This is a genomic window from Streptomyces sp. NPDC050423 (assembly GCF_040655445.1).
Taxonomy (GTDB): Bacteria; Actinomycetota; Actinomycetes; order Streptomycetales; family Streptomycetaceae; genus Streptomyces.
Window position 1 is genome coordinate 115,344 of the sequence record NZ_JBFAJY010000008.1, and the last position, 56,551, is coordinate 171,894.

General features: G+C 70.8%; 49 protein-coding genes, 5 tRNA genes and 2 pseudogenes (1 of these 56 running past the window's edge). 20 read left to right on the forward strand and 36 right to left on the reverse strand.

What is annotated here, in order from left to right; all coding sequences use genetic code 11:
• On the forward strand, positions 1–1,557 hold the 3' portion of the coding sequence (locus AB0I52_RS08885; protein WP_363070348.1) for a tetratricopeptide repeat protein. Its footprint begins 1,389 nt before the window's first position; the window shows 1,557 of its 2,946 coding nt (coding positions 1,390–2,946); its start codon lies off the left edge, out of view; it ends in the stop codon at positions 1,555–1,557.
• 55 nt (positions 1,558–1,612) lie between these two features.
• Here the strand turns inward: AB0I52_RS08885 and AB0I52_RS08890 are convergent, their stop codons facing one another.
• Positions 1,613–3,259: a DAK2 domain-containing protein gene (locus tag AB0I52_RS08890; RefSeq protein ID WP_363070478.1), complete on the reverse strand. Its 1,647-nt coding sequence runs from the start codon at positions 3,257–3,259 to the stop codon at positions 1,613–1,615.
• 258 nt (positions 3,260–3,517) lie between these two features.
• On the opposite strand from AB0I52_RS08890, the gene rpmB reads away from it, so the two are divergent.
• Positions 3,518–3,703 (forward strand): 50S ribosomal protein L28, encoded by a 186-nt coding sequence (rpmB, locus tag AB0I52_RS08895; protein ID WP_003965989.1) that lies wholly within the window; start codon positions 3,518–3,520, stop codon positions 3,701–3,703.
• A 93-nt stretch (positions 3,704–3,796) separates the two neighbouring features.
• On the opposite strand, the gene thiD is transcribed toward rpmB, so the two are convergent.
• Both thiD and AB0I52_RS08905 read right to left on the reverse strand, forming a co-directional pair.
• The gene (gene thiD, locus AB0I52_RS08900; RefSeq protein WP_363070350.1) at positions 3,797–4,606 is read right to left on the reverse strand and encodes a bifunctional hydroxymethylpyrimidine kinase/phosphomethylpyrimidine kinase; all 810 of its coding nucleotides are present in this window, start codon (positions 4,604–4,606) and stop codon (positions 3,797–3,799) included.
• A 10-nt stretch (positions 4,607–4,616) separates the two neighbouring features.
• Positions 4,617–5,588, reverse strand: coding sequence for a thiamine-phosphate kinase (locus AB0I52_RS08905; protein ID WP_123461888.1), 972 nt, complete (start codon positions 5,586–5,588; stop codon positions 4,617–4,619).
• A gap of 320 nt (positions 5,589–5,908) precedes the next feature.
• Here AB0I52_RS08905 and AB0I52_RS08910 point away from each other — a divergent pair, with 320 nt between their 5' ends.
• Positions 5,909–6,142, forward strand: a complete 234-nt coding sequence (locus tag AB0I52_RS08910; RefSeq protein ID WP_363070352.1) for an Lrp/AsnC ligand binding domain-containing protein — start codon at positions 5,909–5,911, stop codon at positions 6,140–6,142.
• A 20-nt stretch (positions 6,143–6,162) separates the two neighbouring features.
• Entirely contained in the window at positions 6,163–6,648 is a 486-nt protein-coding gene (locus AB0I52_RS08915; protein ID WP_363070354.1) for a DUF3515 domain-containing protein, read from the forward strand.
• Positions 6,649–6,689: 41 nt separating this feature from the next.
• On the opposite strand, the gene AB0I52_RS08920 is transcribed toward AB0I52_RS08915, so the two are convergent.
• From AB0I52_RS08920 to AB0I52_RS08930, 3 genes are all read right to left on the reverse strand, one after another.
• The gene (locus tag AB0I52_RS08920) at positions 6,690–7,847 is read right to left on the reverse strand and encodes a D-alanine--D-alanine ligase family protein (protein ID WP_363070356.1); all 1,158 of its coding nucleotides are present in this window, start codon (positions 7,845–7,847) and stop codon (positions 6,690–6,692) included.
• An 86-nt stretch (positions 7,848–7,933) separates the two neighbouring features.
• Positions 7,934–8,944 carry an NAD(P)H-dependent glycerol-3-phosphate dehydrogenase gene (locus tag AB0I52_RS08925; protein WP_363070358.1) on the reverse strand — a complete coding sequence of 337 codons (1,011 nt, stop codon included), beginning with the start codon at positions 8,942–8,944 and terminating at the stop codon, positions 7,934–7,936.
• The gene (locus tag AB0I52_RS08930) at positions 8,941–9,693 is read right to left on the reverse strand and encodes a lysophospholipid acyltransferase family protein (protein WP_363070360.1); all 753 of its coding nucleotides are present in this window, start codon (positions 9,691–9,693) and stop codon (positions 8,941–8,943) included. The genes AB0I52_RS08925 and AB0I52_RS08930 overlap by 4 nt, the downstream gene beginning before the upstream one ends.
• 159 nt (positions 9,694–9,852) lie before the next feature.
• Here AB0I52_RS08930 and cofC point away from each other — a divergent pair, with 159 nt between their 5' ends.
• Positions 9,853–10,536 carry a 2-phospho-L-lactate guanylyltransferase gene (gene cofC / locus AB0I52_RS08935; RefSeq protein WP_363070362.1) on the forward strand — a complete coding sequence of 228 codons (684 nt, stop codon included), beginning with the start codon at positions 9,853–9,855 and terminating at the stop codon, positions 10,534–10,536.
• 10 nt (positions 10,537–10,546) lie between these two features.
• A complete protein-coding gene (locus AB0I52_RS08940) occupies positions 10,547–10,750 on the forward strand; it encodes a hypothetical protein (protein ID WP_363070364.1) in 204 nt (67 codons plus the stop codon).
• A 117-nt stretch (positions 10,751–10,867) separates the two neighbouring features.
• Here AB0I52_RS08940 and AB0I52_RS08945 read toward each other — a convergent pair whose 3' ends face one another.
• The 4 genes from AB0I52_RS08945 to leuC form a co-directional block, all read right to left on the reverse strand.
• Entirely contained in the window at positions 10,868–11,542 is a 675-nt protein-coding gene (locus AB0I52_RS08945; RefSeq protein ID WP_363070366.1) for an HU family DNA-binding protein, read from the reverse strand.
• 143 nt (positions 11,543–11,685) lie between these two features.
• Complete coding sequence (locus AB0I52_RS08950; protein WP_123461880.1) at positions 11,686–11,913, reverse strand: hypothetical protein; 228 nt, start codon at positions 11,911–11,913, stop codon at positions 11,686–11,688.
• A 104-nt stretch (positions 11,914–12,017) separates the two neighbouring features.
• A complete protein-coding gene (gene leuD / locus AB0I52_RS08955; RefSeq protein ID WP_363070368.1) occupies positions 12,018–12,611 on the reverse strand; it encodes a 3-isopropylmalate dehydratase small subunit in 594 nt (197 codons plus the stop codon).
• 5 nt (positions 12,612–12,616) lie between these two features.
• Positions 12,617–14,041 carry a 3-isopropylmalate dehydratase large subunit gene (gene leuC / locus AB0I52_RS08960; RefSeq protein WP_363070370.1) on the reverse strand — a complete coding sequence of 475 codons (1,425 nt, stop codon included), beginning with the start codon at positions 14,039–14,041 and terminating at the stop codon, positions 12,617–12,619.
• Positions 14,042–14,215: 174 nt separating this feature from the next.
• On the opposite strand from leuC, the gene ndgR reads away from it, so the two are divergent.
• Positions 14,216–14,932 (forward strand): IclR family transcriptional regulator NdgR, encoded by a 717-nt coding sequence (gene ndgR / locus AB0I52_RS08965; protein WP_363070372.1) that lies wholly within the window; start codon positions 14,216–14,218, stop codon positions 14,930–14,932.
• A 204-nt stretch (positions 14,933–15,136) separates the two neighbouring features.
• On the opposite strand, the gene AB0I52_RS08970 is transcribed toward ndgR, so the two are convergent.
• From AB0I52_RS08970 to AB0I52_RS09015, 10 genes are all read right to left on the reverse strand, one after another.
• Positions 15,137–15,209 (reverse strand) — tRNA-Glu (locus AB0I52_RS08970).
• 34 nt (positions 15,210–15,243) lie between these two features.
• Positions 15,244–15,315 (reverse strand) — tRNA-Gln (locus AB0I52_RS08975).
• A gap of 12 nt (positions 15,316–15,327) precedes the next feature.
• Positions 15,328–15,400, reverse strand: a tRNA-Glu gene (locus tag AB0I52_RS08980).
• 60 nt (positions 15,401–15,460) lie between these two features.
• Positions 15,461–15,533 (reverse strand) — tRNA-Glu (locus tag AB0I52_RS08985).
• A 33-nt stretch (positions 15,534–15,566) separates the two neighbouring features.
• Positions 15,567–15,638: transfer RNA gene (locus AB0I52_RS08990), tRNA-Gln, on the reverse strand.
• Between the two features lie 85 nt (positions 15,639–15,723).
• Positions 15,724–16,443, reverse strand: a complete 720-nt coding sequence (locus AB0I52_RS08995) for an HAD family hydrolase (protein ID WP_363070374.1) — start codon at positions 16,441–16,443, stop codon at positions 15,724–15,726.
• Positions 16,444–16,572: 129 nt separating this feature from the next.
• Complete coding sequence (mgtE, locus tag AB0I52_RS09000) at positions 16,573–17,940, reverse strand: magnesium transporter (protein WP_363070376.1); 1,368 nt, start codon at positions 17,938–17,940, stop codon at positions 16,573–16,575.
• Positions 17,941–18,137: 197 nt separating this feature from the next.
• Complete coding sequence (gene gltX / locus AB0I52_RS09005) at positions 18,138–19,610, reverse strand: glutamate--tRNA ligase (RefSeq protein ID WP_363070378.1); 1,473 nt, start codon at positions 19,608–19,610, stop codon at positions 18,138–18,140.
• Positions 19,603–20,379 (reverse strand): fumarylacetoacetate hydrolase family protein, encoded by a 777-nt coding sequence (locus AB0I52_RS09010; RefSeq protein WP_363070379.1) that lies wholly within the window; start codon positions 20,377–20,379, stop codon positions 19,603–19,605. The genes gltX and AB0I52_RS09010 overlap by 8 nt, the downstream gene beginning before the upstream one ends.
• An 82-nt stretch (positions 20,380–20,461) precedes the next feature.
• The gene (locus AB0I52_RS09015) at positions 20,462–20,653 is read right to left on the reverse strand and encodes a hypothetical protein (protein WP_363070381.1); all 192 of its coding nucleotides are present in this window, start codon (positions 20,651–20,653) and stop codon (positions 20,462–20,464) included.
• 585 nt (positions 20,654–21,238) lie between these two features.
• Here AB0I52_RS09015 and AB0I52_RS09020 point away from each other — a divergent pair.
• The 8 genes from AB0I52_RS09020 (at position 21,239) to AB0I52_RS09055 (ending at position 31,869) form a co-directional block, all read left to right on the forward strand.
• Positions 21,239–25,015, forward strand: a complete 3,777-nt coding sequence (locus AB0I52_RS09020) for a nitrate- and nitrite sensing domain-containing protein (RefSeq protein ID WP_363070383.1) — start codon at positions 21,239–21,241, stop codon at positions 25,013–25,015.
• 9 nt (positions 25,016–25,024) lie between these two features.
• Entirely contained in the window at positions 25,025–25,438 is a 414-nt protein-coding gene (locus AB0I52_RS09025) for a roadblock/LC7 domain-containing protein (protein WP_024495006.1), read from the forward strand.
• A 133-nt stretch (positions 25,439–25,571) separates the two neighbouring features.
• The gene (locus AB0I52_RS09030) at positions 25,572–25,979 is read left to right on the forward strand and encodes a DUF742 domain-containing protein (RefSeq protein WP_073738726.1); all 408 of its coding nucleotides are present in this window, start codon (positions 25,572–25,574) and stop codon (positions 25,977–25,979) included.
• Positions 25,960–26,541, forward strand: coding sequence for an ATP/GTP-binding protein (locus AB0I52_RS09035; RefSeq protein WP_073738725.1), 582 nt, complete (start codon positions 25,960–25,962; stop codon positions 26,539–26,541). The genes AB0I52_RS09030 and AB0I52_RS09035 overlap by 20 nt, the downstream gene beginning before the upstream one ends.
• A 347-nt stretch (positions 26,542–26,888) precedes the next feature.
• Complete coding sequence (locus AB0I52_RS09040; protein WP_363070385.1) at positions 26,889–30,104, forward strand: nitrate- and nitrite sensing domain-containing protein; 3,216 nt, start codon at positions 26,889–26,891, stop codon at positions 30,102–30,104.
• A 10-nt stretch (positions 30,105–30,114) separates the two neighbouring features.
• Positions 30,115–30,528, forward strand: a complete 414-nt coding sequence (locus tag AB0I52_RS09045; protein ID WP_037779127.1) for a roadblock/LC7 domain-containing protein — start codon at positions 30,115–30,117, stop codon at positions 30,526–30,528.
• Between the two features lie 89 nt (positions 30,529–30,617).
• Entirely contained in the window at positions 30,618–31,307 is a 690-nt protein-coding gene (locus AB0I52_RS09050; protein WP_363070387.1) for a DUF742 domain-containing protein, read from the forward strand.
• Positions 31,288–31,869, forward strand: coding sequence for an ATP/GTP-binding protein (locus tag AB0I52_RS09055; RefSeq protein ID WP_123461870.1), 582 nt, complete (start codon positions 31,288–31,290; stop codon positions 31,867–31,869). Before AB0I52_RS09050 ends, AB0I52_RS09055 begins: the two co-directional genes overlap by 20 nt.
• A gap of 108 nt (positions 31,870–31,977) precedes the next feature.
• Here the strand turns inward: AB0I52_RS09055 and AB0I52_RS09060 are convergent, their stop codons facing one another.
• The 7 genes and pseudogenes from AB0I52_RS09060 to AB0I52_RS09090 all read right to left on the reverse strand — a co-directional run bounded on the left by AB0I52_RS09060 (position 31,978) and on the right by AB0I52_RS09090 (position 42,321).
• Positions 31,978–32,181: an acyl-CoA carboxylase subunit epsilon gene (locus tag AB0I52_RS09060; RefSeq protein WP_362965348.1), complete on the reverse strand. Its 204-nt coding sequence runs from the start codon at positions 32,179–32,181 to the stop codon at positions 31,978–31,980.
• A 65-nt stretch (positions 32,182–32,246) separates the two neighbouring features.
• The gene (locus tag AB0I52_RS09065; RefSeq protein WP_363070389.1) at positions 32,247–33,830 is read right to left on the reverse strand and encodes an acyl-CoA carboxylase subunit beta; all 1,584 of its coding nucleotides are present in this window, start codon (positions 33,828–33,830) and stop codon (positions 32,247–32,249) included.
• A gap of 153 nt (positions 33,831–33,983) precedes the next feature.
• Positions 33,984–35,210, reverse strand: coding sequence for a carbohydrate ABC transporter substrate-binding protein (locus AB0I52_RS09070; RefSeq protein WP_363070391.1), 1,227 nt, complete (start codon positions 35,208–35,210; stop codon positions 33,984–33,986).
• The gene (locus tag AB0I52_RS09075) at positions 35,207–36,229 is read right to left on the reverse strand and encodes a hypothetical protein (RefSeq protein WP_363070393.1); all 1,023 of its coding nucleotides are present in this window, start codon (positions 36,227–36,229) and stop codon (positions 35,207–35,209) included. The genes AB0I52_RS09070 and AB0I52_RS09075 overlap by 4 nt, the downstream gene beginning before the upstream one ends.
• Positions 36,229–37,659 carry a hypothetical protein gene (locus tag AB0I52_RS09080; RefSeq protein WP_363070395.1) on the reverse strand — a complete coding sequence of 477 codons (1,431 nt, stop codon included), beginning with the start codon at positions 37,657–37,659 and terminating at the stop codon, positions 36,229–36,231. Before AB0I52_RS09080 ends, AB0I52_RS09075 begins: the two co-directional genes overlap by 1 nt.
• 163 nt (positions 37,660–37,822) lie before the next feature.
• A pseudogene (locus tag AB0I52_RS09085) lies at positions 37,823–38,008 on the reverse strand (hypothetical protein); the annotation flags it as partial.
• Positions 38,009–38,451: 443 nt separating this feature from the next.
• The gene (locus AB0I52_RS09090) at positions 38,452–42,321 is read right to left on the reverse strand and encodes an endo-alpha-N-acetylgalactosaminidase family protein (RefSeq protein ID WP_363070397.1); all 3,870 of its coding nucleotides are present in this window, start codon (positions 42,319–42,321) and stop codon (positions 38,452–38,454) included.
• A gap of 405 nt (positions 42,322–42,726) precedes the next feature.
• On the opposite strand from AB0I52_RS09090, the gene AB0I52_RS09095 reads away from it, so the two are divergent.
• Both AB0I52_RS09095 and AB0I52_RS09100 read left to right on the forward strand, forming a co-directional pair.
• Positions 42,727–43,956 (forward strand): glycoside hydrolase family 64 protein, encoded by a 1,230-nt coding sequence (locus tag AB0I52_RS09095; RefSeq protein WP_363070399.1) that lies wholly within the window; start codon positions 42,727–42,729, stop codon positions 43,954–43,956.
• Positions 43,957–44,321: 365 nt separating this feature from the next.
• A complete protein-coding gene (locus AB0I52_RS09100) occupies positions 44,322–44,969 on the forward strand; it encodes a peptidoglycan-binding protein (RefSeq protein ID WP_363070401.1) in 648 nt (215 codons plus the stop codon).
• Positions 44,970–45,055: 86 nt separating this feature from the next.
• Here the strand turns inward: AB0I52_RS09100 and AB0I52_RS09105 are convergent, their stop codons facing one another.
• Entirely contained in the window at positions 45,056–45,577 is a 522-nt protein-coding gene (locus AB0I52_RS09105; protein WP_363070403.1) for a hypothetical protein, read from the reverse strand.
• Between the two features lie 225 nt (positions 45,578–45,802).
• Here AB0I52_RS09105 and AB0I52_RS09110 point away from each other — a divergent pair, with 225 nt between their 5' ends.
• The 3 genes from AB0I52_RS09110 (at position 45,803) to AB0I52_RS09120 (ending at position 47,359) form a co-directional block, all read left to right on the forward strand.
• Complete coding sequence (locus AB0I52_RS09110; protein WP_363070405.1) at positions 45,803–46,423, forward strand: YceI family protein; 621 nt, start codon at positions 45,803–45,805, stop codon at positions 46,421–46,423.
• A gap of 151 nt (positions 46,424–46,574) precedes the next feature.
• The gene (locus AB0I52_RS09115; protein WP_250967425.1) at positions 46,575–46,820 is read left to right on the forward strand and encodes a helix-turn-helix transcriptional regulator; all 246 of its coding nucleotides are present in this window, start codon (positions 46,575–46,577) and stop codon (positions 46,818–46,820) included.
• Positions 46,817–47,359 (forward strand): hypothetical protein, encoded by a 543-nt coding sequence (locus AB0I52_RS09120; protein ID WP_363070407.1) that lies wholly within the window; start codon positions 46,817–46,819, stop codon positions 47,357–47,359. The genes AB0I52_RS09115 and AB0I52_RS09120 overlap by 4 nt, the downstream gene beginning before the upstream one ends.
• Positions 47,360–47,515: 156 nt before the next feature.
• On the opposite strand, the gene AB0I52_RS09125 is transcribed toward AB0I52_RS09120, so the two are convergent.
• The 8 genes and pseudogenes from AB0I52_RS09125 to AB0I52_RS09160 all read right to left on the reverse strand — a co-directional run.
• Positions 47,516–47,875: a hypothetical protein gene (locus tag AB0I52_RS09125; RefSeq protein ID WP_362965374.1), complete on the reverse strand. Its 360-nt coding sequence runs from the start codon at positions 47,873–47,875 to the stop codon at positions 47,516–47,518.
• Between the two features lie 86 nt (positions 47,876–47,961).
• Positions 47,962–48,525: a DinB family protein gene (locus tag AB0I52_RS09130; protein WP_363070409.1), complete on the reverse strand. Its 564-nt coding sequence runs from the start codon at positions 48,523–48,525 to the stop codon at positions 47,962–47,964.
• Between the two features lie 163 nt (positions 48,526–48,688).
• Positions 48,689–49,318 carry a class I SAM-dependent methyltransferase gene (locus tag AB0I52_RS09135; protein WP_363070411.1) on the reverse strand — a complete coding sequence of 210 codons (630 nt, stop codon included), beginning with the start codon at positions 49,316–49,318 and terminating at the stop codon, positions 48,689–48,691.
• Positions 49,315–50,361 (reverse strand): NAD(P)/FAD-dependent oxidoreductase, encoded by a 1,047-nt coding sequence (locus tag AB0I52_RS09140; protein ID WP_363070413.1) that lies wholly within the window; start codon positions 50,359–50,361, stop codon positions 49,315–49,317. Before AB0I52_RS09140 ends, AB0I52_RS09135 begins: the two co-directional genes overlap by 4 nt.
• Before the next feature lie 287 nt (positions 50,362–50,648).
• Complete coding sequence (locus AB0I52_RS09145) at positions 50,649–51,245, reverse strand: dihydrofolate reductase family protein (RefSeq protein WP_363070415.1); 597 nt, start codon at positions 51,243–51,245, stop codon at positions 50,649–50,651.
• 170 nt (positions 51,246–51,415) lie between these two features.
• Positions 51,416–52,801: a hypothetical protein gene (locus AB0I52_RS09150; protein ID WP_363070417.1), complete on the reverse strand. Its 1,386-nt coding sequence runs from the start codon at positions 52,799–52,801 to the stop codon at positions 51,416–51,418.
• Positions 52,802–52,942: 141 nt separating this feature from the next.
• A complete protein-coding gene (locus AB0I52_RS09155) occupies positions 52,943–56,020 on the reverse strand; it encodes a glycoside hydrolase family 3 N-terminal domain-containing protein (protein ID WP_363070419.1) in 3,078 nt (1,025 codons plus the stop codon).
• A 116-nt stretch (positions 56,021–56,136) separates the two neighbouring features.
• Positions 56,137–56,538, reverse strand: a pseudogene (locus tag AB0I52_RS09160) (family 16 glycosylhydrolase); the annotation flags it as partial.
• Positions 56,539–56,551 lie beyond the last annotated feature (13 nt).

Consider the following 56,551-nt stretch of genomic DNA (forward strand, 5'->3'; position numbering starts at 1 on the left):
GCCGGCGACCGGGGCGAGGCCGTCGCGGCGAGCGCCAGGTGCGCCTTTCTCCGCTCGATGGCGGACGGCGGCGCCGACGCGGCGGCGGCTGAGATCGCTCCTCTCGTGGATCTGGCCCTCGCCCTGTACGCGGAGGGCGCGGCCACGGGGCGGCAGACCGGCGGTGTGCTGGTGTGCCGGGCCCGGATCGTCCAGCAGCGGATGTTCCGGGCGGCGGACGAGGAGTCCACGGACGCGGCGGTCGCCGCCCTCGAAGAGGCGGCCCGCGAGGTGCTCGCGTTCGCCGAACCCCTGCGTGCGCGGGAGAGGGTGGCCACCCGGATCTCCGAGGCGCTGGGCTTCCTCGCGGACACAGCGGCGTACCGCGGCGACGGTCCGGCGGCGGCGGAGCTGTACGCGCGAGCGGCCGCCGCGGTCAACGAGGCGGAACTGCCCTGGTACGCCGCCGAGTACGAGGCCAGGACGGCACGGATCGCCGCGCGGCTCGACGACCACGCGACGGCGGAGCGGGCCGCCCGCGCGGCGCTGGAGCACGGCGGCACGTCGCTGTCCGGGCCGGGGCTGGCCCGGCTGCATCTGCTGCTCGCCGAAGTGCTCGGCGCCACCGGGCGGTTCGCCGAGGCGGTGGAGCACACGCTCGACGCGGCCCACTGGGCGGACGAGTCGGACGAGAGCGGCACGCTGGGCGTCCATGCCCGGCACCAGCTCGGCGGCCTGCTGCTCCGGCTGGGGCGGGCGGCCGAGGCGGCGGCGGTACTGGAGGCGGTACTGCCCGACATCACGTCCGAGGACCACGGGGAGGGCATGGTCGTCCAGACGCTGTGGTGGCTGGGCGACGGGCTGTCGACGCTCGGGGAACCGCGGACCGCGGCCGAGCACTGGCTGCGGGCGGCGGACATCGCGCGCGGCTGGCCCGAGCAGCACGATCACGCGATGCTCGCCAACCTCGCGGCGCAGGCGCTGTACCGGGCCGAGCTGAACCCGGAGGCGGAGCGGGCGTACGAGCGGGCCGGGGAGCTGTGGCGGGCCCTGGACGACGTTCCCTCACTGGTGCGGACGCTGCGGGTGCGGGCCTGGATCGCGCTCCGGGAGGGGCAGCCCGGCCTCGGCGCGGCGCGGGCGTTCATGGCCGCGGCGGAGCGGGAGTGCGAGGCGGCGGGCCCGGAGTTGCTGCCGGAGCTCGCGGACACCCTCCGCCAGACCGCCGAGCTGATCGCCGACGCGTGCGAGGGCGAGCCGGGCGAGGCGGCGGACGATCCGGCGCGCAGGGCGTACGAGGAGGCGCTGGGTTACGTCGAGCGGGCGTCGGCGGCCTTCGCCGGGGCCGGTACCGGCCACCTCGCCGCGCGCACGGCCGCCTGGCTGATGGCCGCCTGGCTGGAAGCGGACCTGGGCCGCGCGGACGCGGCGCTGTCCCGGGCGGCGGAGGCCGTCGCGGCCTACGAGGAGGTGCCGGCGGGCACGGACGAGACGGCGGACGCGCGCCGGGCGGAGGCGGCGTCGGTGCGGGCGTACGTGGCCCAGGGGTCGGGGAGTCCGGGCCCGTCGGGCGGCTGAGGACACCCTCGGACGGGCATGGGTGGTGCCGCCCCGGTCCGGTCGTGCGGCCGGGCTACTCCACCCCGATCAGCAGCGGGGCGCACTGGTGGCCGCCGCGGTACACCACCGTGTCCACCGCCAGGTAGCCCTCTCGGACGTGTTCCTCCAGCGTGTCCGCCAGCGCGTCCGGGACGTCCTCGCCCAGGACCAGGGTGACCAGTTCGCCACCGGACGCCAGCATCCGGTCCAGCACGCCGCGGGCCGTCTCCGGGACGTTCTCGCCGATGACGGCCACGTCTCCGTCGATCAGGCCCAGGATGTCGCCGGCCTGGCAGACGCCCGCCATGGTCCAGGACTGCCGTTCGGCGACGGCCAGTTCGGCGTACCGGGTGGCGCCGGCCGCCGCGGTCATCGCGACCACGTCCTCGTCGAAGCTGCGGCCCGGTTCGTGGACGGCCAGGGCCGCGATGCCCTGGACCGCGGCCCTGGTCGGGATGAGGGCGACCCGGATGCCCTCGGCGCGGGCCTGCTCGGCGGCGGCCGCGGCCGTGTGGCGCAGATCCCCGTCGTTGGGCAGGAGCACCACCTCGCGGGCGTGGGCGCGGCGGATCGCGTCGACCAGTTCGCCGCTGGCGGGCGGTTCCCCGGGGCGGGCGAGCACCGTCGTCGCCCCGGCCTCCGCGCACAGGCCGCCGAGCCCGTCGCCCGGGACGACCACGACGACCGCGCGCTGGGCGGGTTCGGGGCGGGCGTGCACCCGGTCCGCGGCGAAGTGGGTGATGCGGATGCGGTAGGGCCGTCCGGCCTCGACCCCGGCCTCCACCGCCGCGCCCGCGTCGTCGACGTGCACATGGACGTTCCAGAGCCCGTCGCCCCCCACCACCACGAGGGAGTCCCCCAGGGCGTCGAGCCGGGTCCGCAGCCGCTCCACCGCGCCGTCCCCGGCCTCCAGCAGGTAGATGACCTCGAAGGCCGGTCCGCCCGGCGGATCGTCCGCCGCGGGGCAGTCCCCGTCGACGGCGGTGAACGGGGCGGGAGCGGCCGGCGCCTCGTACAGCCGCTCCGGCGCCCGTCCGGAGACCGCCTCGACGAGCGCCCCCAGGACCGCCACCAGCCCCCGCCCGCCGGCGTCCACGACACCTGCCCGGCCGAGTACGGCGAGCTGTCCGGGCGTCGCCTCCAGGGCGGTACGCGCCCCCTCGTACGCCGCCCGCGCGATCACACCCGCACCGGCGCCGCCCGGCGCGCGCCCCGCGGCTTCGGCCGCCGCGGTGGCCACCGTCAGGACCGTGCCCTCGACGGGGTGGGCGACGGCCTCGCGCGCCGATACGGCGGCCCGGGTCAGCGCGAGGCGCAGCCGGTCCGGACCGGGCCGCTCCCCGGACTCATCGGCCAGTACCCCGGCCATGCCGCGCAGCAACTGCGCCAGGATCGTGCCGGAGTTGCCGCGGGCGCCGATCAGCGCCCCGTGGGCCATGGCCCGTACCGCGTCGGCGGTGGAGGGTACCGAGGTGCCGGTCTCGTGGGCGGCGAACACCGCCTCGACGGCCGCCGTCGCGGATTCCGCGGTCAGGTAGAGGTTGGTGCCGGTGTCCCCGTCCGCGACGGGATACACGTTGATCGCGTCGATCGCCTCGCGCTCCCGGCCGAGTGCGTCCAGCGCCAGTGAGCACCAGGTACGCACCGCGACGGCGTCCAGGTCGTCGGCGGTCTGCGGCACCTGATGGTCCTCCTCGGAACGGGGCCTGGGGGCGGCGGGCTGCACCGCAGGGTAGCCCCGGCCGGCGGGCCGGACGGGGTCAGGGGCGGGGCGGGCAGCTGTGGAACCCATGGTAGTTTCGTATCTCCGACGCAGGCGTTGTATGCTGCTTCGGTTGCCCGACGAGAGTCGGGACATTCCCCCGGTACCGCCACTTCAGTCAATGAATCCGGCGTGCCGGAATTCACTGTAAGTGCATCTGAAGTTTTGGAGTGACCCGTGGCTGCCAACTGCGACGTTTGCGGCAAGGGGCCGAGCTTCGGCAACAGCATTTCGCACTCGCACCGCCGTACGTCCCGTCGCTGGAATCCCAACATCCAGCGCGTGCGTGCCGTGGTCGGGCGGACGCCGAAGCGGCTCAACGTCTGCACCTCGTGCATCAAGGCCGGCAAGGTCGCGCGCTGACGTTCCCGTCGTAGCGCAGCCTTACCGGTTGCCCAAAAAGCCGGTCCACCTCGGTGGACCGGCTTTTTGCTGTGCCCGGACGAGGCGATGCCCTCAGCGGGCGTTCCGCAGCTGCCACCCGTGGTCGACCGGGCCGATCCCGGCGCCCAGCGCGAAGCCCGCCGCGATGGCCCCGGTGACGTAGGACTTCGCGGCCCGTACCGCCGTGGGCACGTCCTGGCCCCGGGCCAGCCCGCAGGCGATCGCGGAGGCGAGGGTGCAGCCCGTGCCGTGCGTGTGGCGGTTGTCGTGGCGGGGGGCGCGCAGCCAGTGCTCCTCGGAGCCGTCCGTCAGCAGGTCGACGGGGTCGCCGGGCAGATGTCCGCCCTTGACGACCACCCAGCGGGGCCCGTGGCCGAGCAGCTCCGCCGCGGCCCGTCGCATCCCGGCCTCGTCGGTGACCGTCATGCCCGTGAGCTGCGCCACTTCGTCGAGATTCGGGGTGACCACGGTCGCGACGGGCAGCAGCTTCGTGCGCACCGAGTCGAGCGCCTCGGCGGCGAGCAGCGGATCGCCGTGCTTGGAGACGCCCACCGGGTCCACGACGGCCGGGGCGTCCGTCCCGGCGATGAGTGCGGCGACAGTCTCGACGAGGGGGGCGGAGGAGAGCATGCCGGTCTTGACCGCGCTCACGCCGATGTCGTCCACCACGCTGCGGTACTGGGCGCGTACGGCCTCCGCGGGCAGTTCCCAGGCGCCCTGCACACCCAGCGAGTTCTGGGCGGTGACGGCGGTCAGCACGCTCATGCCGTGCACGCCGAGCGCCAGCATCGTCTTCAGGTCGGCCTGGATGCCGGCACCGCCGCCGGAGTCGGATCCGGCGACGGTGAGCACACGGGGAGGTACGGCGGAGGCTGTGGGCATACGCCGCAATCTACTGGGCGTCCTCGATGTCCCCGAAGTGGTCCCAGCCGCTCTTGCTGGTCCAGGGCGCCCCGTCGACCGTCACCTGGGGCAGCGCCGAGGGGTTGAGAACCTCGCCGATCACCTTCCAGCGGGCCGGCAGCTTCACGTCCGGCGGGAACGTCGCGACGATCGCGTGGTCCTCTCCCCCGGTGAGCACCCACTGGAGGGGGTCCACGCCGACGGCCTGGCCGATGTCGGACATCTGGGACGGGATGTCGATGCGCCCGGAACGCAGGTCGATCCGGACCTTGCTCGCCTCCGCGATGTGCCCGAGGTCGGCGACGAGTCCGTCGCTGACGTCGGTCATCGCGGTGGCGCCGAGTCCGGCGGCCGCGGGACCCGCGTGGTACGGCGGTTCGGGCCGCCGGTGGGCCTCGACGAAGGCGCGCGGCGAGCGGAAGCCCCGGGAGAGCACGGCGTATCCGGCGGCGGACCAGCCGAGCCAGCCCGTGACGGCGACGACGTCGCCGGGCTGGGCGCCCGCCCTGGTGACGGGCTCGTGGTTGCGCAGATCGCCGAGCGCGGTGATCGCGACGGTGATGGTGTCGCCGCGCACCACATCGCCGCCGACCACGGCCGCTCCGGCGACCTGGCACTCGTCGCGGATGCCGTCCATGAGCTCCCCGGCCCAGGTCACCGGGAGTTCGGCGGGGACGACAAGACCGAGGAGCAGCGCGGTGGGCACGGCTCCCATGGCGGCGATGTCGGCGAGGTTCTGTGCGGCGGCCTTGCGGCCGACGTCGTACGCCGTCGACCAGTCACGCCGGAAGTGCCGCCCCTCCAGCAGGATGTCGGTACTGGCCACGACCCTGCGGTCGGGGGCGGTCACGACCGCGGCGTCGTCGCCGGGGCCGAGCCGTACCGCCGGAGTGGTGGTGAGCCGGGACGTCAGCTCTCTGATGAGCCCGAACTCCCCCAACTCGCCCACGGTTCCCTTCACCGAGTCTCACCCCTCATCTGTCGCGCCGGACGGGCGTCCGGCCTGTTTCAGCGGCCTGCCGGTGCCCGGACCGTGAACCGGCCCCCGGGGGCGGTCCGTCCTGGTGGTCACGGGCATGCGCGTCCCCCGTCCGCACCGCTGAGTTTGCGGTCGCGGGCCGTCACTGCTGTCGGTACTGTCAAGAGATACGTCAACTTGTGTGTTCTGTACGCCACGCTGTGGGCGTCATCCGGCCCGCAGGTCTCCCCGCGGCCCGCGGCAACGCGATACCGTGGCGTCCCTTTCCCCCACATGATCCTCGTGGCCGCCCTGGAGGTTCCGTGGTACAGGCGTACATCCTTATTCAGACCGAGGTGGGCAAGGCGACGACAGTCGCCCAGACCATCGCGAAAATCCCGGGAGTGATCCAGGCAGAGGACGTCACCGGCCCCTACGACGTGATCGTGCGTGCCCAGGCCGACACGGTCGATGCACTCGGACGCATGGTGGTTGCCAAGGTCCAGCAAGTGGACGGCATCACCAGAACCCTGACCTGCCCGGTCGTGCACCTGTAACCCCCGTCTAGGCTGGGCCGGTGACGTCTTCCCGCCGCCGGCTCTCCCGCCCCGTGTTCCTCGGTCCGTCCGCTGCCCTGGTGCTCATGGCCGCGGCGGGCTGCTCCTCCAGCGACGCCTCGGCGTCGGTCACGGTTCCCACCCCGTCGTCGGAAGCCGCAGCCTACTGCCGTGCGTTGCACAAGGAGCTGCCGCGTACCGTCGCCGGTCAGGAGCGCAGTGATCCCGGCTCCGGCTCGGACCTGACCGCCGGGTGGGGGGACGGGGAGATCGTACTGCGCTGCGGTGTCCCGCGCCCCGCGGAGATGGACGACGCCCAGGCGAAGGCGGTCGACGCGAACGGCGTCAACTGGCTGCTGGAACAGCAGGAGGACGGCCGGCCGCGTTTCACGACGACCTTGCGCAAGGCGTACGTCGAGGTGACGCTGTCGGCGCGGTACGCGCATGACGCGACCCCGCTGGCGGCCTTCGCCCCGGTCGTCAGGAAGACGGTTCCCAGCATGTAGGGCGTGTGCTCCGGTGCGGAGCACACGCCTTGGGCCGTCTGTCAGCGCAGTCCGGTCGGCCGGTTCAGGGCCGCCTGGATGAGCCGGTCCACCAGCTGCGGGTAGTCGACGCCGCTCTCCTGCCACATGCGCGGGTACATGGAGATCGGGGTGAAGCCCGGCAGGGTGTTGATCTCGTTGATGACGAAGCCGCCGTCCTCGGTGAGGAAGAAGTCGGCACGCACCAGGCCCTCGCAGGACACCGACTCGTAGGCCTCGACGGCGAGCCGCTGGACCTCGGCGGTCTGGTCCTCGGTGAGCGGGGCCGGCACGATGCCGGACGCCGCGTCGATGTACTTGGCCTCGAAGTCGTAGAAGTCGTGCGAGGTGACCGGCGGGATCTCGGCCGGCACGCTGGCGCGCGGCCCGTCCTCGAACTCCAGCACCCCGCACTCGATCTCGCGGCCCCGCAGCAGCGACTCGACGAGGAACTTGGGGTCGTGGCGGCGGGCCTCCTCGATCGCCTCGTCCAGGCCGGAGAGGTCGTCGACCTTGGTGATGCCGATCGACGAGCCGGCCCGTGCGGGCTTCACGAAGAGCGGCCAGCCGTGGTCGCCGGCGAACTCCACGATGCGCTTGCGCACGGCCTGGGGGTCCTGGTCCCACTCGCGGGGGCGTACGACGACGTACGGCCCGACGGGCAGCCCGAAGGAGGTGAAGACGCGCTTCATGTACTCCTTGTCCTGGCCGACCGCCGACGCGAGGACCCCGGCGCCGACGTACGGCACTCCGGAGAGCTCCAGGAGGCCCTGGAGCGTGCCGTCCTCACCGTAGGGGCCGTGCAGAACGGGGAAGACGACGTCGACCTCGCCGAGCGCCTTGGGGACCGAGCCGGGTTCGCTGTAGACCACTTCACGGCTGCCGGGATCGACGGAGAGCACCACGCCGCCCTCGTCCGACTCGGCCAGCTGGGCCACGTCCGGCATCTTCCGGTCCGTGATGGCCATGCGTTCGGGTTCGTCGGCGGTGAGCGCCCAGCGGCCGTCCGTCGTGATGCCGATCGGCAGGACGTCGTACTTGGTCCGGTCGATGGCGTTCAGGACGGCACCGGCCGTGACCACCGAAATGCCGTGTTCGGAGCTGCGGCCGCCGAACACGACGGCCACACGCGGCTTGCGGAGCTGCTGCTCCGTGCTCTGGGGGAGGTTCTCGCTGCTCATATCGCGATGAGCGTACCTGCTGGTACGGGTCGCGTCAGCGCAGCCGGTGCCGTCCGGCGGGTGAACGCGATCGCAGCCGGCGGCTCTCAGTGCCGCTCGGCCTTGGCACTGCGCGACATCAGCTCCTTGAGCGCGACCATCGGGGGCTTGCCCTCGTGGACGATGCCGACGACCGTTTCGGTGAGGGGCATCTCCACCCCGTGCCGGCGTGCCAGATCGAGCACCGATTCGCAGGACTTGACGCCCTCCGCGGTCTGCCTGGTGACGGCGATGGTCTCCTGGAGGGTCATGCCGCGGCCGAGGTTGGTGCCGAAGGTGTGGTTGCGCGAGAGCGGCGACGAGCAGGTCGCCACCAGGTCCCCGAGTCCGGCGAGTCCGGAGAAGGTGAGCGGATCGGCGCCCATGGCGTGGCCGAGCCGGGTGGTCTCGGCGAGGCCGCGGGTGATGAGCGAGCCCTTGGCGTTGTCGCCGAGCCCCATGCCGTCGGCGATGCCGACGGCCAGCCCGATGACGTTCTTGACGGCGCCGCCGAGCTCGCAGCCGACCACGTCGGTGTTGGTGTACGGGCGGAAGTACGGGGTGTGGCAGGCGGCCTGGAGGCGGCGCGCCACCGACTCGTCCTGGCAGGCGACGACGGCCGCGGCGGGCCGGCGTTCAGCGATCTCCTTGGCGAGGTTGGGGCCTGTGATGACGGCGATGCGGTCGGCACGGACACCGGTGACGTCCGCGATGACCTCGCTCATCCGCTTCGCGGTGCCCAGTTCGACGCCCTTCATCATGGAGACCAGCACCGTCTTCGACTCCAGGTGCGGGGCCCAGTCGGCGAGGTTGGCGCGCAGCGTCTGGGAGGGCACGACGAGTACGGCGAAGTCGGCGCCGCGCAGCGCCTCGGCGGCGTCCGTGGTGGCCCGGACCGAGGCGGGGAGCTCGATGCCCGGCAGGTAGTCGGGGTTGGTACGGGTCGTGTTGACGGCCTCGGCGACCTCGGCGCGACGGCCCCAGAGGGTGACCTCGCAGCCGGCGTCGGCGAGGACCATGGCGAAGGCGGTACCCCATGAGCCGGTTCCGAAGACGGCCGCTTTTACGGGGTGCGTCACTTGGGTCCCTCTCCTTCGGACTTGCGCCGCTGTTCCGCGCGGGCCTTGCGGTGGTCGTAGAGCTCGGTGGGGGCCTGCTGCCCGCGTACGTCCGCCAGCTGCTCGGTGATCGCGAGCATGATGACCTCGGTCGCCTCGCGCAGGACTTCGGGCGTCGGCTCCTTGTCGTAGAACCGGGAGAGGTCGACGGGCGGACCGGCCTGGACCTGGAGGGTCTTACGGGGGAAGAGCCGCAGCTTCTTGTCCGTGGCGTAGGGCGGCATCGCCAGGTTGGCGCCCCACTGGGCGACGGGGATGACCGGTGCCCTGGTCATCAACGCGACGCGGGCGGCGCCGGTCTTGCCCCCCATCGGCCACATCTCGGGGTCGCGGGTGAGGGTGCCCTCCGGGTAGAAGGCGACGCACTCACCGCGCTCGATGGCGTCGACGGCGGCCCTGAAGGCGTCCAGCGCGTTGGTGGTCTCGCGGTACACGGGAATCTGGCCGGTGCCACGCAGCATCATTCCGACAAAGGGGGTCTTGAAGAGCCCCGCCTTGGCGAGGAGCCGCGGCACCCGGCCGGTGTTGTACTGGAAGTGCCCGTACGAAAGAGGGTCCAGATACGAGTTGTGATTGACCGCAGTTATAAATCCGCCGTCGGCCGGAATGTATTCCATCCCCCGCCAGTCGCGCTTGAACAGAACCACCAGCGGCGGTTTTGCGATGACCGCTGCCAAGCGGTACCAGAAGCCGATTCTACGGCGGGACACCCGGACACCTTTCTCTATGGACCTGACTGTGGAGCTGTGCTGCCTGACTACCGACGGTCAAGTCTCGCCCCAGGCCCCTGCTCTGTCGAGAACACCGTACGCCTCACCTTCGGGACCGATCCTCCGGGTTGTCGCACCGGCAGGCGAGAATAGGCGGCCATGCACATCGAGGGGGAGACCGCCACGAACACCGACCCGACCGGCCGCTGGTCCCTGGTCGTCCCGTTGAAACCCCTGGCGCGGGCCAAGAGCAGGCTGGTGCCCTCGTCCGGTGCTCTGTTGCGGCCCCGGCTGGCCCTGGCCTTCGCCCAGGACACCGTGTACGCCGCGCTCGCCTGCCGGGCCGTCGCCGATGTGGTGGTAGTCACGGACGACGCGACGGCCGGCGCCGCGCTGGCGGCCCTCGGCGCCCGCATCGTGGCCGACTCCCCCGCCGCCGGGCTCAACGCGGCTCTCGCGCACGGTGAGCGGGCGGTGCGGGCGGCCCGGCCCGGCGCGGCCGTCGCCGCGCTCAACGCGGATCTGCCCGCCCTGCGCCACACGGAACTGGCGCGGGTGCTCGATTCATCGGCCTCTTTTTCCCGGGCATTCGTGACCGATGCGGCGGGAATTGGAACAACATTTCTGGCCGCTGGGCCAGGAGTGGAATTGCGCCCGGCTTTCGGCGGCCCGTCCCGGGCCCGGCATCTCGCGTCGGGCGCCGCGGAAATCACGTTCTCCGGCATCGATTCGGTCCGCCAGGACGTGGACACCGGCGACGATCTGCGGGCGGCGCTCGCCCTGGGCGTGGGCCCTTACACGGCGGGGCGCTGGGCCGCGGGGGTCCCCGCGATGGACCGATAGGCTGCCGTTCATGCAGGCGACCTCGTACACGTACGACCCCGATACCCGCACCGGCAGCGTGCTGCTCGACGACGGCACCCCGGTGGACTTCGACGCCCCGGCCTTCGACGCCGGCGGTCTGCGGCTGCTGCGTCCGGGCCAGCGAGTGCGGATCGAGGGCAGCGGCGAGGGCGCCGGGCTGCGGATCACCCTGGTGACGCTCCAGACCTTCTGAGCCCCGTGGTTCCGCGGGGCTGCCGAGCTCTGTGGCCCTGCCCCGAACAGCCCGCGGGCCGGGCTCCCCGAGGGGAGCCCGGCCCGGCGCGTGTGAGGAGCCCTGTGCTGCTCGGTCTCACTTCTTCCGTGCGGTGGCCTTCTTGGCCGTGGTCTTGCGCGCCGTGGTCTTCTTCGCGGGCGCCTTCTTCGCCGTGGTCTTCTTGGCGGGCGCGGTCTTGCTGGCGACGGCCTTCTTGGCGGTCGTCGTCTTCTTCGCCGCTGCGGGGGCCGCCTTCTTCGCGGCCGCCGTGGTCTTCTTCGCCGCCGCGGACGTCTTCTTCGCGGTGGTCTTCTTGGCGGTGGCCGTGGTCTTCTTCGCCGCTGCCACGGTCTTCTTGGCGGTGGCCTTCTTCGCCACGGCCTTCTTCGCGGTCGCCTTCTTGGCGGCCGCCTTGGCCGTCGTACGGGTGGAAGAACCGCCCGAGAGGCTGCCCTTGGGGGCCTTCTTCACGGCCACATCGTTCTTGGGGAGCTTCTTCGAGCCGCTCACCAGGTCCTTGAAGCCCTGTCCCGCACGGAAACGGGGCACGGACGTCTTCTTGACCCGTACGCGCTCACCCGTCTGCGGGTTGCGGGCGTAGCGGGCGGGGCGGTCGACCTTCTCGAACGAGCCGAAGCCGGTGACCGATACCCGGTCACCTGCGACAACCGCACGAACGATCGCGTCGAGCACCGCATCGACGGCGTCCGCGGCCTGCTGACGGCCGCCGACCTTGTCGGCAATCGCTTCTACGAGCTGCGCCTTGTTCACGTCTTCCCCTTCGGAGACATAGCCAGAACGAAAGTGTTCAAGCCTTTTCGCACGTTAGGCAGATATATACCGCAAATCAAACACGAAACGGGCTAATCACCCTAGTGCCGCAACGAAGTCGACCGCTGCGCAGTTCCGCAGAGTCAGTCACCTTCGGGGAATCGGCCCTCATCGAGGTCCTTCATCAACCGGTCCAGACGCCTTGCTGCATCTGGGAGATCGTGCTTCGCCGCGGCCGTGACGACCAGCAGCTTCCGGGACAGCGCCATCCGTACGCCCTCCGGGACTTGCAGTGCACGCACTCGTGAGTGCGCTTCCTTCAATTGGTCGGCGACTTGGCCGTAAAGCTTGAGTTGGCTGTCGCGTTCCATGCACCGATTGTGCCATCTGGGGCGAGTTGTCGCCCGACGGGGTCTCAACAAGCGACTGCGCCCCCTACCAGAAGGCAGGGGGCGCAGTACGGGAAAGGTGCTGCTCAGGCGTTAATTGTACGTGGCTTGTGGGCCGGCCTGGTCGCCTCGTAGGCCGCGATGTCCGGTTCGTTCTGCAGAGTGAGGCTGATGTCGTCCAGCCCGTTCAGCAGCCGCCAGCGGGCGTTCTCGTCGAGCTCGAAGTCGGCGGTGATGCCCTCGGCGCGGACCTGCCGCGTCTCCAGGTCGACCGTGATCTCGGCCTTCGGGTCGGCCTCCGTCAGCTCCCAGAGGGTGTCGACGACCTGCTGGTCCAGGACCACGGTCAACAGCCCGTTCTTCAGCGAGTTGCCGCGGAAGATGTCGGCGAACCGGGAGGAGATGACGGTCTTGAAGCCGAAGTTCTGCAGGGCCCAGACGGCGTGCTCGCGGGACGAGCCGGTGCCGAAGTCGGGGCCGGCCACCAGTACCGAGGCGCCCTTGCGCTCCGGGCGGTTGAGGACGAAGTTCTCGTCCTTGCGCCAGGCCTCGAAGAGCCCGTCCTCGAAGCCGTCCCGGGTGACCTTCTTCAGCCAGTGGGCGGGAATGATCTGGTCGGTGTCGACGTTGCTGCGGCGCAGCGGGACGGCCCGGCCGGTGTGTGCGGTGAAAGCTTCCATGATTCTCAGACTCCGGCGGGCGTGCGGTCGTCGGACAGGTCGGCCGGCGAGGCCAGATGGCCCAGCACGGCGGTGGCGGCGGCGACCTGCGGGGAGACCAGGTGCGTACGGCCGCCCTTGCCCTGCCGGCCCTCGAAGTTACGGTTCGAGGTGGAGGCGGAGCGCTCGCCGGGGGCCAGCTGGTCGGGGTTCATACCGAGACACATCGAGCAACCCGCGTGCCGCCATTCGGCGCCGGCGGTCTTGAAGACCTTGTCCAGGCCCTCCTCGACGGCCTGCAGGGCGACCCGCACGGAGCCGGGGACGACCAGCATCCGCACCCCGTCGGCGACTTTGCGGCCGTCCATGATCGCGGCCGCGTTGCGCAGGTCCTCGATCCGGCCGTTGGTGCAGGAACCTACGAAGACGGTGTCCACGTTGATCTCGCGCAGCGGCTGCCCGGCGGTCAACCCCATGTACTCCAGGGCCTTTTCGGCGGCGTTGCGCTCCGAGGCGTCCTCGTACGAAGCGGGGTCGGGGACGTTGGCCGACAGCGGCGCGCCCTGGCCGGGGTTGGTGCCCCAGGTGACGAACGGCGCCAGTTCGGCGGCCTCGATGACCACCTCGGCGTCGAAGACCGCGTCGTCGTCGGTGCGCAGCGTCTTCCAGTACGCCACGGCGGCGTCCCAGTCCTCGCCCTGCGGGGCGTGGTCGCGGCCCTGAAGGTAGTCGAAGGTGGTCAGGTCGGGGGCGATCATGCCTGCCCGCGCTCCGGCCTCGATCGACATGTTGCAGATGGTCATCCGGGCTTCCATCGAGAGCTTCTCGATGGCGGAGCCGCGGTATTCGAGGATGTAGCCCTGACCGCCGCCGGTGCCGATCCGCGCGATGATCGCGAGGATCAGGTCCTTGGCGGTGACGCTGTCGGGCAGTTCGCCCTCGACGGTGATCGCCATCGTCTTCGGGCGGGCCAGCGGCAGCGTCTGGGTGGCCAGCACGTGCTCGACCTGGCTGGTGCCGATGCCGAACGCCAGCGCGCCGAAGGCGCCGTGCGTGGAGGTGTGGGAGTCACCGCAGACGACCGTGGTGCCGGGCTGGGTCAGCCCCAGCTGCGGGCCGACCACGTGCACGACGCCCTGCTCGACGTCGCCCAGCGGGTGCAGCCGGACGCCGAAGTCCGCGCAGTTCTTGCGCAGGGTCTCCAGCTGCGCGCGGGAGACCGGGTCGGCGATCGGCTTGTCGATGTCGAGGGTCGGGGTGTTGTGGTCCTCGGTGGCGATGGTGAGGTCGAGGCGCCGCACCGGGCGCCCGGCCTGCCGCAGACCGTCGAAGGCCTGCGGGCTGGTCACCTCGTGCAGCAGGTGCAGATCGATGTAGAGGAGGTCGGGCTCGCCTTCGGCGCGCCGGACGACGTGGTCGTCCCAAACCTTCTCCGCGAGTGTCCTACCCATCGCTTTCCCTCCGGCCGGCGTCGTCGCCGGCCCAACTAGAGATTCAGTGCGCCCCCGTCCGGACCCCCGTGCGGGGCGGTGGCTACGGGCCGTTGTGGGGCCGCCCGTACAGGTTCGCAACTTCCCTGGAAAATTGAACTTGCGTTTCACAGAGTGAGACGCGAGTATCGTCGTATGGACAACTCTAGCGGCGTCGGCGTTCTCGACAAGGCAGCTCTGGTATTGAGCGCCCTGGAGTCCGGTCCGGCCACCCTCGCCGGGCTGGTCGCGGCGACCGGGCTCGCACGACCCACGGCCCACCGGCTGGCCGTGGCACTGGAACACCACCGCCTGGTGGCGAGGGACATGCAGGGCCGCTTCATTCTCGGCCCCCGGCTGTCGGAGCTCGCGGCGGCGGCGGGCGAGGACCGGCTGCTCGCCACGGCGGGACCGGTGCTCACCCACCTTCGCGACATCACGGGCGAGAGCGCTCAGCTCTACCGCCGGCAGGGCGACATGCGGATCTGCGTGGCGGCGGCGGAGCGGCTGTCCGGCCTGCGGGACACCGTGCCGGTCGGCTCCACGCTCACCATGAAGGCGGGATCGTCCGCCCAGATCCTGATGGCCTGGGAGGAGCCGGAGCGCCTGCACCGCGGCCTCCAGGGCGCCCGCTTCACCGCGACGGCACTCTCGGGCGTACGGCGCCGGGGCTGGGCCCAGTCGATCGGCGAGCGGGAACCGGGCGTCGCCTCGGTCTCCGCACCGGTGCGCGGCCCCTCGAACCGGGTGGTCGCGGCGGTCTCGGTCTCCGGGCCGATCGAGCGGCTGACCCGTCACCCGGGCCGGATGCACGCCCAGGCCATCATCGACTCGGCCGCCCGGCTGAGCGAGGCCCTGCGCCGCACCGGCTGATCCCGCCCCCTTCTCGCCGTATCGCAAGAGGCCGCCCCAGCGCCGTGGCGGCCCCCAACACCCGTGAGCCACACCGGAGTCCGCCGGGGCCCCAACCGGTCGGGGCGGGACCACCGCAACAGGCCGACCCGGCCCCAACAGGCCTGCGGACACAAGCAGAAGGCCCCTCACCGAAGTGAAGGGCCGCTGTCTGATGCTCTGTTGTACCCCCGACCGGATTCGAACCGGCGCTACTGCCGTGAGAGGGCAGCGTGCTAGGCCGCTACACAACGGGGGCTTGGATACTGCGACTTGCTACTTGCTGTCTTGCGCTGGGCTACCAGGACTCGAACCTAGAATGACGGTACCAGAAACCGTAGTGTTGCCAATTACACCATAGCCCATGGTGTTACAAGTACCCCCGACCGGATTCGAACCGGCGCTACTGCCGTGAGAGGGCAGCGTGCTAGGCCGCTACACAACGGGGGCCCTAGCGATCCTGCATCGAGAGCGTGGGTGCGACCCAGATGTTCTCGCGGGAAGGATCTGTACCCCCGACCGGATTCGAACCGGCGCTACTGCCGTGAGAGGGCAGCGTGCTAGGCCGCTACACAACGGGGGCTTGCACTTACTACGTGCGACTTGCTGTCTTGCGCTGGGCTACCAGGACTCGAACCTAGAATGACGGTACCAGAAACCGTAGTGTTGCCAATTACACCATAGCCCACCGAAACGCAACCCCTGAGGGTTGTATTTCTGACTGCGCTTCCCGGTCGGATCTTTTGTCCCGCTCGGGTGACGCAGGAAGAACATTACCTGAAGGTGTCCGGCGCTCCAAAACGGGTATCGCCCGCCAGCAGGCCGGGAAGCTGGTCCAGGGCCGTGATCCGGACGAGTTCGGGGCGGCCGCCACGGTCGCCCCGGTCCAGCCAGATCCCGGTCAGCCCGGCGGCCACCGCACCGGCCGCGTCGATATCGGGCTCATTTCCGATGTACGCCACCTCGTGCGGGTCGAGGGCCAGAGCCTCGCAGGCGGCGTGGAAAGCCGCCGCGTGGGGTTTGGCGACCCCGATCTCGACGGCGCACACCACCGCCTCGAAGCGGTCCCGCACGCCGAGCGTCCGCAGCTTGCGGTCCTGGCTGCGGATGGTGGAGTTCGACAGGATCGCGTGCCGGAAGCTCCCGGCCAGCCGGTCCAGGGCCGGCACGGCGTCCGGGAAGAGGGCCCACGCGGCCTCGTAGTGCGCGACGTGCCGGCCGAACCACTCGTCGGCCTCGGCGTCACTCATCCACCGCCCCAGAAAGGCGCGTACGCGCTCGCGCCGCTGCCCCTGGAAGTCGAGCTCCCCGACGGCGAAGCGTGCCCACTGCACGTCCGTGACGGCTTTCCATACGTCGAGGGCGTGTTCGACGGAGTCGTACCCCTCCGGCAGGCCCTCGCGCTCCAGGTGCCCGTGCATGCCGGCCCGGTCGGCTCCCGAGTAGTCGAAAATCGTGTCGTCGATGTCCCAGAGAACCGCTCGAATCGGCATGCCCGTCAGCGTATGTGCCCAGGCGGCGTAGCAGGCCGTCGATCCGCACGAACGAGAACCGGCCGTCCGGCCCCCCGCCGCGGCGGGGGCGTACCGTCCGCGGTGTCCGGCTCCGTCGCGGGTGTGGGGTCAGACGCCCAGGACGGCTTTCGCCGTCAGGAAGTAGATGACCAGGCCGGTGGCGTCGACGAGGGTGGTGACCATGGGGGCGGAGACGACCGCCGGGTCGATCCGCAGCCGCTTGGCCAGCAGCGGCATGGCGCCGCCGATCGTTGCCGCCCACCCGCAGATGATGACCAGCGTGATGCCGACCACCAGGGCGATCTTCGCGCTGACGAACACCGTGCCCACCACCAGGCCGAGCAGGGCCAGCAGCGAGCCCAGGACCAGGCCCACCCGGCATTCACGCCAGATCACCTTCATCAGGTCCGAGCTGCGGACCTCGCCGACCGCGAGAGCGCGTACGCACGCGGTGGCGGCCTGGGCGCCGGCGTTGCCACCCGCGCCGATGAGCATGGGGATGAACAGGGCGAGGGAGGCGACCTGCTCCAGAGTGGCCTCGAACGCCTGGGTCACGCCGACCGTGAGAGTCGCCGCGACCAGCAACAGACTCAGCCACAGCGCCCGGTAGCGGGCGAGCTGCCACACGGAGGCGGCCATGTAGTGACCGGCCCACGGGGCGGCACCGGCCTGCCGGGCGATGTCCTCGGTGTCGGCGGCCTCGATGACCTCCACGGCGTCGTCGATGGTGAACAGTCCGACGAGCCGGTCCTCGCTGTCGACGACGGGCAGGTTCAGGTCATTGGTCTCCCGCATCAGACGGGCCGCGGACTCGGCGGAGCCCGTGGCGTACGCGGAGGCCGGTTCGGTCACGACCAGTTCGGAGATCATCGTGTCCGGCGCGTTGAGCACCAGCTCGCGCAGTTCCACGATCCCGGTCAGCCGCCGCCCGGAGTCCACCACGGGCAGTGTGTAGACCGTCTCCGCGTCCGCGCCCTTCGCCCGTACGGTCCGCAGCGCCCGCTCGACGGTCAGGTCCTGCGGCAGCGCGACCATCTCGGGAGTCATGTAGCGACCGACGGAGCCCTCCGGGTAGCCGAGCAGCGCGGAGGTCATCCTGCGTTCGTTGGGGCTCAGCCCGCCCAGCACCCGCTTGACGACCTTCGCAGGGGCTTCTCCCAGCATCCTGGCCCGGTTGTCCGGTTCCATGCCCTCGATGAGATCCAGGAAGGAGCGGTCCCGCAGCCCTTCCAGGATCGGCTGCTGGTCGACCGGCTCCAGCTCCTCGAAAACCTCCAGCGCCCGGTCCTTGCGCAGCAGGCGGAACGCCAGCCCGGCGTCGACCGCGTCCATACGCGCCAGCTCATCGGCGATCACATGCGGCGGGTACCTCTCCAGCCACTCCTGGGCGGCACCCAGCCGCTGGTCCTTCACGATGTCCCGCAAGGGCTCGGCCGACTCCGCGCTCGGCTCTTGGGGCAGGTTCGAGTGCGACATCGCAGGTCCTTAGGCACAACGGTGGATCAGAACATCGGCACGTACCGCACCAGCACCAACCGATATCCCGCTCATACCGACTCGGGACGGCTGCACTGCGCGGCGTACGGACTTGGAGGCTCGCTGCTCATCGCAGCGAATACCGATGGGGCGGCGGCTCTCCGCGAGCGACCACCCCATCGTGTGATGCGAAGCCGCTACGCGGCCAGCTTCGCCAGTGCCGCGTCCACCCGGGCCAGGGTCTTCTCGCGGCCCAGGATCTCCAGGGACTCGAAGAGGGGCAGGCCGATCGTGCGACCGGTGACGGCGACGCGGACCGGGGCCTGGGCCTTGCCGAGCTTCAGGCCGTGCTCCTCACCGGCGGCGAGGATGGCCGCCTTCAGGGCGTCCGCGTTCCACTCGGCGTCGGCCAGCTTGGCGCGGGCCGTCACGAGCAGGGCGTCGGAGCCCTCCTTCATCGCCTTGGCCCAGGACGCCTCGTCGGTCGCGGGCTCGTCGAGGAAGAGGAAGTCGACGTTGGCCGTGATCTCCGAGAGGACCGTGACACGGGTCTGGGCGTGCGGGGCGATCGCCGCGAACAGGTCCGCGTCGAAGGCCTCCGGGGCCCAGGGGGCGAACGGGGCGCGCAGCCAGGGGCCGCAGGCCTCGGTGAAGGTCTTCACATCGAGCCGGCGCACGTGCTCGGCGTTGACGTGCTCGCACTTCTTGAGGTCGAAGCGGGCCGGGTTGGCGTTGACGTCCACGATGTCGAACGCGGCGACCATCTCGTCCATGTCGAAGATGTCGCGGTCCTCGGCGATCGACCAGCCGAGCAGCGAGAGGTAGTTGAGCAGCCCCTCGGGCAGGAAGCCGCGCTCGCGGTAGAGGTTGAGCGAGGCCTGCGGGTCGCGCTTGGAGAGCTTCTTGTTGCCCTCGCCCATGACGTACGGCAGGTGGCCGAACGCGGGGGTCTGCTTGGCGACGCCCAGCTCGATGAGCGCCCGGTACAGGGCGATCTGGCGCGGGGTGGAGGAGAGCAGGTCCTCGCCGCGCAGGACGTGGGTGATCTCCATCAGCGCGTCGTCGACCGGGTTGACCAGGGTGTAGAGCGGGGCGCCGTTGGCACGGACGATGCCGTAGTCCGGCACGTTCTCCGGCTGGACGGTGATGTCGCCGCGGACCAGGTCGGTGAAGGTGATCGCCTCGTCGGGCATCCGGAAGCGGACGATGGACGTGCGCCCCTCGGCCTCGTACGCGGCCTTCTGCCCGTCGCTCAGGTCGCGGCAGTGGCCGTCGTAGCCGGACGGCTTGCCGGCGGCACGGGCGGCGTCACGGCGGGCGTCGAGCTCCTCGGTCGTGCAGTAGCAGGGGTACGCGTGGCCGGCGGCGAGGAGCTTCTCGGCGACGTCCCGGTAGATGTCCATGCGCTGCGACTGCCGGTACGGGGCGTGCGGGCCGCCGACCTCGGGGCCCTCGTCCCAGTCGAGACCGAGCCAGCGCATCGAGTCGAGGAGCTGCTCGTACGACTCCTCGGAGTCGCGCGCCGCGTCGGTGTCCTCGATGCGGAAGACCAGGGTGCCCTGGTGGTGCCGGGCGAAGGCCCAGTTGAAGAGAGCCGTCCTGACCAGGCCCACATGGGGGTTGCCCGTCGGGGAGGGACAGAAACGTACACGGACTGGTGCGTTAGCCACGCTTGATCACCTTGTTGGTGAGAGTGCCGATGCCTTCGATGGTGACGGCGACCTCGTCGCCGACGTGCAGGGGTCCGACCCCCGCGGGGGTGCCGGTGAGGATCACGTCGCCCGGGAGCAGCGTCATCGCTTCCGTGATGTGGACGACCAGGTCCTCGATGGAGCGGATCATCTCGCTCGTCCGGCCCAGCTGGCGTTGCTCGCCGTTGACCGTGGCCTGGATGGTGAGGTCGCCGGGGTCGAGGTCGGTCTCCACCCAGGGGCCGAGCGGGCAGGAGGTGTCGAAGCCCTTGGCCCTGGCCCACTGCTTCTCGCGCTTCTGGGCGTCACGCGCGGTGACGTCGTTGGCGCAGGTGTAGCCGAAGATGACGTCCTTGACCCGCTCGCGCGGCACTTCGCGGCACATCCGGCCGATGACCACGGCCAGCTCGGCCTCGTGGTGCAGGTCGTCGGAGAACGAGGGGTACTCGATGGCGTCGCCGGAGCCGATCACCGAGGTGGTGGGCTTGAAGAAGGCGACGGGGACGTCGGGGACCTCGTTGCCGAGTTCCGCGGCGTGCTCCGCGTAGTTGCGGCCGATGGCCACGATCTTGTTGGGCAGCACGGGCGGCAGCAGCCGGACCTTGTTCAGCGGGACCTTGGTCCCGGAGAGCTCGAACTCGGCGTACGGGATGCCCTTGATGATGTCGAGGACGAGACCATCGGGCCCGTCGCCCTCGACGGCGCCGAAGGCGACATTGCCGTCGATGGAGAACCTGGCGATGCGCACGGGAAGCTGTGGCCCCTCACTTGCTGGCTGACTGAAGACTGACGCTCCAGGCTAGCGCGGGTGAGGGAGGACGCCGCGCGTATTACTCCGCGGCGGCTGTGGTTGCCGCGGGGGCGACCATGAGGATCGTGCGGCGGGGGTTGGCCGTCTGCGTCGGCAGGTCGAGCGCGTGCTCCGGCCGCTCCGGCGTCTGCAGCGCTTCGGCGTCCTCGAGGTGCGCCAGCGTCGTGCGCCGGGGGTTGGCAATGTTGCGGAACATCATCGTCGTCTTCATCTGCCGTTCGGACCCTGTCGGTAGGGGCGCCGCCCGCAGGGGCGCCGGTTGTCGGTTTTGCCATCCCTGTAAAGCGTCAGGCTAAACATCTGATTCCCGCCGAGAGTCCCCAAGAGACGACGATCATCATGTGAGTTTGCTCACCAGGGCCCGGACAATTCGCCCAATACGGGTGGTCGGTTCGACCGGAAGAAACGGACATTGCACCACTGAATCAACCATTCCGCTCCTGATCATGTCGTCTGGGACACCCACCACTCTCACCTGATTCACCCGCAATAGTCCGTTATGGCGGTGAACCGGCTCCACGGCTTGTTACGCCGCCATCACAACGTGTCACCCAGGTCACAGCCCGGTACCCGGCCCTTGTTGGAGATCCTGCACTGTGCTGGAATTCCACGCACCGCCGCAGGTTTCAGGCCAGCGCGCAGGGGGCGCAACGCAGCGCCGAGCCGAGTGGCGGCGGGAAGGGGAAGAACGCCGGTCACTCAAGACCACCATGGGGCGGTACAACGCCCCACGACGCCGACACCGTTCCATCCGTCCATGACGGGGGGAACGCCTGGTCCAGAGGTTGCGACGCTAGTGCAGGGACGTTTCAAGAGGGATGGCAGCGCGGCGGCCGAACAGGAGCCGCGCGGCGGGACCGACCGCGGCTCCTCGCCCCAGCACGCCCAAAACCCCGGACCGGCCGCGGCCGGCGACAACAGCGACCGCGCCAAGCGCTCCGGCGCCGCGGCGAACGGCGGCTCCGATCCGATCACGTCACTCAAGCCGCAGGGCCCGGTCAACACAGGGTCGCGCATAGCTCTCCGCAACTGGCGCATCAGCACGCGTCTCGTCTCCCTGCTGGCCCTCCCCGTGGTCGTGGCGACCACCCTGGGCGGCCTCCGCATCAACGAGTCCATGAACGACATCCAGCAGCTGGAGCACATGCAGCTGCTGACCAGGATGACCAAGCAGGCGACCTCGCTGGCCCAGGCGCTCCAGGAGGAGCGCGACCGGTCGGCGGGCCCGCTGTCCAACGGAGTGCCCGCCACCGACTTCAAGGTCACCGAGCCGCGGAAGAAGACCGACCGCGCGAAGAAGGCGTTCCTCACCGCGACGAACGACATCGGTGACACCGAGGGCGACGAGGCCCTGGAGAGCATCCACTCCAGCGTCCAGCAGATCGCCTCGCAGTTGGGCGGCATCCGCGACATCCGCAAGCAGGCGTTCGCCAAGGACACCCCGAGCCTGCAGACCGTCGACGCCTACAGCCAGCTGATCACCTCGCTGCTGAGCCTCTCGCAGGACATGGCGCAGGCGACCAGCAGCCCCGAGATGATCAAGCGGACCCGTGCCCTGGCGGCCTTCTCCTCCGCCAAGGAGTACGCCTCGGTCCAGCGCGCGATCATCGCCGCGGCGCTGCCGGGTGGCAACGACAAGCAGCCGAGCCTCGATTCGAACGACCGGCAGTTCGGCCTGGCGGCGCTGCGCAAGGAAGACCTGGCGCGTCGCTCATTCGGGTCGATCTACACGACCACCGGCAACAACGCGGACGAGCTGACCGCGACGCTGGACGAGGGCAACCCCGAGATCAAGGCCGCCGACACCTACGCCAAGAAGGTGCTCGACAGCCCGACCAGCATGACCGGGACGGCCCGGCGTTCGTACCTCGACTGGTACGACCAGGACTCCACCAAGATCCAGGCCATGAAGCAGATCGAGGAGACGCTCCTCAGCGACATGGAGGGCAAGGCGCGCGAACTGCGCGACCAGTCCCAGCGCGAAGCGATCATCAGCGGTGCGCTCATCCTGCTGGTGCTCGGCGTATCGCTGGTCGGCGCCTTCGTCGTCGCCCGGTCCATGATCCGCTCGCTGCGCCAGCTCCAGGACACCGCGACGCGCGTCGCCCAGGACCGGCTGCCGGAGCTCGTCAAGCAGCTCTCCGAGGCCGACCCGCAGGACGTCGACACCTCGGTCGAATCGGTCGGTGTGCACTCCCGGGACGAGATCGGCAAGGTCGCCGCGGCCTTCGACGACGTGCACCGCGAGGCCGTCCGGCTCGCCGCCGAGCAGGCCCTCCTCCGAGGCAACGTCAACGCGATGTTCACCAACCTCTCGCGTCGCTCGCAGGGCCTCATCCAGCGTCAGCTCTCGCTCATCTCCGAGCTGGAGTCGCGCGAGGCCGACCCGGACCAGCTGTCCTCGCTCTTCAAGCTCGACCACCTCGCGACCCGTATGCGCCGTAACGGTGAGAACCTCCTCGTCCTCGCGGGCGAGGAGCCGGGCCGCCGGTGGACCCGTCCGGTGCCGCTGGTCGACGTGCTCCGTGCCGCCGCCTCCGAGGTGGAGCAGTACGAGCGCATCGAACTGGCCGCGGTGCCCGCCACCGAGGTCGCGGGACGCGTCGTCAACGACCTCGTGCACCTCCTCGCCGAGCTGCTGGAGAACGCCACGTCGTTCTCCTCGCCGCAGACGAAGGTCCGGGTCACCGGTCACGCGCTGCCCGACGGCCGGGTGCTCGTCGAGATCCACGACACGGGTATCGGGCTCTCCCCCGAGGACCTCGCCGCGATCAACGAGCGGCTCGCCTCGCCGCCCACCGTGGATGTCTCGGTCTCCCGCCGCATGGGTCTGTTCGTGGTCGGCCGGCTGTCCCTGCGTCACGGCATCCGTATCCAGCTGCGGCCCTCCGACTCCGGTGGTACGACCGCGCTGGTCATGCTCCCCGTCGATGTCGCGCACGGCGGCAAGATGCCGGTTCCGAAGCAGGCCCAGGGCCAGCAGTCCGCTCCCGGCGGCCTGCTCGCCGGCGGCGCGCCCTCCGGTGGGCTGCTCGCGGGCGGCAACGCTCCCCGCCCCGGTCTCGACAGCTCACCGTCGGCCCCGGGCGGCCGGCTCCCGGCCGGTCCGGGTGCCAACCGCGGTCAGGTCGGCGCGGGCTCCGGTCCGCGGGCCGCACTGCCCGCCCGGGACACCACCGGCCGGTCCCAGAACCAGCCGGGTCAGCCGGGTCAGCCCGGTCAGAACAGCCAGCAGAACTCCGGCTTCCAGAGCGCCGGGCTGTCCGGCACCGGTCCGCAGGGCCGGCAGCCGCAGGACGGCTCGCGTCAGGGGCCGCCGCGTCAGGGCGGCGGACTCTCCGGCGCCTTCGGTGGCGGTGCCCGGCTGGGCGCCCGCGGCCAGGGCGACGGCGCCGGACGCAGCGACTCGGGCCAGCCCGGCGGGCTGTTCGCCCAGCGGCGGCCGGAGCAGAACAGCCAGGGTGCGGGCAACGGCCCCGGCCGGCAGAACCCGGCGGACCAGGGCGGCTTCCAGCAGCCCGGCGGTCCGGGCGGGAACGGCCGTCAGCTGCCCCCCGTCGGCGGTCCGCGTGCCGAACTGCCCGGTGGCAGCCCGTCCCCGAGCTCTCCGGGCCAGGGATATCCCGGTCCGCAGCGCCCGCAGACCACCAGCTGGGGCTCCGAGGAGCAGTCCGCACCCCAGCAGCGCTCCCCGCTCGACGCCCCCCGCGGTCACGAGGAGCCCGAGTCCACCAGCCAGTTCCAGCGGCCGAACCTGCCGCCGCTCAGCCCGCGTCCGCCGATGGACGACCGGCAGAACCCCGGCGCCACCTCGGAGTTCGCCCGCCCGGACTTCTCGGCGCCCGCTCCGGGTCCGCAGTACGGGGCCGGCGCGCCGCAGACGCCGGACCCGGCGAGCACGGCGCAGTTCGCCCGCCCCGACTTCGGCCGTCCACAGGACCAGGGACAGGGCCAGGGGCAGCCCGCGCCCGTCCGGCGCGACCGCGGCAACGAGGACTTCGGTGCTCCGCGTCCGCCCGTCGCGCCTGAGCCGCAGTACCGGCAGCCCGAGGCGCTGCCGCCGGCCTCCGGGCCCGGCGACGGCCGTACGCCGCTGTACGACACGCTGGAGACGAACTGGTTCCACGGTCCCCAGCAGAACGTCCAGCAGCAGAACAGCCAGCAGCCGCCCGCCGCACCGCAGGCACCGGACTTCCCCCAGCAGTCCACCGACGAGCAGCCCCCCGCTCCGCCCGCACCGCAGCGCGGTACGGGTGACACCAACGGCGTCACGAGCTCCTGGCGCGCCTCGCCGAACGACGAACTCGTCCGGCAGGCGGAGCGGGTGAAGAAGCCCGCAGCCGGCGGAATCACCACGTCCGGTCTGCCCCGCCGGGTACCGCGTGCCAATCTGGTGCCGGGCACCGCCCAGCAGCAGAACCATCAGTCCGGTCCCCAGGTGTCGCGTGCGCCCGATGATGTGCGCGGGCGGCTTACCAATCTCCGCCGGGGCATCCAGCAGGGGCGTCAGGCCAACAACGGCCAGTCGACCGGCAGTTTCCCACTCGGCCCCACTCACCAGCAGGAGCGTTAGTTGAGCCCGATGAGTCAGGCCGCGCAGAATCTGAACTGGTTGATCACCAACTTCGTGGACAACACCCCCGGGGTGTCGCACACGGTGGTGGTCTCCGCAGACGGCCTGCTGCTGGCGATGTCCGAAGGTTTCCCGCGCGACCGCGCCGACCAGCTGGCGGCTGTCGCCTCCGGTCTGACCTCGCTGACCGCGGGTGCCTCCCGGATCTTCGAAGGCGGCGCCGTCAGCCAGACCGTGGTGGAGATGGAACGCGGGTTCCTCTTCCTGATGTCCGTCTCGGACGGTTCCTCACTTGCCGTACTGGCCCATCCGGACGCCGACATCGGTCTGGTCGGGTACGAAATGGCTCTGCTGGTGGACCGGGCGGGCACTGTCCTCACCCCGGACCTCCGTGCCGAGCTCCAGGGCAGCCTGCTCCACTAGGCGGCCGTGAATCGGTGACACAGACGACTACCCCAGGTACCGCAATCAACCCTCGCCCGTCCGGCCGCTTAGATCCCCCCACCGGCCCCTTCAGACGGCACGCCGACACCCTGCTGTCACGCCCGGAGGATTCATGACCCCGCCACCCGCCTCACCCGATCCGTACGGCGCGCTGAACCACGCGTCGTACGAAGGTGAAGGCGACCAGCCGCTGGTTCGTCCGTACGCCATGACCGGCGGACGGACCCGACCGCGCTACCAACTAGCGATAGAGGCGCTGGTCAGCACCACGGCCGACCCCGCGCACCTGGGAACGCTGCTCCCCGAGCACCAGCGGATCTGCCACCTGTGCCGTGAGGTCAAGTCGGTGGCCGAGGTGTCGGCCCTGCTGTCGATGCCGCTCGGCGTGGCCAGGATCCTCGTGGCGGACCTGGCGGAAGCCGGCATGGTGGCCATCCACCAGCCGGGCAACGGAGAGGCCGGCGGCGCGCCGGATGTGACACTGCTCGAAAGGGTACTCAGTGGACTTCGCAAGCTCTAGCGGCGGTGCGGCCCGTGCCACCACCTCGGCGAAGATCGTGGTGGCGGGCGGGTTCGGCGTGGGTAAGACCACGTTTGTCGGTGCCGTTTCGGAGATCAATCCGCTGCGCACCGAGGCCGTGATGACGTCCGCGTCCGCGGGCATCGACGACCTGACACACACCGGAGGCAAGACCACCACTACGGTGGCCATGGACTTCGGACGTATCACCCTGGACCAGGACCTGATCCTGTACCTCTTCGGTACCCCCGGACAGGACCGCTTCTGGTTCATGTGGGACGACCTCGTACGCGGCGCCATCGGCGCCGTCGTGCTGGTGGACACCCGCCGCCTCGCCGACTGCTTCCCCGCCGTCGACTACTTCGAGAACAGCGGACTCCCCTTCGTCATCGCCCTCAACGGCTTCGACGGACACCAGCCCTACACCCCCGACGAGGTGCGCGAAGCGCTCCAGATCGGACCCGACACGCCCATCATCACGACCGACGCCCGGCACCGCGGTGATGCCAAGAGCGGTCTGATCACGCTGGTGGAGCACGCGTTGATGGCGCGGCTCAAGTAGGCACAAGTCGGTATTGCCGTACGGCAGTTAAAGTAGTCACACGGGGGTGGACTGTGTCCTTTGACACGATCCGCCCCCGTGTTCATAACGTTTCGAAAGAGAATTACCTCACGGCCGATACCCGACGCGCACGAGCGGTACCGCTGTGCTCACATGAGCCCCGCCTTTTGGCGGGGCTCGTTCTTTATGCCCGTTTTATCTGAGGCCTGTACCACTCGGAATGGCCTATTCCGACTGTTTGGAACGCGACCGTTCCCCGTGCTGCAATTCGACGAACCCCCGAGTAGTACGGCCCTGAACAAAACACGGCACAGCGTAGGTGCCGACGCCGAGAGGTTGTTGGTCGAGTGAGGCGTAACAACGAGGGCTCCACAGCGCTGCCGGAGCGGGGCAACTTCACCCCGCCGCGCGCCGCGGCGTCGTCCGCCGACGTGTCCGGAGGGACGCCGGCCGGTGGCAGCACCAGCCGGATGTCCCCGCGCAACTGGCGGGTGCCCACCCGGCTGAACGCGATCCTCCTGATCCCCGTACTGGTCGGCCTGGTCATGGGCGGCTTCCAGGTGAAGGGGTCGATCGACACCTGGCAGGAGGCCCGGGACGCCGAGAAGACCGCGCTGATCGTGCGCGCGGCCTCCGAGTACGGCCAGGCGCTGCTGAACGAGCGCGACCTCTCCGCCCAGCCCCTGCTGTCCAACAAGCGCGACGCGGCGGTCGTCACCCAGGTACGGGCCACCACCGACGCGGCCGCGGAGAAGTTCGACACGGCCGTGAAGGACATGCCCGCCAAGCAGGGCCTGGAGCGGCGCCTCAAGCTGTTCAGGCTGGAGGAGCCCACCCTTCCCGACCTGCGCAAGGCCGCCTACGCCGAGGCCATGGACCCGGTGAAGACCGAAGAGGGCTACGTCCAGGTGCAGCACTCCCTCATGGAGTTCTGCAACGAGCTCGGCCTCGGCACGGGCAACATCACCAGTTACGGCCGTACCGTCTACGCAATCGAGCTGGCCAAGGCTGCAGAATCGCTTCAGCGCTCCATCGGCATGCATTTGCTGGTGCGGCCCAGCCAGGTGGGCGGCAAGTTCAACGACCAGGTCAAGGCCTTCGGCTCGTACAACTACCTGGAGCAGATCGCCCTCGGTGAATTCGTCTCCGGCGGTACGGATGCGGACGCGGCCCGGCTGAAGAAGGTCATGGCCGGCAAGGCGGCCGAGGGTGCGGCCAAGGTCAAGACCGCCAAGGAGCAGGCCGACGCGGCGGGTGTGCCGTTCGTGACGCCGCCCACCGTCGACGGCTCGGTCTTCGACGGGATGGCCCAGCAGCTCGCACTGGGCAGGAGCCCCGCCCAGCTCAAGGCGAAGGGGATCACCCCCGAGACCTGGATGGCCGCGGCCACCGCGAAGTTCGACGGGTACACCACCGTCGAGGAAGAGCTCGTCGACAAGGCCGTGACCGAGGCGGCGAGCATCTCGTCCGGCGCCAGGACCGACGCCGTCGTCAACGCCGCGATCGTGCTCGTCGCCCTGCTGGCCGCCTTCGTCCTGGCCGGCCTCATGGCCCGCCAGATGAGCCGCTCGATGCTCCGGCTGCGCAACGCCGCCTTCGGCATCGCCGAGCAGCGGCTGCCCTCGCTGGTCGACCAGCTGTCCCGGGCCGACCCGGGCCGGGTGGACACCCGCGTCCAGCCGATCCCGATCAACAGCCAGGACGAGATCGGCGAGGTCGCCCGCGCCTTCGACCAGGTGCACCGCGAGGCGGTGCGGCTGGCGGCCGAGCAGGCCATGCTGCGGGGCAACGTCAACGCGATCTTCACCAACCTGTCGCGCCGCAACCAGTCGCTCATCGAGGGCCAGCTGACCCTCATCACCGACCTGGAGAACAACGAGGCCGACCCGGACCAGCTGGAGAGCCTCTTCCGGCTGGACCACCTCGCGACCCGGATGCGCCGCAACGGCGAGAACCTCCTGGTGCTCGCCGGTGAGGAGCCCGGCCGCCGCTGGAACCAGCCGGTGCCGCTGGTGGACGTGCTCAGGGCCGCCTCCTCGGAGGTGGAGTCCTATCAGCGCATCGAGCTCTCGGGCGTGCCGGAGACGGAGATCCACGGCCAGTCCGTCACCGACCTCGTGCACCTGCTGGCCGAGCTGCTGGAGAACGCCACGACGTTCTCCTCGCCACAGACCAAGGTGCGGGTCACCGCGACCCGGCTGCCCGACAGCCGCGTGATGATCGAGATCCACGACAAGGGCATCGGCCTCACCGCCGAGGACTTCGCCGACATCAACCACAAGCTGGCCAACCCGCCGACGGTGGACGCCGCGGTCTCCCAGCGCATGGGCCTGTTCGTGGTCGGCCGGCTCGCCGACCGGCACGGCATCCGGGTCCAGCTGCGCCCCTCGGGCGAGCAGGCCGGAACCACCTCGCTGGTCATGCTGCCGGACGCGATCACCCACGGTGGCGGCGGCGAAGGCGCCCCCGCGCAGGACGACTTCACGGTCTCCTCGATCATTCCGCAGCAGCAGGCCCTCGACGCGACGCTGCCGCCGACGCAGCCTCCGATGCTCACGGCGGCGGAGCTCGGTTTCGACGACTCGCGCTACGGGGAGCCGTCGCAGGAGTCCGCGCAGCTCGACCCGGTGGGCCGCTCGCTGATGCGGGGGGAGCGCCGCGCGGCGCTGGAGACGCCGGCCGGCGACGAGAACCCGCCATTCCCGCGGCAGGAGTCGCAGGAGCAGTACGCGCAGGCCCCGTACAGCGAGGCCCCCTACAACGCGGACCAGCACACCGCGGACCAGTACGCCCGGGAACCGCAGCAGGACGGGCAGCAGGAGCCGCAGTACGGACAGGCCGCGTACGAGGGCGGCTACGACCCGTTCCGCGGTGACGCCGGCTACGCCCAGCAGCCCGGCCACAACGGGGAGAACGGCTATCCGGAGTCGGCGTACGCGGCCCCCGAGACACCTCAGCAGGCCTACGACGGGCAGTACAACGCCCAGCCCCAGCAGGAGGAGTGGCCAGCTCAGAGCGCATACCAGGGTGGGTACGAACCCTTGGCGCAGGCCGAGCCGGAATCTGTCGGGAGCGCGCCCGCCGCGTCGCAGGAGCGCGTAGGCTTCGAGAGTTCGGGCCCCGTCCCGAACTCCGGTCACGAGATCACCGAGGCCGGTCTGCCACGCCGGGGCGGCCAGCAGCACTGGCAGCCCACCGGACGTGGGAACGGCCGGCCCGCCGCAGCGCAGGAGCAGCCGCAGGAACCGCCGCAGCAGCCGTCGCCCGCGCAGCAGGAAGCGGACGGAACGGACGACTGGCGCTCGGCGAACGACGAGCGCTGGGAGCGGGCCGAGAAGCTCCGGGACCCGAAGGCGGGCGGGGTCACCCCGTCCGGTCTTCCCCGGCGCGTGCCCAAGGCCAATCTGATCGAGGGCACGGCCGAGCAGACCCAGCAGGGCGGCCCCCAGGTCTCCCGCGCCCCGGAGGACGTGCGTGGCAGGTTGAGCAACCTGCGACGGGGCGTCCTGCGGGGACGTAACGCGGGTTCGGACAGCAGTAATACCTACAACCAGGAGCGTTAGTGTGAGCCCGATGAGCCAGGCGGCGCAGAATCTGAACTGGTTGATCACCAACTTCGTGGACAACACCCCCGGGGTGTCGCACACGGTGGTGGTCTCCGCAGACGGCCTGCTGCTGGCGATGTCCGAAGGTTTCCCGCGCGACCGCGCCGACCAGCTGGCGGCTGTCGCCTCCGGCCTTACCTCGCTGACCGCGGGTGCCTCCCGGATCTTCGAAGGCGGCGCCGTGAATCAGACAGTTGTGGAGATGGAGCGAGGATTCCTCTTCATCATGTCCGTCTCCGACGGATCTTCCCTGGCCGTTCTTGCACACCCGGATGCCGATATCGGTCTGGTTGGGTACGAAATGGCGCTTCTGGTCGATCGCGCCGGTGGTGTCCTCACCCCGGACCTCCGCGCCGAACTTCAGGGAAGTCTTCTTAACTAGTAGACAGACAGTGCGTTTCGCGTCACCGCGCCATAAGGTGCGGTGGCGCGGACCCACTGGGACCGGGACCGGCAGGCGGAGGAGGAATCGTGGGTACACCCCCAGGCGGACACCAGTTCAACGGTGGTCAGCAGGTACCGGGTGAGCACAGGGGCGATGGCTTCGACTTCCCCTCCTCGTCCGGCAGAGAAGGCGGGCAGCGGCGTTTCCAGCCGTTCCGACAGCCCCGGCGTGCTCAGGGCTCGGACGACTGGCCGCAGCAGGACACGCGGGGCTCGGACGACTGGCCGCAGAACACGCAGGGTTCGCAGTGGCCTCAGCAGCCTCAGCAGCCCGAGCGGCCGCAGCGCCCGCACCGGTACGACTCCCCGCAGCCGCCGCCCCGCATTCAGCCGGTGGAGCCGCAGTGGGCCCCCGAGCCGGCTGCTCCCACCGCGCACAATCCGCTGGTTCGTCCGTACGCCATGACAGGTGGACGGACCCGACCGCGCTACCAACTCGCCATTGAGGCGTTGGTCAGTACGACGGCTGATCCGTCCCGGTTGCAAGGGCAGTTGCCCGAGCACCAGCGGATCTGCCGGCTGTGCATCGAGATCAAGTCGGTGGCCGAGATCTCGGCCCTGCTCTCGATCCCTCTCGGCGTTGCCCGGATCCTCGTAGCCGACCTGGCAGAGGCCGGACTCGTCGCTATCCACCAGCCCGGCGGCGAAGAGTCCGCCGGCGGCCAGCCAGATGTGACACTGCTCGAAAGGGTGCTCAGTGGACTTCGCAAGCTCTAGCGGCGGAGCGGCCCGCTCCACTACCTCGGCGAAGATCGTGGTGGCAGGGGGCTTCGGCGTGGGTAAGACCACGTTTGTCGGTGCCGTTTCGGAGATCAATCCGCTGCGCACCGAAGCCGTGATGACGTCCGCATCCGCGGGCATCGACGACCTGACACACACCGGGGACAAGACCACCACTACGGTGGCCATGGACTTCGGACGTATCACCCTGGACCAGGACCTGATCCTGTACCTCTTCGGTACCCCCGGACAGGACCGCTTCTGGTTCATGTGGGACGACCTCGTACGCGGCGCCATCGGCGCCGTCGTGCTGGTGGACACCCGCCGCCTCGCCGACTGCTTCCCCGCCGTCGACTACTTCGAGAACAGCGGACTCCCCTTCGTCATCGCCCTCAACGGCTTCGACGGACACCAGCCCTACACCCCCGACGAGGTGCGCGAAGCGCTCCAGATCGGACCCGACACGCCGATTCTGGTCACGGACGCGCGGCATCGGGCAGATGCGAAGAGCGCGTTGATCACTTTGGTGGAGCACGCGTTGATGGCGCGCCTGCGGTAGGGGCGCCCCGGATGTACGTGAGGCCCCGCACTCCTCCGGGAGTGCGGGGCCTTTTCGGCGTGCGGGCCCTCTGAAGGCTGGGGACAGTCCTTGGCGGGCCGGGGGGGGTCAGCCCTGCCAGCTGTGGGGGGCCCGGAAGCCGGGGGTGCGCTCCAGGCGGCGCCAGCCGGCGGTGTTACGGCCTCGGTGGGTAGGGGCGGCTGCGGGCTGGGCGGCGGCGCGGGCGAGCAGGACCGCGGTTATGGCGGCCAGCTCCTCGGGGTCGGCAAGACCCTTCTCGACGCGCAGCACGGACTCGGCGGCAGTGCTCATGAATGTCTCTCCGTCTTCTCGGCAGGCCTTCGCGGGGCCTGGCGGGGTTGCTGCGGGGCCGCTGACTACTGCGGCGGGTTGCCGTGCTTGCGGGACGGCAGGTCGGCGTGCTTGGACCGGAGCATGGCGAGCGAGGCGATCAGCACCTCGCGGGTCTCGGCGGGGTCGATGACGTCGTCGACCAGGCCGCGCTCGGCGGCGTAGTACGGATGCATCAGTTCGGCCTTGTACTCCTTGACCATGCGGGTCCGCATGGCCTCCGGGTCCTCGGCGTCGGCGATCTGGCGGCGGAAGATGACGTTGGCGGCGCCCTCGGCGCCCATCACCGCGATCTCGTTGGTGGGCCAGGCGTAGGTGAGGTCGGCGCCGATGGACTGGCTGTCCATGACGATGTACGCACCGCCGTAGGCCTTGCGCAGGATCAGCGAGATCCTCGGCACCGTGGCGTTGCAGTAGGCGTAGAGCAGCTTCGCCCCGTGCCGGATGATTCCACCGTGCTCCTGATCCACACCGGGCAGGAAGCCGGGTACGTCCAAAAGAGTGACGATGGGAATGTTGAACGCGTCACACATCTGGACGAACCTGGCGGCCTTCTCGCTCGCCTCGATGTCCAGGACACCGGCCAGGGCCTGCGGCTGGTTGGCGACGATGCCGACGACCTGACCGTCCAAGCGGGCCAGGGCGCAGATGATGTTGCGGGCCCAGCGCTCGTGGATCTCCAGATAGTCGCCGTCGTCGACGAGCTCCTCGATGACCTTGTGCATGTCGTACGGGCGGTTGCCGTCGGCGGGCACCAGGTCCAGCAGAACGTCGCCGCGCCGGTCGGCCGGGTCGTCGCTCGCGACCGTGGGCGGGTTCTCACGGTTGTTCGAGGGCAGCATCCCGATCAGGTAGCGGACCTCGGCGATGCAGGTCTCCTCGTCGTCGTACGCGAAGTGCGCGACGCCCGAGGTCTCGGCGTGCACATCGGCGCCGCCGAGGCCGTTCTGGGTGATCTCCTCGCCGGTGACCGCCTTCACGACGTCCGGTCCGGTGATGAACATCTGCGAGGTCTCGCGGACCATGAAGACGAAGTCGGTGAGGGCCGGGCTGTAGGCCGCGCCGCCCGCGCACGGGCCCAGCATCACGCTGATCTGCGGGATGACACCGGAGGCCCGGGTGTTGCGCTGGAAGATGCCGCCGTACCCGGCGAGCGCCGAGACGCCCTCCTGGATACGGGCGCCGGCGCCGTCGTTCAGCGAGACCAGCGGGGCACCGGCCGAGATGGCCATGTCCATGATCTTGTGGATCTTGGTGGCGTGGGCCTCGCCCAGCGCGCCGCCGAAGATCCGGAAGTCGTGCGCGTAGACGAAGACGGTCCGGCCCTCGACCGTGCCCCAGCCGGTGATGACACCGTCGGTGTACGGCTTCTTGGCCTCCAGGCCGAAGCCGGTCGCCCGGTGCCGGCGCAGCTGTTCGACCTCCCTGAACGAGTCCGGGTCCACGAGCAGCTCGATGCGCTCACGCGCCGTCAGCTTGCCCTTGGCGTGCTGCGCCTCGGTCGCCCGGTCACTCGGTCCGCGCCGGGCCTGCTCGCGCAGTGCCAGGAGTTCGGCCACCCGGCCGCGGGTGTCGCTCTGCTCGCCCGGGGTTTCGTCCACAACGGTCATGTACCGACCCTACGAAGCCCGACAAGAAAATCCTGCCGTCGACTCCGTACAGTCTCCCGCCCGGTTTCCTGGTGGAGCCTGACAGAAGGCTTGCGCCATGCAGGCGAAGTGCCAGCCCGCACCCCTCGCCGCTTGTGGGAATCCCACAGGGGATCACTGTGGCCTGCCGCACACCCCGGTCAGCCGGGGGATGTCGGACGACTGGGCGTCCTGGACCTTCTGGATGCCCTTCAGCAGCTCCCGTACCGGTTTCTCCGGATGCGCGACGGTCAGCAGCACCGCCTCGTAGAAGGCGTCCCGCACGGCGGCGGGCATGACGTCGGAGGCGTCCAGGCAGAGCGGCAGCCGATCGGTGAAGCGGCTGCTGATCTCCTTCTCGACCGCGCCCTCCTTGGCCGGGACCGCCGCGTTCGGTGAGAACACCCCGCCCCTGCGCCCCCAGTCCTCCTGCCCGTCCCGGGAGGCGAGCCGCCTGATCATGTCACGGGCCGGGCCGCTCCGGCCGAACAGCGCGGCGAAGTCGGCCGACACCTCGTGGGCCTGCACCTTGTACGGGCCGCCGGGCAGCAGGGACGCCGAGTCCATGAATTCGGCCCGCTCCTTCCGGTCCCCGTAGAAGGCGCGGGCGAAGGAGCCCTGGTGCTCCAGGGCGCAGCCACCGCCGAAGAGCAGGCCGTGGCCCCCGACCGGACCGCGGTGGTCGTTCATCAGCGCTGTGCGGGCCGCCTTCCGGTCCTCGGCCAGCAGTCCGGCCCAGGCGGTCCAGGCCCTGACCACGGGTCCTTCGGTCCAATTCAGTTCGCCGGTCGCCCACTGCTCGTAGACCGCCGAGCCCTCACGCTGGAGGATGAGGTCCTCGATCCAGTCGCTGCCGGGCCAGCCGGAGGAGCCGTCGTCGCCCATGCCGATGCACCAGGCGTCCAGCGGTGCGGGACTCCGGTCCGGGGCGGCTCCGCGGTACCAGACGATCGACTTGAGATCGGCCTTGAGCGGTACCCACAGCTTGTCGGGGATGTCCTCCGCCCTGGGCTGCCAGGGGCTCCCGTACTCCTTGGCCTCGTACAGCCCACTCAGCGACCGCAGCTGGCCGGCGTACTCGACGAGCTCGCCGACGCCCGGCAGGATCGCGATGTCGGGCGGGTTGCCGGCCTGCACCTCGGCGAGCAGCACCTCGCGGGTGGCGGCGGTCCCCTGGTAGGTGTACGGGATGCCGAAGCCGTCCAGCACCTCCTTGAAGTGCCGCTCCTGGTCGTCGGTCCACGGGCCGAGGATCGTCACCTTCGGCTCCTCGTCGCTGCCGCCGGGCGCCGAGAGCCCGCAGCCCGCGGCGGTCAGGAGCAGGGCGAGGACGAGCAGCAGGGCACGGGTGCGCCGGGTCATCCGGCCCTCCAGTAGTCGGCGTTGAGCCGGCGGCAGATGCCGACGGCCGGCAGCAGGACGATCAGCGCGCCGCCACCCAATGCCCCGTAGTACGTCCAGCTCTGCCAGCGCTGGGCGGCCAGCCCGCCGCGCACGGTGGTGGAGTTGTCGGTGACGAACTGCTGGGAGCCGGCCAGCTCCCTGCGGTCGTCGTGGTGGGCGCGCTGCTCGATCGCGACCAGTCGGCCGCGGGCGGTGTCCAGCCGTTCCTGGGTGACGGTGGTCGCCCAGAGCGGGACGACGGCCAGGGCGACGGCTGCCAGCAGCGACAGCAGCAGCCAGGGGTCGTGGCTGCGCCCGCAGCGGCGGCGCAGCACCCACAGCGCGGAGAGCGCGGTCAGGGCCAGGACGAGCAGGCCCAGTTCGGCGACGGCCCAGCCGGTCTGCTGGAGCGCGCCCATGGAGCTGATCCTGTCGACCCGTTGCATCTGGTGCTTCTGCAGGACGTCCAGGCGCGGCACCACTCCGGTGCCCTCCCGCCGGAGGATGCGTTCGGCCTCTTCGAACTTCTCCCGCTGCATCAAGTCGTCGTCCACGTATTTGACCGTGCCGGGCGTCATGGAGCTGCTGTACGAGGTCAGCAGGCCGTTGACCGTTCTGAGCACGCCCCGGCCGCGTTCACCGTCGATCTGTACGTCGGAGAGCCGGGACAGGCCCTGCTCGGCGGCGGACAGCTGGTTCTCGTACCGCGCCCCGGCACCGATCACCCCGTCGATCTCGTTGGCGACGGAGTCCTGTGCCTCCTGGTGGGCGCGGAGCAGTGCGAGCTGGGTGGCGGAGACTCCCTGGACAGCCGGCGCGCCGTGGGTGCGCATCTCGCCCGCGGCGTTCTGCACCTCGCGGTAGGAGACGAGCAGGACGGTCATCGAGGCGAGTGCGGTCACCACCAGTAGGGCCAGGTGCAGTTCGAGCAGCCGCCTGGTGCGGGAGCCACCCCCGCGGGTCCGCGAGGCGCGTGTCCACCGGGCCGGCCAGGGCATCACAGCCGCCTTCCGCAGGAGATGCAGTAGGTGGCGCGCGGCCCGGCGAGGTGACCGCAGTCCGGGCAGTTCGCCGGCTTCCCGGTGGAGTGTCCGGGCAGCTCCAGCAGGTGGCCGGAGGCGATGTGCAGCCGGCCCCGGCGCACGGTGCCCCGGTCCACGGCGGGGCCGACCCGGACCACGCCCCGGGTGCGGTCCACGATCTCGACCACCTCGCCGGCCTGGTCCAGGACCCAGTCGGTGCTGAACTTGTGGGCCAGCCTGACCGCGAGGCCGAACTGCCGCTCGGCCTCGCCCCGGTTCAGCGGGTCCAGGGCGAGGTATCCGCGGTCGAGGGCGATCCGCATCTGGGTGTCGACGTTCATCGCCTGGAGGGAGGCGCCCCCGCCGCCGGTCGCCCCCGCTCCCACCGCGACTCCGGGCGGCAGCCAGTGGACCAGGAGGGACGCGGTGGAGTCGCCGATGGAGACGGTGGCCAGTTGCAGCAGCACGCCCAGCGGGTCGGTGCTCGCGTCGGCGCGCAGGGTGAGGAGGTAGTCGCGGGTGCCCGGCTCCCACTGGTGGGTGGGGAAGTCGAACCGGCGCGGCTCGTCCGCCCGGTGCACCGCTTCGAGCGCCTGCCGGCGGGGTGCGGTCTGGGTCAGTGTCACCTCGCGCACCGCCGGGCGCACGTTCACCGAGACGGGCAGTTCGGGGCTGCGGACCCGGCGGAGCCGCTGTACGGCCTCGGTGACCGCGGGGCCGAACCGGCGCGGCGCGACGACGGGTCTGCCGTGCAGCCGGTCGGTGACGGCGAGCAGCGGCGCGGGGTCCCAGTCGCTGCCGACCGCCAGCACGTCCGCGGTGAACCTTCCGGCGCAGCGGCCCAGTTCGCTGCGCAGCGCGCTGTCGGCCAGGTCGGTGTCGTCCGTACCGTCGTGGCTGCTGCCGTCGGTGATCAGGAGCAGGTGCCGCACCGGCAGCGGGCGCTCGTCGAACAGCTCGCGGGCGGCGGCGAGCCACACCGGGTATCCGGTGGGCGGCCGGCCGGCGGCGGCCGGGGCGATCCGGCCCGTGCTGAACGCGGCCCGGCGCTTCTCCGCCGTCCCGGCCAGCGCCCACCCGCCGCGCAGCGGATAGCAGCCGGTCGGCGCCCCGCTCGCGTCGGCGCCGCCCAGGACGGTGAAGGAGAGGCCGTCGGGCAGGGCGCGCAGGGCGGCGGCCAGCGCGGCGACCGCTGCCTCCCGGCGCTCCGCGGCGACGTCCAGCGCGAGGACGACGGCGAGTTCCACGGCGGGCACCTCGTCGCTCGGCCCCACCGCGACCGCCTTGATCCGCACATGGGCGTCGATCCGTGCGTCGTGGTGCGGCTGCTGATCGCGCCGGACGTCCACGGACACCTTCAGGCCGACGGGCAGCCGGCGGGCGGGCGACGGTTCGGTGGCTCCCAAGGGGCTGCCTCCAGTGGAGGTCGTTGCGGGCCGGACAGGTCTCAGAACCAGGTCTGCGGGCGGACGGCGTGCGAGAGGTCGATCAGCCGCTCGTACTCGGCCGGCGCCTGTCGTTGCCGGGCCAGCCAGCGGTAGCACTGCTCCAGCTCCAGCCGGACGGCCCGCTCCCCGGTTCCAGCAGCGGGAGTTCGAGGAGTCCGGCGGGGCCGTGCTCCTCGGGGGTGCCGGGCAGCGACGGCAGTCCGGGGTCCGCCTCGTCACGGCCGCAGGTGTCGCAGTAGCCGGTGGGCTGGACGGCCCCGTCGCAGGGGGCTCCGGTGAACCGGCGGTGCGGGCACGGAATCCTCATGGGCGTCCTGCCGGACCCGGGCCGGTGGGCGGCCCCGGCAGATCCTGACGCCCCGGCCGGGGCGGCTCTTCGACGTCGCCGCGTAACTCACGTAACAGCAGTTTCCGGGCACGGGTCACCACCCTGTCCCGTGTGAGCAGCACCCCGGCTCCGCGCACCGGGCCGTCCGCACCGCCGCGGCGCGGGCGGAGCCGCCAGTGCGCTGTCGACTCCCCCAACTCCCCCATGACGTACGAGAGTACGCGTGTAACGGCCATCCGTCCCGGACTCCCGCGGACTCCACCCTCCGGGCCGCCCCGGGGAGCTACCGGAGGCTGGATCTCAGCGCGGCCCCCGCAGTCCCGGGGGCCGGGCGGTGGCGGGCGTCGGTCCTGCGCGCGGCCGGGAGCGCAAGAAGGGGGCGGGACCGCCGACGGCCCCGCCCCCTTCAGTCGTGCCGCCGATCAGGCGCCGCAGTGGAAGCGGGCGTTCCCCCAGTCGGCGTGGTCGTTGCCGTTGCCGTCGCCGCCGTCGCCGACGACCAGCTCGACGTACTTGGCGCGGGTGATGTCCGCCGTCAGCGACCAGGCGGTGTCGGCGGCCTTGAGGACCGGCGACTTCACCTTCTCCGTGCCGTCCGCCGTCACGGAGAACTGCACGCTGCCGGCGCTCTTCTGCACGTCGTCCACGCCCACCTCGGCGGTGAACGAGGTGCACTTCCCGCCCAGGTAGTAGCGGACCTTCGCGGGTGCGTGGCTGCCGAGGCCCTTGGGGTAGACCGTGCCGCCGATGGTCAGCGGGGTGCCGTCGCCGGTTGCGGTCTCACCGTTGGAGAGGTCGCGCTCGACCGGTCCCCAGCCGTTCTCGGCGGCCGTCCAGTCCAGGTCGCTGGCCCAGCTGTCCGTGGTGGGCGGCGCCGGCAGGGTCCGCACCGAGGTCTGCGCGCCGAGCGTGCGCCGGGCACCGCCCACGGTGTAGGCGGCCTCGGAACTCAGCTGGTACGTCTGGTACTCGGCGTCCACCGGCGGGGTGACCTGCCAGCTTCCGGTGACCTTCGCGCCGGCCGCGACCGAGTCGAAGGTGACGGCGCCCGCGGGCTCGGCCTTCCAGCCCTCGGGGACGGCCAGGCCCACCGAGACCCCGGTGACCTCGGTGGCCTCGTAGTTGGTGAAGCTCGCCCGCACGGTGTTGGCGGTGCCCGGCTCCAGGGTCTGCGCGGCCGGCTGGACGGTGAGGGTGCCGCAGGCGGCCTGCTCCGAGGCGGGGGCCTTGCCGAGGTCGGTCACGGTGAAGCCGTCGAGGACGAAGTCGGCGCCCTCGGGTGCGTCGTCCCGCTTGCGCAGCCCGGTCCAGGTGTCGCCGCAGCCCGCCGTGACGGTCTCGGTGAAGTGGCCGGTGGTGTGCTGGGCGCCGATCGCGGTGGCCCGGGTGGTCACCGAGCCGGGCTCGCCGTCCGCGGTGATCCGGTCGTAGCCGTCGACCCACTCGTAGGCACCGGCGTGGCTGGACTGGTAGTCGTACTCGACCTCGTAGCGGTGGCCGTCGGCCATCGGCACGGTCCAGGGGGCGGTCCGGTAGACGATTCCGGCGTTCTCCTCGTGGGCCTTGAGGGACTCCTTGCCGCCGAGCACGTCATCGACGAGCTTGCCGTTCCAGCCGGCCTGGGTGTACGGGGCGTGCAGCTGGGAGATGCTGGTGCGGGGGTCGGTGGAGCCGCCCGCGTCGCCCTTGAGGAAGGGGCCCCAGCCCTGGTCGACGTCCTCGAAGTCCTCGTACACGACGGTGTTCTTCCTGGTCGCCGGGGCGTTGGCGACGACGCGTACGTCATCGGCGCGGACGGTCGCCGCACTGCCCTCGGCGGCTTCGATGCGGAGCGTGGTGCGCCCGTTCGCGGGAGCGGTGAAGTTCACCTTGGCCCGCTGGAAGTACGTACCGTGCCAGTCCGACGCGGCGATCTGGTCCTTGGCTGTGGAGCGGTCCACGCTCACGGACTTCCCGCCGGCCGACAGGGTGGTGCGGCGGGTCCTGCCGGGCTGGACCTCGATGAGGGCGGAGGCGGTGTAGCGCTTGCCGGGCTTCAGCCCGTCGATGCGCTGGGAGAGCGCGGCCGCGGCGGTGCCGGACAGCTCGGCGCTGTTGCGGCCCTGGTCGTCGGTGTCGCGGACGACGGTGCCGGTCTTCGACCAGGCGGTCAGCCCGTCGTCGTTGAAGCCGGGGTCGTCGACCGGGCTGCCCTGGCCCCACTTGGCGTCGGCGGCCTTCGGCGCCTTGTCCGGGTAGAGCACGTACGGCTGCCCGGCCTCGGCCTTCAGCGTGATCTTCCCGTCCACGGGCCGGACCGTGCCGGTCTTGACCCGGCCGTTGTCGGTGAGCCCGTAGACGGTGTACGTGCCCCTGGAGGGCACCGCCCAGCTGCTCGTACCACCGGACTCGCTGTAGTGGTACAGCTTCTTGCCGCCGTCCCACGGGAGCAGGTAGTCGGTGCCGCTGAGCACCTTGCGGCCGTGGTCGTAGAAGGTCCGCCTGCCGTCCTCGACCGTGCCGCTGACCCCGCCGGTGAAGGTGATGTCGTTGCCGTCCCAGCGGGTGATCTTCTGCTGCTGGAGGTATTTGGCGGGCAGGTCGCGCTGCCAGATGTTGTCGTAGAAGGCGTTCCAGTCGGTCTCGCCGGTCCAGCCCTCGAACTCGTCGATGGCGCTCTGGCCGAGGACCGGGTCGTTGTTCCAGACGTCCTTCTCGTCATTGCGGATGAACCGGATGATCTGCGAGTTGAGGCCCTTGTTGGTGGCGCCGCCGTAGTCGAGGTCATTGGCCCAGTGCGACCAGAGCGAGCCGCGCTCGAATTTGTCGGCCCATTCGCTGGAGACGTTCCAGCCCTGCTTCTGGATGGACTGGAGGGTCTTGTCGGCGATCCAGCCGTGCGTGTAATAGACGTCGATGTACAGCATGCTGAGGTTGCTGTCGGTCTCGTCGCGCAGCTGCTGGAAGCGCTTGGCCAGGTCACCGCTGTTGATGTCGCGGCGCTGGTCGATGTAGTAGCTCTGGTTCAGCCAGTTCCAGCCGGGGCTGGACTTGTCGACGAGCTTCTCGTCGAAGGCCTTCGCCTCCGGGTAGGCCTCGGTGGCGTTGACGTGGACGCCGAACGTGGCGCCCCACTTCTTGCCGTCCTTCAGCAGCTCGTTGAGGTCCTTCAGGCCGCCGGCGCGCTTGTTGTAGTTGCCGCCGTAGTCGGGGTGGGCGGAGTCGTGGCCCTCGGAGGCGTACCCCTTGAGCAGCGCGAGCTGCCCGAGGCCGTCGGTGGCCAGCGAGATCCGCTTGACGTCGTCGAGGGTGCGCAGGAAGGGGTGGGTGGCCTGGCCGGCGAAGTTGAACGGGATGTGGGTGACGACCCGGTCCGCGGTGTCCTCGCTGCCCGGCGCGACCACACCGATGGAGCGGAAGGCGACCGCGCCGTCCTGCCAGTCGACGGTCTTGTCGCCGTTGGCGTCGGGCGTGACGACGACCTTCGCCCAGGGCAGGTTGTCGCCGCTCTCGGGCTTGGGGGCGCCGTCGCCGCGGTAGGTCCACTGGCCGGACCAGACGCCGACCCGGGTGGAGCCGTCGTCGGTCCTGCGGGCCTGGTGCCAGAAGCGGGCGTCGTCGCCGCCGGTGGCGCCGGCGGGCTTGTCGTACGAGGAGTTGGACTCGACGGCTGCGGCCAGCGATCCGGTGTTGACGATCGCGTAGGTGGCGCCGACCGGAGCGGCGTCGGCCTCGGTGGAGTCGGTGACCTTCGCGAAGACGTCCGCGGTCTTCGTCGAGTCGGGGTCCAGCCGGGTGAAGGCGGTCGCGGCACCGGTGTCCGTGCCGGCGACGGAGACCAGGTCGTGGCCGGGGATGTCGATCGTGCCGACCCGGAACGCCGCGGTGTCGCGGACGGCGGTCACCTTGAAGGTGGTGGCGCGTCCGGAGACCGAGAGCGAGGCGTCGATCTCGACGCCGGGCAGATCGGCGAAGGCCAGCGTGTAGTGGGCGGCCGACTTGGTGACCTTGGGGGCGCCCTTGAGCTTCACGTCGTGCGCGGCGCCGTTGAGGGTGACGGCGGTGACCGGCCGGGTACTGCCGGACAGCTGGTTCCCGGAGGCCCGGTCGGTGTACGTCAGGACGCGCGGGAAGTCGTCCGCGACGGCGACGGCGAGCTGCGCGGATCCGATGACGGCGCCTGCCGGGACGGCCGATTCGGCCGCGGCGGGCGCGGGGGCGGCGGCTGAGGCAGGGAGAGCGGTCCCCACCAGAGCCAGGACGGCGGCTGAGGCGGCGGCAGCAGCGCCCGCCGTAGTGAATCTTGGCGACATGTGCTCTGCGTAGTCGCCATGTCCGGACACCGTCAACGACGTACGGCTCCGATGGCCTCTCCAGTCCAACAACCGCTCTGCGTAAGTCCAAGTAAGCCCGTGTGGGGAGCGCGGGAAGCGGAACCGAATGCGTGTTCAGATGTTGATCACGGTGGCCGGATGCGAGGTGGATGGATACGCCAAGTAGCGACTCAGGGCGTCGAGTTGTGAAGACCTTCGGTTTTTGAGAGCGCTCTCAGTCACAAGTCTTGACGGTCGGCGCAGCCCTCGCGAGAGTGGTGCGCACCGCGGACGCGCTCGTTCCACCTCCCTGCACTTCCGGTACCGTCCCGCCGTCCGCGCCCCTCCTGTCCCCCACCGTTCCCCACCCCCACATCCCCACCCCCACGCCTCAGGAGTCCCCTCGTGATTTCGCGCAGACTGTTCCTGACGGGCGGCGTCGCCGCCTCCGCGACCGCACTCACCTACCCCGTCTGGGGAAGCGCCCTGAGCCCCCGCGCGTCGGCGGCCGCGGCGACCTGCGAACTGGCCCTGGAGAACAAGTCCCTGCCCGGCCGGGTCAACGCGTACGTCACCGGCCATGAGCAGGGCACCGACCGCTGGGTGCTGCTGCGGGCCGACGGCAGCGTCTACCACCCCGACTCCCCCGCGGCCCCGCAGACCCCGCTGCCGGTCGACTGCGCCATCCCGCTGAACGCGGCGGGCGGCGCGCCGGTCGTGGTGACCCTTCCCCAGATGTACGGGGCCCGGGTCTACTTCGTGCGCGACGACACCCTGGACTTCTACCTCAACCCGGGTCCCGCCCTGGTCGAGCCGGCCTTCGCCACGTCCACGGACTCGAACTACGGGCGCACCTGGTCGTTCTGCGAGTTCACCTTCAATCCGCAGCAGCTGTACGCGAACATCAGCTACGTCGACCTGGTGACCGCCCTGCCGATCGGTCTGACCCTGGAGGGCGACACCAACCACACGGTGGCTCCGCTCCCGGACGGCGCCGTCCAGAAGATCGCCGACGGCCTCACCGCCCAGGCCGCCGCCGACGGGCAGCCCTGGGACCAGCTGGTGACGCGCGGCTCGGACGGCGGTGTGCTGCGGGTCATCTCGCCGCAGAACCTGATGGCACCGTTCTTCGACCGTCCGGACGAGATGCCGTTCCGGGACCTGTTCACCGCGCAGATCGACGAGGTCTGGGAGAAGTACCGCTCGACCGACCTGCGGATCGACCTCCAGGGCGGGCGCGGCGTCTTCACCGGGCGGGTCAGCGGCGACACCCTGACCTTCAACGGCGGGCACACCTTCACCAAGCCCGTCTCCAAGGACATCTTCACCTGCAACCACGGGCCGTTCACCAACAACCCGGCGGACTCCGACGACAAGAAGGGCCTGCTGGCCCGGCTGGCGGCCGGCTTCAACCGCTCGATCATGCTCAGCCACCCCGACCAGCCGAACGGCACCTCGGTGGCGGACTACTACCAGGGCGCGGTGACCAATCACTGGTCGCGGATCGTCCACGCCAACAGCCCGATCGGCTACGCCTTCCCGTACGACGACGTACGCCCCGACGGTGAGCCGGACGTCTCGGGCGCCGCGAACGACGGCAACCCGCGGCGCTTCACCGTGAGCGTCGGTTCCTGATCTCCCCCACGGAGACCGGCAGTGCCCCCGTCCGGGCGGGACGGGGGCCCTGCCATGTGCGGGGCAGTACGGGCAGAGGCCGGCCGGCGGGTGAGGGGATTCATCGCGCCATTCCACCGGCTCGCGAATGGCCGCCCCGCCAGCAGACGTTCACATCAAGCACTTACGACAACGGGCAACAAATGGGAATTGCTCCATTGGTCGAACCGGTGACGGCACGCACTCACCGGCTTCGGATTCCACTCCACTCCCCTTCGCCGCCGACCTCCTTGCCCGGAACGACAGCAAATGCACAGCAGGCCGTCAACTCCCGTGTCAAGCAGGGCCCTTGACGCCATATTCCGGTCCGCGACACCGTGCCTGTCATGCGACAGAAGAGAATGGTTCAGCTCATAGCCGCCGTCGCGGCCACCGCCGGGATACTCCTTTCCGTTCCGGCGGCCGCCCAGGCGGCACCCACCCCCCACGGTCTGCGTTCCTTCCAGGCAGCACACGGCCTCCGGCCCACCGGCTCGGTCGACGCGGCGACCGCCAGGTCACTGCAGGCGGCCCCGGACAGCGAACTGCGGACGGTCTTCACGGTCGCCGCCGACCTCGGCCCGGCCGAGCTCGCCAACGCCCGGACCGTCATCGGCGTCGGCAAGGGCGCGCAGATCCCCGACCAGGGGCAGGTCATCGCCCTGATGACGGCCATGCAGGAATCCAAGTTCGTCAACTACCTGACCCCGGTCGACCACGACTCGCTCGGCATCTTCCAGCAGCGGCCGAGCACCGGCTGGGGCACCCCGGAACAGATCACGGACGTCCCCACGTCGTCCAAGTCCTTCTACGGGGTGGCCCCGTTCGGCAGCAACCCCGGCCTGATCCAGATCGCCGACTGGCAGAACAGGCCGCCGGGCGAGGTGTGCCAGGCGGTGCAGGTGTCGGCCTTCCCCGACGCCTACGCGCAGTGGGAGCAGTTCGCCCGCGACCTGCTGGCCCAGGAGGGCCCCACCGTCGACCCGATCTACTGAGACAGCCGTCACCCGCAGTCGCTACCCCCACACACAGGCGCCCCCGCCTTACGGACGGGGGCGCCGTCGTGCCCGGGGCCGGGGTGTCAGCAGCCGCCGCAGTTGTAGTAGGTCACGTCCCAGTGGTTGCCCTCGTCCGCGTAGACGTTGCCGGAGCCGGACTGGTACTGGGGTGCGCCGTCACCGCGCAGACCGATGTAGCTGAACACGCCGTGGATGTAGTTGGTGAGACAGGTGGTCTTGCCGAAGTCGAGCTTGTAGCCGTTCCAGTGCGAGTACGTGCCACTGGCGTGCCCGGTCTCGGTGCCGCCGGTGATGTTGAGCGCGCAGCCCGTGGCGCTCTTGAGGGTCTGGGCACCCTGGGCGGTCGTCAGGTTGAGCTGGTCGAAGGAGGTGCAGGTGGCGACGTTGCGGTTGGAGCAGCCGCCGGAGGACGACCAGGTGACGCCGGACGAACTGAATCTGGCGGTCGCCTGGCTGTGGGTGAGCTTGCTGACGGCGAAGGCGTCCGTCGCACCGGAGACGACACCGATTCCGGGGGCGAAGAGGACTCCGAGGACGAGGGCGAGAGCGGTCAGGACGGGGCGCAGCGTCATACGGGACACCATGGGAACTCCTCCTGTGCATGACAATGTGGGGCCAGGGAGATAGTGCCCGAGTTCTACGCGCGTCCGCCAGAGGGCATGGAGTGACGGTCGCGTGAATGCATGGCGCCGTGGGTAACAGTCCGGAGCTTGATGTTGAACTTTGAATTAGATGGGTCTACAGTGAATCTCGTTGAAGGTTAAACAACTACTTCGAGCCCCGCTCGATCACGTCACCGAGGAGGAGCCATGGCTCTGTTCAACCGCAAGAACAACGACACCCAGACCGCCGCCACCACCGCCACCGTCGACCCCGCCCTGGCCGCCCTCACCGGCGACTACACGATCGACCCGTCCCACAGCAGCATCGGCTTCACCGTGCGCCACGCGATGGTCACCAACGTGCGCGGCTCCTTCGGCGAGCACGAGGGCAGCCTGAAGCTGGACGGCAGCAACCCGGCCGGCTCCGCCGTGTCGATCGACGTCAAGATCGCCAGCGTGGACACCGGTATCGCGGACCGCGACGGCCACCTGGTCAGCGGCGACTTCTTCGACGCCGAGAAGTTCCCCCTCATGACGTTCCGCTCGACCTCCGCCGAGCAGCTCGGCGGCGACAAGTACCGCGTCACCGGCGACCTCACCATCAAGGACGTCACCCGCCCGCTCGCCATCGACCTGGAGTTCAACGGCTCCGCGACCGACGTGTACGGCAACGAGCGCGTCGGTTTCGAGGGCGGCACTGACATCCTGCGCTCCGACTGGGGCCTGACCTGGAACGCGGCACTGGAGACCGGCGGCGTGATGGTCAGCGACAAGGTGAAGCTGAACTTCGACATCTCCGCGATCAAGGCCGCCGCACCGCAGGCCTGACGCCGAGGGAACACTCGGCCCGAGCGCGCCCGCCTTCCACCCCTCCACGGGGAGGACGGCGGGCGCCCGGCGTCGCGGGGCCCGCCGGTCCCACCGCTCCGACCGACTCACCCTGTTGCGCACCTGCCCCTGAATGTAGTACTTCTTATACATGAGCGAGCAGGTTCACAACAGGTTGGCGATGGTGCGCGCGGAACGCAAGGTGTCGCGGCAGGCGCTGGCCGAAGCGGTCGGCGCCCACTACCAGACCATCGGATACATCGAGCGCGGGCAGTACAACCCGAGCCTCGATCTCGCGCTGCGCGTCGCCGAGTTCTTCGATCTGCCGGTGGAGGCCCTGTTCTCCCTCCGGCCGTTCCGCCCGCTCACGGACGAGGTCTACGGGAGGAAGCAATGACCACCACCGGCGCAACCCGGCACACCCGCTACGACCGGCGCATGTTCGCCGTGATGAACAACCCCCGGGCGGGCGCGCTGCACGCGACGGCCGCACGCCGGCGCACGGCCGTCGGTGCCCATGCGGTGCTCACGGCGGCGGGCGTGGCCGCGGGCGTCGGCTCGTACGCGAGCGACCGGCCCTGGCTCGCCGTCGCCCTGCTCGTCCTGCTCCTCCCCTGGTGCCTGGCGACCGGCGTGCTCAACGGCGCCACCCGGGGGCTGCTCGAACTGCGCACGCGCGTCCTGGACGAACGCCAGCTCGCGGAGCGGGACAGGGTACGGGCGCGGGCGCACCGCGTGACCACGTTTCTGCTGGCGTGCGCGGTCCTCGGTGTCGCCGCGGCGGACTGGAGCGGTCAGGTACGGGCCGGGGCCCTGCTCGTCCCCGTCCTGGCCGCGGTCTTCGTCACGCACTGGCTGATGCCGCTGTGGGTGGCCGGCCTCACCGCCCGGGACGAGCCGGGGGAAGCGGAGCAAGGGCCCGGGTCCGGGATGTAGCGGACGGGCTCGGCGTTCGGCTGCTCGTGCGCTCCGGCCGCCCGGGGCGCATCCGCGGCCGGTGACCAGGACCCGGCGACGCACCGGGGTGTGAGCCCTGTCGGGTGACGTCGCCGGGTCCGGTGTCCGGGTCCTGCTACGGCCGGGGCCGCGGCTTCAGCACTCGCGAAGGCCGGGGGCCGGGTCCTGGCCGGTCTTCACGGAGACGGCGGGGACGTTGCCCCACTGGCCGTTGTCGAGCTGGGTCCAGTACCAGATGTCGTTCTGGCCCTCGTGGGGGTCGCCGTGGCCCCAGCAGGCGAACCAGTTGAACCCGGTGGTGAGGGTGCCGCGCGTCGCCGAACGGTAGGAACGGTCCGCGTACCCCTTCGCGCCGACGGCGTTGCCGCAGTACAGCCGGCCGTCGGAGCGGACACCGCACTCGGCGGCATGGGCGGTCGTGGCGGGCACGGAGAGTGCCAGCAGGGCGGTGGCGGCGAGGGTGCCCACCGCGGTGGTCAGGCGTCGAGTATTCATGGTCGACTCAACGGCTGAGCCGGAGCGGTGGTAACGGCCACCGCCCCGGTCCTCGGGCACAGGGGCGCGCGGACCACCCCTCCGGGTCAGCCCATGGTCTTGGCACCGTCCAGCGACTCGCGGATGATGTCGGCGTGCCCGGCGTGCTGAGCGGTCTCCGCGATGACGTGCATCAGCACCCGGCGGGCCGACCAGCGTGCGTCGGCCTCGTTCCAGGGAGCCTTCGGGAGCGCATGGGTGACACCCAGGTCGGGCAGGGTGGCGAGCAGTTCGTCGGTCCGGCGGGCCGCCTCGGCGTAGTCGGCCAGCACAGCCGCCAGCGTCTCTCCGGGCAGCAGCCGGAATCCGTCGGTCCGCCGGGCGAAGTCGGCCTCGGTCATGGCGGTGAAGTCCGGCATCGCCACGGGCCCGTGCACGATGAAGTCCGCCCAGCTCCGTTCGACCTCGGTGACGTGCTTGACGAGACCGCCCAGACACAGCTCGCTCGCGGTGGTCCGCAGCCCGGCCTGCTCGTCGGTGAGGTCACGGGTGGTGAAGCGCAGAAAGTGACGCTGCTTGGTCAGCGCCTCCAGCAGGTCGGCGCGCTCGCCGGTGAGGGCCGGGGCGGCGGCCGCCTCACGGGTGTCCGCGTTATTGACGTTCACGTTCATGATTTCTGCCTTCGGTCGTTCCTGTTCCGCCGGTCGAGAACCAGGCTAGAAGCCGTATAGGTCAGTCCTTGACCTCAATGGGCTCGAATGACGGTTGGATGTCGGCGTGCCGGCCGCAGTGACGGCCGGCACGCGCATCCTCGCCCGCGCCCGCGGACCGCCGTCAGCGGCGGCGGACCTTCAGCGCGTTGTCGGTACGGGTGGTGGGGTTCCCGTCCGGGTCGTTCTGCACGCGCTCGTGCTCCTCGCTGAGGAGCACGTCCCACTCCCCCGCCGGGAGTTCGAGGGAGGCGAGCACCTCGTCGGTGGTGGGGAGCTCCATGTCCGCGTGGTCGTGCTCCCACGCCGGGAAGCCCGCGTGCCCGACGATCAGGAGCACTCCGCCGGGCGCGACGGCCGAGGCGGCCCGCCGCAGGATCTCCTCGCGCGGCAGGTCGCCCATCGAGTGCAGGAACGAGGCGGAGACAAGGTCGTACTCCCCCTCGGGGAAGGAGACGCCGAGGTCGTGGAACTGCCAGTCGATCCGGTCGGCGACCCCTGCCTCGGCGGCGTGTTCGGCGGCCCGGCCGAGAGCGACGCGCGAGATGTCCGTGGCGATGACCTGCCAGCCCCACCGCGCGAGCCAGACCGCGTCCGCCCCCTCGCCGCACCCGAGGTCGAGGGCGCGCCCCGGTGTCAGACCCTCCACTTCACGGACGAGCGCGGTATTGGGGTTCCCGCTCCAGATCCGGGTGCTCTCGCGGTAGCGCTCGTCCCAGAGTGCCGCGTCGGACGGCGTGCTGTCGGGATTCATCGTGTCTCCTGCAGTCCGTGACGGCGGCTTCCGAGCGTCTGCTCGCAGACCTGGCGCTCGGCCTCCGCCGAGAAGGGTGCGCGGCGGGCCCCGACCGCGCGGCGGGTGTCTTCGCCCACCAGGTCGGCGTTGATGGCGGAGGCCGCCTTCATCCCCGCCCCGGCGGCGCCGATGACCTGCTCCATCAGGTTGGTGACGTTACCGGCGACCCAGACACCGGGCACCTCGGTCGCACCCGACGGATCGGACGCGATGTACGTACCGATGGTGTGGCCGCCCGCCTCCAGCGCGGTGGCGTGCAGTCCGAGACCGTCCAGGACCCCGGACCGCGCGGTGAACCGCGGCTGCACCACCACGGCCTCGCGCGGCACGACCCGTCCGCCGGCCAGCCGCACCCCGGTGAGCCGGTCCCCGCTCGCCTCGAGTCCGGTCACCTCCCCGTCCACCACGGCGATGCCGCGTGCGGCGAGCTGCTCGTACTCCTCGTCGCCCGGCTCGGGCGCGTTGTGCAGGAAGAGGGTGACGTCGTCGCTCCACTGCCGCCAGAGCAGCGCCTGGTGCACGGCCATCGGGCTCAGGGCGACGATGCCGACCGGCATGTCCCGCACCTCCCACCCGTGGCAGTACGGACAGTGCAGCACGTCCCGCCCCCACCGCTCGGCCAGGCCGGGGATCGGCGGCAGTTCGTCGACGAGCCCGGTGGTGACGAGGAGACGGCGCGCGGTGACGGCGGTCCCGTCCGCCCGTACGACCCGGAACCCGGCCCCGCCCGGCAGCCTCTCGGCGGCCACGGCCTCGCCCTCGACGATCTCCGCCCCGTACCCGGAGGCCTCTTCCCGGCCGATGGCCAGCAGCTCGGTGGGCGGGATGCCCTCGCGTCCCAGGTAGTTGTGCGCGTGGGACGCGGGTGCGTTGCGCGGGCTGCCCGCGTCGATCACCAGCACCGAACGCCGGGCCCTGGACAGCACCAGGGCCCCGCTCAGCCCGGCGGGCCCGCCACCGATCACCACTACGTCGTACGTCTGCGTCGTCATGTCGCTCATGCGAAACACCTCCATCTGCGGAGATGGTGCGCCTCGGTCCCGGATATCGGCAAACATCTTTGCGGGTTCGGCAAACTCGTACCGGACGGCCTTGCCGGGGCGCCTCTTCCCTGGCCGGAGATGCTCACACCGCCACCCGGTGCGGAGCTGAGGAAACCGCGGCCTCGCAGGCCGACGATCCAACTGGGGCCACTGAGGACCACCGGGGTGTCCAGCCGCCACCCACTGGCGAAACGCACCACGCGTCGGCGATCACCGCCCGGCGCGACGGCGGCCGCGGGCCGTCACTACCCCTTGGCCGCCGGACGATAGGTGCACACCTGAACGCCCGCACCGCTGGTGACGGCCGAGACCAGTTCGAGCGTGCGCAGTCCGCCGTCCTCGGGGAAGATCGACTTTCCGCCGCCCAGCAGCAGCGGCATGATCACGAGCCGGAGCTCGTCGACCAGGCCCTCGCTCAGCAGGCCGCGCACGAGCGTGGGGCTTCCCATGACCAGCAGGTCGCCGTCGCCCGTCTCGCGCAGCTCCTGGATGCGGGCGGTGAACTTCTCGCCGGGAATGCGCTCGGTGTTGCTCCACGTCAGGTCACCGTCGCCCAGGGTGTCGGTGACGACGTACTTCGGGAGGGCGTTCATCCGGTCGGCGAACGGGTCACCCGCGCGCTCGGGCCATGCCGCGGCCATCGTCTGCCAGGTGCGGCGGCCGAACAGCAGGGCCCCGGCCGTGCCCACCGATTCGCTGAAGGAGGCACCCACCACCTCCGCGTCGAAGAACGGGTGCGACCAGCCGCCGTGCGCGAAGCCGCCGTCCCTGTCCTCCTCGGCACCGCCCGGCGCCTGCACGACGCCGTCCAGGCTGATGAACTCGCTGATGATGATGCGCATGTCACTCGCTCCTCGGGCTGCGGATCAGACGTACAGGAAGAGAGACTGCCACTCCCTCCGGAACTCATCGTTGCCGGACGGCCCTGGGCCGTGTCCGCATGGTCCCGTCCGGCACGCGATGCCTGGCACGCACGCGCGCCGGGCGTACGAGGTGACTTCGCGGACACGACCTAGAACCCGCCGCCCCCGAAGTCCCCGCCGCCGCCGAAACCGCCGCCGTCACCGAAACCGCCGCCTCCGAAGCCCGAGGAGTCGAAGTCGGAGCCGGAGAAGTCGCCACCGCCGAAGTCGCCGCCCGCGCCGAAGTCACCGCCGCCGTACTCCGCCGCGTACGCCGGGGTGGACAGCATCGAGCCGAGCATGGTGCCGACCAGCAGGCCGGGGAGCAGGCCGCCGCCGAAGTAGCCGCCCGCCCAGGGGCCGTAGGCCGGGCCCGCCTCCCAGTAGGGGCGGCGGCTGCCGTCGCCCATGTCGACGGTGCGGCTCATCGGGTCCTCGCCGTCGCGCAGCCGGATCTCGTCGGCGCCGCAGACCGGGACCTCGCGTGCCGTACCGCCCGACGGGGTCCAGCGGACGTCGGCCACCGACGGGCCGTGGCGCGGGTCGAAGAAGCAGGGCGGGCGGCGCGCGGGCAGTTCGCCGCCGGTGCGCCGGGCCTCCAGGACGGCGAGCGAGAAGCGCCCGTCCTCCAGTGCCTGGGTCACCCCGCGCACGTCGGAGGGGTGCCGGGCGTGCTCCATACGCGATTTCGCGCTCTCGTAGGAGTCGAGGGCGCGTTCGTAATCCGCGCGCATCGAGTCGTCGGCGCCCGCCTCCGCCGGATGGAAGTCGAGCCGGTCCAGTGTCTCCCCGTACTCCGTGATGTCCTCGTCCACGACGACCCGGAGCTTGTCGAGCGCGGCCTGTTCCTCGGCCTCCTTGCGCCCGCGGTTGCGGCGCACGATCGTGTAGGCCCCCGCACCGCCGACGACCACCACCGCACCGATCGCGATCAGCCCGGCGGTGGACGAGCCCTGGCCGGACGAGGAGCCGCCCCAGGAGGCGGGAGCGTGGCCGCGGGCCTGTTCGACGGCGCGGTCGACGAAGGCGTTCAGCTGGATCGCGGCGCCGGGGCCCGCGCCCGGGGCCTTCACGGCAGCGGTGAGATTCCGGACCGCCTGCCCGGACATCACCTGCGGGTCGGCGCCCGCGTTGAAGCCGTTGCCGAGGCGTATCGCGTAGACGCCGGTGATCCCGGTGTCGGTGCGCAGCGTTCTGAGCACGCTCTGCGCGGGGAAGGCGGAATTCTGCGGCAGCACGGCCACGAACACCGGCTTGTCGGCGTCCTTGATCTTCTTCGTCAGGGCGGCGGCCTGGCTCCGGGAGAGCTGCCCGGCCGCGGCGGGATCGACGTACACCGGGCTCCTGCGCAGCGCCTGCGCCACGTCATTGACGGTGGAGGCGCTCGTCGCAGCGGGCGCGGCGGGCGCCAGCACCAGGGCGGCCGCCGACAGGATCAGCAGCAGTCCTGCCGGTAGCGCCGGGAGCAGGAGGGCCGGGAACGGTCTGTTCCGCATATCTCGAACGTAACCCACCCGGCCGACACGCGCGTGCCGGGACCAGGGCCGGGGGCCAGGGCCTCGGGCTTGTCATGTCCCGGGTCTTCCGGGCGGGAGTCCGGGGACGGGCGGAGCTTGTGCGCCGCCCGCCCCGGGGTCTCAGGCGGCCCGGTAGGCCGCCCTCAGCTTGGCCACCGCGCCGGTCAGATCACCGGTCAGCAGCAGGTGGTCGGCGTCCGCGAACGGCTTGGACACCGCTTCGCCCAGTTTGCCGCCGGTCTTCTGCTGGACCAGCAGCCGCGCCTGGCCGACGATGGTGCGGCCCACCTCCGTCCGGCCGAGGCCGGTCCGCTCGGCGACCTGGGCCGCCACGGCGAGCGCGGTGAGCGTCAGCTCGCCGCCGGCCGGGGGCTTCCTCAGTGTGGTCAGGCCCCAGCCGTAGGGGAACTGCGGGTCGTACGCCGCGTCCCCGACGTTGATCGGCAGCTGCGCCTCCGACTTCGGCCAGGTGACCGGCAGTTGTCCGGTGAAGGCCCGCTTTCCGTAGAGCACGTCGGCCACGCCGTCGCCCTCGGTGCCCGGCAGCCAGGAGGCCACCAGCGCGTCGATGCCGTCGAGCCGGTCACCGATGAGCTGCGGGCGGCCCGAGACGATCAGCACGGCGCACTTCATCGCGGCGCAGACCTTGTCGACCGCCGCCTTGTCGGCGGCGGACAGCTCCAGGCCGTGGCCGTTGCCGACGTCACCGACACCCTCCGCGTACGGGGTCTCCCCGACGACCACGACGCCGACGTCGTAGCCGTCCGTGGCGGCCGAGGCGTCCTTGGAGTACATGACCGAGGCGGCGTCCTTCTTCATGGCCGACAGGATCGTGGTGCCCGGGGTGATGTCGCCGGACGAGCCCTGCCAGCTGACGGTCCAGCCGCCGGCCTGGTTGCCGATGTCATCGGCGTTGGACCCGGCGACGTACACCTTCTGCGAGGACTTCAGCGGCAGCACGCCGCCGTCGTTCTTCAGCAGCACCTGGGACTTGGCGGCGGCCTCGCGGGCCACGGCGCGGTGCCCGGCCGAACCGACCTTGCCGAGGTTGCCCGTGTCGGCGTACGGCTTCTCGAACAGACCCAGCCGGAACTTCTGGGTCAGGATGCGGGAGACCGCGTCGTCGATCCGGGCCTGCGGGATACGGCCCGCGGTGACCTCGTCCTGGAGCGTCCTGGTGAACTCCTTGTACGCGGTCGGCACCATGATCATGTCCAGTCCGGCGTTGATGGAGGTGCGGACGTCGCTCGCGTAGTCGCCGGGGATCTGGTCGATCGCCTGCCAGTCGCTGATGACGAAGCCCTCGAAGCCCATCCGGTCCTTCAGCACACCGTTGATCATCTCGGCGTCGGCGTGCATCTTCACCGGGCCCTTGCCGTCCCCGATGATGTCGAGCGAGGAGTACGAGGGCATGACCGTGCCGATGCCGCGCTTGACGGCCTCGCCGAACGGGGCGAGGTGGACGGCTTCGAGCTCCTGTCGGGTGACCTTGGTGACGCCCTGGTCGATGGGGTACGAGCCGGTGGTGGAGGAACCGTACTCCGTACCGCCGTCGCCGACGAAGTGCTTGGCGGTGGCCAGTACCTTGTCGCTCCGGGCCAGGTCCTTGCCGGACGCGGCGCCCTGCATGCCCTGGATCACCGTCTCCAGCGACTCGACGAGAGCCGGGTCCTCGCCGTACGACTCGTAGGAGCGGCCCCAGCGTTCGTCGCGCGAGACGCAGAGGCAGGGCGCGAAGTCCCACGGGATGCCGGTGGCGCGGACCTCGCTCGCGGTGACGGCGCCGGTCTGCTCGACCGTCTTCGGGTCACGGGTGGCGCCGAGGCCGACGTTGTGCGGCATGATCGTCGAGCCGACGACGTTGTTGTGGCCGTGCACCGCGTCCACGCCGTAGATCAGCGGGATCTGGAAGCGGGTCGCCCGGGCGCGCAGCTGGTAGGAGTCCACCGTCTTGGCCCACGCCTCGGGGGTGTTGGGCGTGGGGACCGAGCCGCCGCCGGAGAGCAGCGAGCCGAGGTCGTAGCCCGCGATGTCGCCCTGCGAGGTGAGCGCGTTGCGCTCGGCCTGGGTCATCTGGCCGGCCTTCTCGGCGGGCGACATCCGGGCGAGCAGGTCGGCGACCCGCTTCTTCACCGGCAGCTTGGCGTCCTGGTAGGGCAGCCCGTGGGCGTCGATGACGACCTGCGGGTTCTCCTTCGGCGGCTTGGCGCCGGTGACGGTGAGTTCGAGCGGGATCGTCTTGGCCGAGGCCGCTCCCGATGTCTTCCTCGTCGCGACGGAGACCCGGTGCGAGGTGCCGGACGCGGTGCCGGCGGGGAAGGTGTAGGTGCCGCTGACCGGGGTGTAGTCGGTGCCGGACGCCGCGCTGCCGCCCTTGGTCTCGTACTCGACGGTGACGGGCTCCTCCAGCGGTGCCGAACCGGTGGTGACGACGGAGAGGTCGATGCCGGCGGTGCCGCCCTGCTTGACCGGGTGCACGGCCGCGTCGGCGGTGACGCTCGCCTTCAGGGCCGGGTCGGCCTTTCCGTACAGCTCCACGCCGTCCATGGCGAACGAGCCGGGGGCGCCGGTCGGCAGGGTGAGGGCGTAGCCCCACATCTCATCGAGGCCGAGGATCTGGTCGATGCCGCCGACGGGCTGGTAGTCGGCCCGGTAGGTGAAGTCGGCGAAGGGGATCTCGACCTGGTGCCAGCCCTCCCAGTCGTCGGTGAAGGAGGTGGTCCACAGCTCGGACGCCTCGCCGTCGGCGCCGCCGTCCTTGATCTCGAAGCTGATCCTCTTGCCCGAACCGGGGGGCAGGGGCGCGGTGTTCTGCCCGTACCACCAGAAGCGGATGCCCTTGTGCGCGGACCAGTCGTGGGCGGGCCGGTCGGCGGCGTAGTCGTGGCTGAGTCCGCCGTAGCCGCTGATGTCGTAGGTGCCTTCGAGGACCTTGGCGCCCTCGGGGGCGTCCGCGCGCTCCTTGATCGCCAGGGTCGGCGGGTCGTCGGCGTCGCCGCCCCAGGTGAAGATCCCCTCGGCGGGCTGGTTCGCGAACGGGACCTCGCCCTCGAACCGGTCGATGGCGACGGGTGCGGGATCGTCGGCGGCGGGTGCGGCCGCGCTGGGTGCGGCCCCGGCGAGCAGGCCGGCCAGGACGGTGGCGGCGGCGAGGGCGGCCGTCGTGGGTCTCGACCGGTGGCGGGTGCGTGGTGGCATGGGTGCGCTCCTTCGTACGGTGCCGCGCGCGGCACAGCGGGTGCTGTGCCGCGCGCCGGGTGCGGGTAGGACCGGGGCCTTGCTGCTTGTGCTGGGTTGCTGCTTCTTCTGTTCTCTTACTTCTTCTGCTCGACCTTGACCCAGTCGATCTCGGCCTTGATGCCGCCCTGGGCGATCCGGTCGACGCTGGACTGCGGCAGGCCCCAGTACGGCTCGGTGACCTGGTTCCAGCCGGCGGGGTAGGCGCCGCCGAGCGCCAGGTTGAGGATCACGTACTGGTTGTGGTCGTAGACCCACTGGCCGCGGGTGGACTCCAGCTTCTGGCGGGAGGTCCGCTGGACGACCCGGTCGTCGACGGTGAACGTCATACCTTCGGCCGTCCACTCGACGCCGTAGGTGTGCCACGCGTCGGCGCGGCCGCCGTCCGGGTAGGTCTGCTGCTTCCCGATGTTGCCGTCGGCGGAGTAGCCGGGTCCGTGCAGCGCGGAGCTGGTCCAGTCCCCGTAGCCGATGTTCTCCGGCGGCGAGGGT

Bases quoted from the DNA above. Each gene is read 5' to 3' on its own strand.
- thiD (WP_363070350.1), bottom strand. From the start codon at position 4,606: ATGCCCACAGCCTCCGCCGTACCTCCCCGTGTGCTCACCGTCGCCGGA.
- AB0I52_RS08920 (WP_363070356.1), bottom strand. From the start codon at position 7,847: ATGAGCAGCGAGAACCTCCCCCAGAGCACGGAGCAGCAGCTCCGCAAG.
- cofC (WP_363070362.1), top strand. From the start codon at position 9,853: ATGCACATCGAGGGGGAGACCGCCACGAACACCGACCCGACCGGCCGC.
- AB0I52_RS08940 (WP_363070364.1), top strand. From the start codon at position 10,547: ATGCAGGCGACCTCGTACACGTACGACCCCGATACCCGCACCGGCAGC.
- AB0I52_RS08950 (WP_123461880.1), bottom strand. From the start codon at position 11,913: ATGGAACGCGACAGCCAACTCAAGCTTTACGGCCAAGTCGCCGACCAA.
- leuD (WP_363070368.1), bottom strand. From the start codon at position 12,611: ATGGAAGCTTTCACCGCACACACCGGCCGGGCCGTCCCGCTGCGCCGC.
- leuC (WP_363070370.1), bottom strand. From the start codon at position 14,041: ATGGGTAGGACACTCGCGGAGAAGGTTTGGGACGACCACGTCGTCCGG.
- ndgR (WP_363070372.1), top strand. From the start codon at position 14,216: ATGGACAACTCTAGCGGCGTCGGCGTTCTCGACAAGGCAGCTCTGGTA.
- AB0I52_RS08995 (WP_363070374.1), bottom strand. From the start codon at position 16,443: ATGCCGATTCGAGCGGTTCTCTGGGACATCGACGACACGATTTTCGAC.
- mgtE (WP_363070376.1), bottom strand. From the start codon at position 17,940: ATGTCGCACTCGAACCTGCCCCAAGAGCCGAGCGCGGAGTCGGCCGAG.
- AB0I52_RS09015 (WP_363070381.1), bottom strand. From the start codon at position 20,653: ATGAAGACGACGATGATGTTCCGCAACATTGCCAACCCCCGGCGCACG.
- AB0I52_RS09025 (WP_024495006.1), top strand. From the start codon at position 25,025: ATGAGTCAGGCCGCGCAGAATCTGAACTGGTTGATCACCAACTTCGTG.
- AB0I52_RS09030 (WP_073738726.1), top strand. From the start codon at position 25,572: ATGACCCCGCCACCCGCCTCACCCGATCCGTACGGCGCGCTGAACCAC.
- AB0I52_RS09045 (WP_037779127.1), top strand. From the start codon at position 30,115: ATGAGCCAGGCGGCGCAGAATCTGAACTGGTTGATCACCAACTTCGTG.
- AB0I52_RS09060 (WP_362965348.1), bottom strand. From the start codon at position 32,181: ATGAGCACTGCCGCCGAGTCCGTGCTGCGCGTCGAGAAGGGTCTTGCC.
- AB0I52_RS09065 (WP_363070389.1), bottom strand. From the start codon at position 33,830: ATGACCGTTGTGGACGAAACCCCGGGCGAGCAGAGCGACACCCGCGGC.
- AB0I52_RS09070 (WP_363070391.1), bottom strand. From the start codon at position 35,210: ATGACCCGGCGCACCCGTGCCCTGCTGCTCGTCCTCGCCCTGCTCCTG.
- AB0I52_RS09075 (WP_363070393.1), bottom strand. From the start codon at position 36,229: ATGCCCTGGCCGGCCCGGTGGACACGCGCCTCGCGGACCCGCGGGGGT.
- AB0I52_RS09090 (WP_363070397.1), bottom strand. From the start codon at position 42,321: ATGTCGCCAAGATTCACTACGGCGGGCGCTGCTGCCGCCGCCTCAGCC.
- AB0I52_RS09100 (WP_363070401.1), top strand. From the start codon at position 44,322: ATGCGACAGAAGAGAATGGTTCAGCTCATAGCCGCCGTCGCGGCCACC.
- AB0I52_RS09105 (WP_363070403.1), bottom strand. From the start codon at position 45,577: ATGGTGTCCCGTATGACGCTGCGCCCCGTCCTGACCGCTCTCGCCCTC.
- AB0I52_RS09110 (WP_363070405.1), top strand. From the start codon at position 45,803: ATGGCTCTGTTCAACCGCAAGAACAACGACACCCAGACCGCCGCCACC.
- AB0I52_RS09115 (WP_250967425.1), top strand. From the start codon at position 46,575: ATGAGCGAGCAGGTTCACAACAGGTTGGCGATGGTGCGCGCGGAACGC.
- AB0I52_RS09120 (WP_363070407.1), top strand. From the start codon at position 46,817: ATGACCACCACCGGCGCAACCCGGCACACCCGCTACGACCGGCGCATG.
- AB0I52_RS09125 (WP_362965374.1), bottom strand. From the start codon at position 47,875: ATGAATACTCGACGCCTGACCACCGCGGTGGGCACCCTCGCCGCCACC.
- AB0I52_RS09130 (WP_363070409.1), bottom strand. From the start codon at position 48,525: ATGAACGTGAACGTCAATAACGCGGACACCCGTGAGGCGGCCGCCGCC.
- AB0I52_RS09135 (WP_363070411.1), bottom strand. From the start codon at position 49,318: ATGAATCCCGACAGCACGCCGTCCGACGCGGCACTCTGGGACGAGCGC.
- AB0I52_RS09140 (WP_363070413.1), bottom strand. From the start codon at position 50,361: ATGAGCGACATGACGACGCAGACGTACGACGTAGTGGTGATCGGTGGC.
- AB0I52_RS09145 (WP_363070415.1), bottom strand. From the start codon at position 51,245: ATGCGCATCATCATCAGCGAGTTCATCAGCCTGGACGGCGTCGTGCAG.
- AB0I52_RS09150 (WP_363070417.1), bottom strand. From the start codon at position 52,801: ATGCGGAACAGACCGTTCCCGGCCCTCCTGCTCCCGGCGCTACCGGCA.
- AB0I52_RS09155 (WP_363070419.1), bottom strand. From the start codon at position 56,020: ATGCCACCACGCACCCGCCACCGGTCGAGACCCACGACGGCCGCCCTC.